Below are 57671 nucleotides of genomic sequence, written 5' to 3' on the forward strand. Positions count from 1 at the left end.
AAACAAACTGGCTGTTCAAAAAAACGCGACCCCCACGACAGGGATGTGAAAGGGTCGCAACCAAACAAAAAATTTGGCACTATCACAAACAAAACACACTGTTGAGTTCTCAAACAACACCCACACATCGAACCCCGATAAGTCTCTGACCACCGGTTCTCGAGGAACAACCACACTCCGCCGCCTCTTTCGGGGCAACTTCTCCAGCCTAGCGACTCTCCCCGTCCCGGTCAAACCGGCGGTTCCTGCCACACCCTGGAGCACATCACCCCCAGCAACTCGAACCTCCCGGTCCGAACTCGCTCTCGGCGACTTCCAATAAGTTACGCAGCCGTGAACTGAAACGCAAATCGCCTGGTCACTGCGTGAAACGTCAGAAGGCGCCGGGGATGCCAGCGCCTTCTGCGGATGGACCCGGAGGACTCAGCGGATCCGAACCCCGGCAAAGCTCCTCTTGCCCCGTCGCAGCACCAGCCAGGACCCGTGCAACAGATCGGCCGGCGCCGGCGTCCACTCCGGGTCGTCGACGCGGTCGTTGTTGACGTAGGCGCCACCTTCCCCGACGGCACGACGGGCAGCGCCCTTGCTCTCGCAGAGACCGGAGGCCACCAGCAGGTCCACGATCGTCGTCGGGCCGTCGGATTCCACGTCGACGGACCCGGCGTCCTCGAGCGCGGCCCCGAGGGTCCGCTCGTCCAGGGTCGTCAGTTCACCGCGACCGAACAACGCCTGCGACGCCGCCTGCACCGATTCCGTGGCCGCGACCCCGTGCACCATGGTGGTCATCTCCTCGGCCAGACGCTTCTGCGCCGCCCTCAGGTGCGGCTTCTCCCGGGTGAGTTCGTCGAGCTCGTCGATCTCCTGCCGTCCGAGGAAGGTGAACCACCGCAGGTAGCGCACGACGTCATCATCCGAGGTGTTGAGGAAGTACTGGTACCAGGTGTAGGGACTGGTCAGCGCGGGGTCCAGCCAGAGGCTCCCCCCACCGGTCGATTTGCCGAACTTCTTCCCGTCGGACGAGGTCACCAGTGGGACGGTCATGGCGTGCACGGACTCGCCGTCCACGCGCCTGTTCAGGTCGACACCACCGATGATGTTGCCCCACTGGTCCGAGCCACCCAGTTGCAGAGTGCAGTCCATGGTCCGACGCAGCTGCAGGAAGTCGTTGGCCTGGAGCAGCATGTAGGAGAACTCGGTGAACGAGATCCCGTCACCGTCGAGACGGCGCTTGACGGTGTCACGCCCGAGCATCGTGTTGAGCGAGAAGTGCTTACCGACGTCTCGGAGGAACTGGATGGCGGTCAGATGTCCGGTCCACTGCATGTTGTTGACCACGCGGGCGCCCGCCGGCCCCTCGTTGAGGTCCACGAACAACTCGAGCTGACCCTCGATGCGTTCCGTCCACTCGGCCACGGTGTCCGTGGTGTTCATGGTGCGCTCCCCCACCTCGCGGGGGTCACCGATCAGCCCGGTCGCGCCGCCCGCCAGAACGACCGGCCGGTGTCCGGCCAACTGGAACCGCCGCAGGGTGAGCAACGGGATCAGGTGGCCGGCGTGCAGGCTCGGCCCCGTTGGATCGAATCCGCAGTAGAGCGACACCGAGCCCTCGTCGATATGGGAACGAAGCGCGTCCAGGTCGGTCGACTGCGCGATGAGCCCCCGCCACTGCAGGTCATCGAGGATGTTGGTAGTCACGCCCGCCATTGTTCCCCATCGGTGCCCCGCACCGGCACCGGGCGGGGTGCGGGAGTCGCAGCGCGCGGTGCGCGTGGGCTACGCCGATACGCCGAGACCTCACGCGCCCCGGCCAGCCAGAACCGCCACGGGCGGTCCGCCGCGCGCGAGACCCCGACCCGGGGACCCACCCCGATCTGCTCATCGGGGAGGGGATCGGGCCGGAAACCGACCGACGACGACTCGAGCACGTCCATCCCCCGGAAGGAGAGGTCGATTCCCAGGGTCCTGCCGAGGTTGCCGGGGCCGCGGGCGACCCGGTCATGGGGTATCCCCGGCCGGCGGTGCTCGACCAGCTCGTGGCCTGCCTCCAGCCGCGCGGCACGGAGCAGGACCCCGCCTCCCTCACCCGCGGGACGGCAGGTGATGTTGACGCACTGGTGGATCCCGTGACTGAGGTAGACGTAGAGGTGGCCCGCATCGCCGAACATCACCTCGTTCCGCGGGGTCGGTCCGGGCCAGGTGTGCGCGGCGGGATCCGGGTGGGGTGAGTCCGCCGGGCCGCCGTAGGCCTCCACCTCCACCACCCGTACCGAGACCGCGCCGTGGGTCAGCACTCCCCCGAGCAGTGCTCGGGCGGCCTCGTCCGGCGCGGCCTCGCGGAGCACTGCCCGGAACGCGTCCGGCGCGGTGCGCTGGCGGGTCACTCCTGCGGAGCGCCGCCCGCGCGGGCGAGCAGGTCCGCGTGCTCGGTGTCCCCGACCTGGCGTGCCTCGTCCACCAGCAGGACCGGGATCCCGTCGTCGATCCGGTACGCGCGACGGAGGCGCGGGTTGTAGAGCGTGTCGTCTCCGGCCAGCAGTAGCGGCCCCTTGTCCTCGGGGCAGGCCAGGATCTCGAGCAGACGGTCATCGATGGCGGACATGGCGCTCACCCTACCCAGTCGGCGAGTTCGTCACGGATCTCTCCCAGCCGCCGCCGCTGCTCGGCCACAGCCGTACCGGCGGTACCGCCGCGGGCGCTTCGTGACGCGATGGATCCCGTCACCGTGAGCACGTCCCGCACGGCGGGCGTCAGTGCCGGGTCGACCGCCGCCAACTCGTCGTCGGTCAACTCGTCCAGACCGACACCGCGCCCCTCGGCCACCCGAACGCACTCCCCCGCCGCCTCGTGGGCGACGCGGAACGCCACACCCTGGCGCACCATCCACTCCGCGATGTCGGTGGCCAACGTGTACCCGGCCGGGGCGAGCTCCGCGAGGCGGTCCGGGTGGAACTCCAGGGTCGCGATCATCCCCGCCATGGCCGGGAGCAGGAGATCCAGCTGGGCGACCGAGTCGAATACCGGCTCCTTGTCCTCCTGCAGATCCCGGTTGTAGGCCAGCGGCTGGGCCTTGAGGGTCGCGAGCAGGCCGGTCAGGTTGCCGATGAGCCTGCCGGTCTTGCCCCGCATGAGTTCCGCGACGTCCGGGTTCTTCTTCTGCGGCATGATCGAGCTGCCGGTCGACCACTCGTCGGCGAGCGTCACATACGCGAACTCCGGGGTCGACCAGGCGATGACCTCTTCGGCCAGGCGGGAGAGGTCCACCGCGATCTGGGCGAGGACGTAGGCCGCCTCGGAGGCGAAGTCCCGCGAGCTCGTCGCGTCGATCGAGTTGTCCGCGGCTCGATCGAAGCCGAGTTCCGCCGCGATCGCGTCCGGGTCCAACCCGAGAGAGGAGCCGGCCAGGGCTCCCGATCCGTACGGGGAGACAGCGAGTCGGCGGTCCAGGTCCCGGATCCGATCGACGTCCCGCAGGAGCGGCTGGGCGTGAGCCAGGAGCTGATGGGAGAGCAGGACCGGCTGCGCCGCCTGGAAGTGCGTCTTGCCCGGCATCACCGTCTCGGCGTGTGCGTCCGCCTGACCGACGAGCGCGTCGACCACGTCGAGGGCCCCCTCGGCGACGGCCCTGACGGCGTCGCGCAACCACATCCGGAACAGGGTGGCGACCTGGTCGTTGCGGGAGCGCCCCGCGCGGAGGCGCCCACCGATCTCGACCCCGACCCGGTCGATCAGACCTCGCTCGAGGGCACCATGCACGTCCTCGTCCGACTCGGCCGGGACGAACGCCCCGGAGTCGACGTCGGCGGCCAGCCGGTCCAACCCGTCGAGCATGGCGTCGAGGTCTGCCCCGGAGAGCAGTTCGGCGCGGTGCAGGACCCTGGCGTGCGCCTTGGACGCCCTGATGTCGTACGGCGCGAGCTCCCAGTCGAAGTGGGTGGACTTGCTGAGGGCGGCCATCGCCTCGGCCGGACCTCCGGAGAAGCGGCCTCCCCACAGCGCTCCGGTGTTGGTGCCGTGCCGGTCGTCCTCCCGCCGCTCCTCGTTCACAGTCCGAGGTCCCGCTTGGCGGCGATCTTGGAGCTGAGGCCGTGGAGGTTGACGAAACCCTTGGCGTAGCTCTGGTCGAACGAGTCACCCTCGTCGTAGGTGGCCAGATTGAAGTCGTACAACGAGGAGTCGGAACGACGACCGTTGACCACGATGGATCCACCGTGCAGGGCCATCCGGATGTCACCGTTGACGTGCTGCTGAGTGTTGTCGATGAACGCGTCGAGGGCGTACTTGAGCGGGGAGAACCACAGGCCGTCGTAGACGGCGTTGGACCACTGGTCGGACACACCCGACTTGAAACGGGCCAGCTCCCGCTCGAGGGTGACGTCCTCGAGCGCCTTGTGCGCGGTGATGAGGATCATCGCCCCCGGCGCCTCGTAGACCTCGCGGCTCTTGATGCCCACGAGCCGGTCCTCGACCATGTCGAGCCGACCCACACCCTGGGCTCCGCCACGACGGTTGAGCTCCTCGATGGCCTGGAGCACGGAGACCTTGCGTCCGTCGATCGCCACCGGGATGCCCTCCGAGAAGGTCACGGTGACCTCGTCGGGAGCGGCGAAGTTGAGGGTGGGGTCCTCGGTGTAGTCGTAGACGTCCTTGGTGGGGGCGTTCCACAGGTCCTCGAGGAAGCCGGTCTCCACGGCGCGACCCCAGACGTTCTGGTCGATCGAGAACGGTGACTTCTTGGTCACGTTGATGGGGATCTCGTTCTGCTCGGCGAACTCGATGGCCTTCTCACGCGTCCAGGCGTAGTCGCGGACGGGGGCGATCACGTCGAGGTCGGGGGCCAGTGCGCCGAAGCCGACCTCGAAGCGGACCTGGTCGTTGCCCTTGCCGGTGCAACCGTGGGCCACAGCCGTCCCGCCGTGCATCTTGGCCGCGGTGACCAGGTGCTTGACGATCAGCGGACGGGAGATCGCCGAGACCAGCGGGTACTCCCGCATGTACATCCCGTTGGCCTTGATCGTCGGCGCGCAGTACTCGTCGGCGAACTCGTCGCGGGCGTCCACGACGACCGACTCGACGGCACCGCAGTCCAGCGCGCGCTGCCGTATGACCTCCATGTCCTCACCGCCCTGGCCCAGGTCGATGGCGACGGCGACGACCTCGGCGCCGGTCTCCTTGCCGATCCAGCTGATGGCGACGGAGGTGTCGAGGCCTCCGGAGTAGGCGAGGACTACGCGATCGGACATGGTGTGCTCCTTGGTGGTTCTCGGTCTGAAAGTCTGATGGTGTTCGGTCTCGGGTGTCAGAGCTGGCGTCGGGCCAGCGAGGACAGTCGGTCCGCGAGCGCGGCTCCTCCGACGTGCTCGCGGGCCATCACGAATATGGTGTCATCCCCGGCGATCGTGCCCACCACGTCGTCGAGGTTCGCGCGGTCCAGTGCACTCGCCAGGAAGTTGGCGGCCCCCGGCGGGGTGCGCAGTACCGCGATGTTGCCGCTGTGGTCCGCCGAGACCAGGAGGTCCCCGAGGAGCCTGCCGAGCCTGTCGGTGCCCCCGGGGATCCCCGGGGTGTGGCTGCCGTCCTCGGGGATCACGTAGCGTCCCGCGCCGCCGTCCGCGGCGCGCAGTTTGACCGCCCCGAGTTCGTCGAGGTCGCGGCTCAACGTGGCCACCGCGACCCCGATCCCCTCCTGCGCCAGTGCCTCGGCCAGCTCGGTCTGACTACGGACGGGTCGCCGCTGGAGGATCTCGGCGATGCGGGCGTGCCTGACGGTCCTGCTGACCGTCCCCGCCGAGGTCACGACCGCCCCAGGAGCCACACCAGGAGTGCCTTCTGTGCGTGCAGGCGGTTCTCGGCCTCGTCGAGGACACGGCTGCGGGGACCGTCGAGGACCTCCGCCGTGATCTCCTTGCCACGGTAGGCGGGAAGGCAGTGCAGGACGATCACGTCGTCCGAGGCCCTGTCGACCGATTCCTGTCCCAACCGGTAGGCGGCCAGGTCCCGCAGCCGGTCGGTCGCCGAGTCCTCCATCCCCATCGAGACCCAGGTATCCGTGATGAGGACGTCGGCTCCGGAGACCGCGGAGTCGACGTCGGTGGTGATCGCCACCGATCCCCCGGTCTCGGCCGCGATGCGCTCGGCGTCGGCCACCACCTGACCGGTCGGCTGGTACCCCTGCGGCGCGGCGATGGTGACGTGCATGCCGGCGGTGGCGAACCCGAGCAGGTACGAGTGCCCCATGTTGTTCGCGCCGTCGCCGAGGTAGACCGCGCGCAGGCCCGCGGTACGACCGAAGTTCTCCCGGATCGTGAGCAGGTCCGCGAGGATCTGGCACGGATGGAACTCATCGGTCAGTGCGTTGACCACCGGCACGTCCGAATGCTCGGCGAGCTCGGCGAGCCCGTCCTGCGAATAGGTGCGCCAGACGATCGCCTCGACGTAGCGCGACATCACCCTGGCGGTGTCCGAGAGGGTCTCGCCCTTGCCCATCTGGGTGGAACCGGACTCCACCACGATCGCGTTGCCGCCGAGTTGGGCGATCCCGGCGTCGAAGGAGAACCGTGTCCGGGTGGAGGTCTTGTCGAAGATCACGGCGACCGAGCGCGGGCCCTCGAGCGGGCGTGCCGAGAACGGGTCGGCCTTGAGCCGCATCCCCAGATCGAGGACCTCGGCCTGCTCCGAGGGGCTGAGGTCGTCGTCGCGCAGGAAGTGCCGCACTGACGGTGGTGACGCGGTCATGACGAGGTCTCCTTCGGGGTCGCGGCGTCGAGGATGCGGGGCAGCCCCGCGACGAACCGTGCGGCCTGCTCCTCGGTGAGGATGAGTGGCGGCGCCAGTCGGACCACGTCCGCCGCGGTCGCCCCGACGAGGTAGCCGGCATCCCTGGCCGCTCCCTCCACCGCCTTGGCGAGCGGGGCGGTGAGCACCACGCCGAGCAGGAGCCCACTCCCGCGGACGTGGTCGACGAGCGGGTGGTCCAGGCACTCGATCTCTGCGGCGATGATCTTGCCGAGTCGGTCGACATGGGCTATCAGGTCGTCGGACTCGATCGTGTCGAGCACGGCCAGCGCGGCCGCGCACGCGACGGGGTTCCCACCGAACGTGGTGCCGTGCTGGCCGGCGGTCAGCAGCTCCCCGGCTGCGCCGATCCCCAGGCAGGCACCGATCGGCAGGCCGCCCCCGAGCCCCTTGGCCAGGGTGATCACGTCGGGGACCACTCCCGCTCTCCGCGAGGCGAACATCGACCCGGTACGACCGATCCCGGTCTGGACCTCGTCGACGATCATGAGGATCCCGTGCTCGCTGCACAACGAACGCACGTCCGCGAGGAAACCCTCGGGGGGCTCGACGACCCCGCCCTCGCCCTGGATCGGTTCGACGATCACGGCGGCCGTGTCGCCGGGGTCCCGCCCCACCAGCTCGCCGAGCGCCGCGATGTCGCCGTAGGGGAAGAACTCGACCCCGGCGGGCATCGGTTCGAACGGTTCCCGTTTGGCGGGCTGACCCGTCATCGCGAGCGCGCCCATGGTCCGGCCGTGGAAGCCGTTCTCCGCCGCGAGGATCCGCGCGCGCCCCGTCCGGCGGGCGATCTTGAACGCCGCCTCGTTGGCTTCCGCACCCGAGTTGCAGAAGAAGGCGCGGACGGGCACGTCGACGGCCAGCAGGGACTCGAGCCGTTCGGCCAGGGTGACGACGGTCGGGTGGATGTACAGGTTGGACACGTGGCCCAGCTCGGCGACCTGGCGGCTGACCGCGTCGACCAGCGCGGGATGAGCGTGCCCCAGGGCGTTGACCGCGATCCCGCCGAGCAGGTCCATGTACTCGCGGCCATCGGCGGCGGTCACGGTCGCGCCCCGACCCGAGACCAGCTCGAGCGGAGGGGTGCCGTAGTTGTGCATGAGTGCGCTTCCCCACCGGGAGGTGAGGGTCACGGGGTGCTGATCGCTCACTTCCCACCTCCAGCGGGTGTGCGGGTCTCGTGGTCTCCCGCGGTGACCATGGTGCCGATGCCCCCCTCGGTGAGGACCTCGAGCAGCACGGAGTGCTCGACGCGGCCGTCGATGACGTGGGCCGCCCGCACCCCGCCCTGCACGGTCCGCAGGCACGCCTCCATCTTGGGGACCATCCCGCTCTCGAGCGACGGCAGCAGCCGCTCCAGCGGCCCGGTCCCGAGGTGGGTCACCAACGACGACCGGTCCGGCCAGTTGGTGTACAACCCCTCCACGTCGGTGAGGACGACGAGCTTCTCGGCACCGAGTGCGGTCGCAAGTGCACCGGCCGCGGAGTCGGCGTTGATGTTGTGGACGGTGCCGTCGGTGTCGGGCGCGATCGTGGACACGACGGGGATACGCCCGGCCTCGATGAGGTCCAGCACGGCCCGGGGATCGACCGACTCGACGTCTCCGACCAGCCCGATGTCGGTGGGCTCACCGTCGACCATCGCCGTCCGCCGGACCGCGGTGAACAGACCCGCGTCCTCCCCGGAGATGCCGACCGCGTAGGGGCCATGCGCGTTGATCAGCCCGACCAGCTCTCGGCCCACCTGACCGAACAGCACCATACGGACGATGTCCATGACCTCGGGGGTGGTGACGCGGAAGCCCCCGCGGAACTCGCCCTCCATGCCCAGGCGACCGAGCATCGACGTGATCTGCGGGCCGCCTCCGTGGACCACCACCGGCTTGAGGCCACAGGTACGGAGGAACACCATGTCGGCGGCGAACGCCGCCTTGAGCTGATCGTCGATCATCGCGTTGCCGCCGTACTTGACCACGATGATCTTGTCGTGGAACTTCTGTAGCCACGGCAGCGCCTCGGCGAGCACGTGCGCGCGGACGAACGGCGTCAGCTCGGTGGACCCGTCGTTCATCTCGGTGGTCATGTCAGGCCTTCCCGGGCGTGGTGGTCGGGGACGGTGCGGGCGTGGTGGTCGGGGACGGTGCGGGCGGGGTCGAATCGGGTGAGCTCGGTGCGGGCGGGGTCGGTGCGGGCAGGGTCAGTGCGACGTGGACGTCGGCCCCGCCCCGGTGTCGGAAACGGAACGAGGCCCCACCGGTCGCCGGGGTGGGGTCGGGCCACGGCGCGTGATCGGTGTCCGGCCGGAAGACCAGGACCTCGATGGGGCCGGCCTCCACCCCGGCCCGGTCGGTGACGAACTCGGCGACCGCCTCGGCGACCGAATGCGCGGTCCCGAAGTCCACCGAGGGGTCCTCGTGTCCCGGACCGTCGACGAGCACGACGGCTCGGGTCGACGGGATCTCGGCGCACCGGGTACTCCACTGCAGCTCCGCGGCGTCGGAACCCTGTCCGGTCACCTCCAGAACGGCGGTCGTGCCCGGCGGCGCCACCCAGAACACGGTGTCGAACGACACCGGATCGAACCACCGCTCGAGGCCGTGAGCGTGACCGTCGGGTGTCGCTCCAGGAAGTGGCTCCTGGTTCACGGGGCCAGACCGACGGTGCTGAGGCCGGCCGTCTCGGGGAGACCGAGGGCCAGGTTCATGGACTGGATCGCGCCACCGGCGGTGCCCTTGGCGAGGTTGTCGATCGCCGCGGTGAACACCGCGCGGCCAGCACGCTGATCCACCTCGATACCCAGTTGCACGGCGTTCGATCCGAGTACCGAGGCGGTCATCGGCTGCACGCCCGGCGGGAGCACGTGGACGAAGGGCTCGTCGTCGAACGCCTCGGCGTACACCCGACGCAGTTCCTCCGCGGTCGCGGTGGTCGGCGCGATCGCGGTGGTGAGGATCCCACGCGCCATCGGGGCCAACACCGGTGTGAAGCTCACCGAGACCGCCGCCTCCGTGACGGCCCGTAGGTTCTGGGTGATCTCCGGCGCATGACGGTGGGTGGTGACGCCGTACGCCTTGGCCGAGCCCATGACCTCCGAGGCCAGCATCGGCACCTTCGCGGACTTGCCCGCGCCCGAGGCTCCCGTGACCGAGACGATAGTGATCGCGGACGCGTCGATCAGGCCGGCGGCCACCGCGGGGAACAGGGCGATGCTCGCTCCGGTGGGAAAACACCCGGGCACCGCGATCCGACGGGTCGACCGCAGGGACTCGCGCGCCCCGGGGAGCTCCGGCAGTCCGTACGGCCAGGTACCTGCGTGTGCCGACCCGTAGTAGGCCTCCCAGTCCGAGGAATCGGACAGCCGGAAGTCCGCGCCGAGGTCGACGACGAGGACGTCCGGGCCCAGCTCCTCGGCGATCGCGGCGGAGTGCCCGTGGGGCAGGCCCAGGACCACGACATCGTGCCCGGACAGTGTCTCCGCGCTGGTCTCGGTGAGTACGCGGTCCGCGAGGGGCAGCAGATGAGGGTGGTGCTCGGCCAGCGACTGCCCGGCGCTGGACGCCGCCGCGAGTGTGCCGATCTCCATGTCGCCCGATGCCAGCGACGGGTGACCGAGCAGGAGGCGGAGGAACTCCCCGCCCGCGTATCCCGAAGCACCTGCGACCGCTACCTTGATTGCCATACGCACGAGTATGCATGATCTTGCAATATTTTGCACACCGGGCCGGCGATCCCCCGTCGCCGACCCTCGTCATGCCCCGATCTGGCGCCGCCCCCCGTCGAAGCGACTCTGCCCGAGGTCCACGGATCCGCCGACCCGGCGCCCTTCCTCGATCCCCGAGGTGCCCACCCGACGGCGGGCGCCCCGGACCGCGGACGGGAAGCGGCGCCGCAGCTCGGTCTCCGCACGCTGGGCATCCGAACGCAGGACGAGACCCGCCCCGGCGGCGTCATCGCTCTCCGCGACCGCTCCGCGCTCGGCAGCGGCCAGTCGACGACCCACCTCGAAGGCGAACCCTGTCATGAACGACTTCCGATGGGTGACCGGCGAGACGCCGGGCGCGGGCCGCTGGCGGGCCGCGGCGGCGAGCATGACGCCGGTCAACGCCCCGGCGAGCACCCCGACCCGCTCCACGTGCCGGCGCACCCCCACGACGTGGACGATCTTGACCCCGTCCGTGCGGGTGGAGGTGACGGCCCGACAGTGCATCGCGGCGGCGAGGGCGGCCACCAGGCCCACCTGGTCGGGCTGGTACCTCCCGGCCACCACGTGGTCGAGCACCGCCACCTCCGCGGGCTCCGCGTCGGGCCCCGACCTGGCCAGGGCCTCGTCGACCCCGTACTTGGCCAGCAGTGCGTACCCCCGCTCGAGCAGGATCTCGGCCTCCGGTGTCCCGGCGACGCTCTCGGCCTTGGCGAACAGCTTGCGGACGCGATCGAGTGCCCTGGCCGCGGTGTCGGCGGGCGAAGTGGACGGGTGCGGTGTGGTGGTCATGGTCTACTCCCGGAGGTCTCGGCTGTGTGGTGAGCCGGATATTCGCACAGGTGTACGACACGGTGGCGGGCTACCGAAGCTACCGACACAGACCAGCGGGGAGCCCGGTAGCGGAACAGCTCAGTGGTGGAACAGCTCAGTGGTGGAGGAACCAGGTGTGGTCGAGCGGCCCGGCCCCCCGGCCCACCCCGAGGGACATCCCACCCCTGAGCGCGCCGTCCATCCACGGCCGTACCCGCCGATAGGCCGCCTCGAAGTCGGCGGTTCCGACGCGGGCCGTGGCCAGGGCGGAGGACAGGGAACACCCGGTCCCGTGGGTGTGCGGGGTGTCCACGCGGACGAACGGCAGTCGCAGCGTCGTGCGCCGCTCGCGCACGGACCGCACGAGGACGTCCTCGGCGCTACCGTCCTCGAGGTCACCGGTCGTGGCCAGAACGGCGCACCCGGTCTGGTCGTGGACGAGTTCGGCCTGCCCCACGATCGTCTCGATGTCTCCGGCGGTCGCCTCCCCGCACAGGACTGCGAGCTCGGGGACGTTCGGCGTGACCAGATCCACGAGCGGAACCAGGTCCCGCAGCATCCGCGACGCGTCCCCGCTCGCGAGCCTGCCGCCTGTGGTGGCGACCATCACCGGATCGAGGACCACGTTCGGGGGTCGGCGGCGACGCAGCCAGTCGCCCACGGCCTCGACGAGGGAGGCCTCGCCGAGCATGCCGATCTTGACCGCATCGATCCGGACGTCGTCCGCGACGGCGTCGAGCTGGGCCACGACCGTGTCGACGGGTACGGCGTGCACACCGGTGACCCCGAGGGTGTTCTGGACGGTGACCGCGGTGACCGCCCCCATCGCGTACCCACCCATCGCGGCGACGGCCTTGACGTCGGCGAGCAGGCCCGCACCTCCCGACGGATCGGTGCCCGCGATGCACAGGACCAGCGGGACCCTCGCCGCCTCAGCCACGGAGGCTCGCTCCCACGGCCGCCTCCGCGGCCTCCACCGCGGCCGTGCGCCAGTGCGTGCCCTCGTCCTCGGTGAGCGTGCGGTCATCGGCGCGGAATGTCAGCGCGTACGCCAGGGACTTGCGTCCCTCACCCAGCTGGGAGCCGGTGTAGACGTCGAACAGTCGGACACTCTCGAGCAGGTCCCCGCCACCGGAGCGCAGTGCCGCCTCGACGGCGGACGCGGGCACGGAGACGTCCACCACGAGGGCGACGTCCTGGTTGACGGCGGGGTACGGCGAGATCGACGGAGCGGGCAGGACCTCGCGGGCCCCGACAGCGGTGAGGTCGAGCTCGAGCGCGCAGGACCGTCCCGGGAGGCCGAGCCGTTCACACGCCGCCGGGTGCAACTCGCCGGCGTGGCCGACCACCTCTCCATCGACGATGACCTCGACACACCGACCCGGGTGCCACGGCGCGTGGTCCGCCGCCCGGACATCGATGTCGGCGCCCAGGGCCCGGCCGACGACCCGGGCCGCGTCGACGGCGTCGAGGGCATCGGCGTCACGGCCCGGCCCGAAGTGGCTCGCCGGCACCCGCCTACCGGTGTAGAGGGCGGCCACGTGCACGGGTTGATGGGGTAGCGAGGCGCTGAGCGCCTGCCGCTCCCGCGCCGTCGGCTCGCGGTCGACGGGCAGCATCTCCACCGCCCCGGTGGTCGGGGTACGGAAGGACACCTGCGCGATCGAGTACAGCGACAGATCGCGGCTGCCGCGGGTGAGATTGCGCCGGGCGATCTCCACCATCGACGGCAGGAGCGTCGTGGCGAGATGCCCCTTGTCGCTCTCCAGGGGGTTGACCACGGCCATGGTGCTGCGGCGCTCGTCGTCGTCGTCCAGTCCCATGGCGTCGAACACCGACGGGTCACAGAACGGGGACGTGAGTACCTCCACGTGCCCGGCCGCCGCCAGGGCGTGTGCCACCCCGCGGCGGCCGCGCTGGGTGGCGGTGAGCCCGCGGCCGGCCGGGGCGGTCGGCAACACGGACGGGATGTTCTCCAGTCCCTCCAGGCGCAGCACCTCCTCGACCAGATCCGCGGGCAGGGTCAGGTCGGGGCGCCAGGCCGGGGCGGTCACCTCGAGCAACACCGAGTCGTCACCGGCGACGGTGCACCCGATCTGCTCCAGACGGTGGCGGGTGGTCCCCACCGGATACTCGACCCCCGCCACCCGCGAGGGGCGCTCAGGATCGAACGCGATCGTCGGCATCGCGGGCGCCGACCCGACGTCCGTGAGAGAGGCCTCCACGGTGCCGCCGGTGATCTCGGCGAGCAGCGTGGCCGCGCGGTCCAGCGCCGCGATCGACGCTGCGGCGTCGACCCCGCGCTCGTAGCGCTTGCCCGCCTCGCTGGGGAGTTTGTGGCGGCGGATCGTCCGGAACACCGCGAGGGTGTCCCACACGGCGGCCTCGAGCAGGACGTCGGTCGTGTCGTCGGAGACCTCGGTGCTGGCGCCACCCATGACGCCGGCCATCGAGATCGGGCCGCGGTCGTCGCAGATGACGACGTCCTCGGGGTCGAGCGTGCGCTCCACGTCGTCGAGGGTGGTGAGCGTCTCCCCCGCGCGGGCCCGGCGGACGGTCAGCCCGCCCTGCAGGTGAGCGGCGTCGAACGCGTGCATCGGGTGCCCCAGCTCGAGCATCACGTAGTTGGTGACGTCGACGGCCGGGGAGATCGGGCGCACGCCCGACAGCAGCAGCCGCCGCGCCATCCACCACGGGGTGCGGGCAGTCGGGTCGATGCCCGTGACGCGGCGCAGGGCGAACCGCTGCGCACCGGACTCCTCGGCCACCTCAAGCGGCCAGGCCTCGCCCTCGGACGGCAGCTCGAGCTCGACCGCCGGATCCGCGAAGTCCAGGCCGAACCCGCACGCCAGCTCGCGGGCCAGGCCGCGGGCAGACAGGCAGTAGCCGCGGTCCGGAGTCACGTTGAGTTCGATCACGGTGTCCCGCTCGCCGGCGCCGGCCGCGAGCACCGGTGCGGCGGGATCCCCGGGCTCGGCGGTGTCCTCGGCGAGGACGATGATCCCGCTGTGGTCGGAGCCGATCCCCAGCTCGGAGGCCGAGCAGATCATGCCCTCACTCGGCTTGCCGTACGTCTTACGCTTGCCGATCTCGAACCCGCCCGGCAGGACGGTGCCCGGCAGGGCGACGACGACCAGGTCGCCTTCCGCGAAGTTGCGGGCACCGCACACGATCTGCTGCGGCTCGTCACCGCACACGTCGACCAGACAGAAGCGGATGGGCTTCTTGAAGCCCTCCAGCTCCTCGATGCTGCTGACCCGGCCGATGGTGAGCGGGCCGTCGATCTCGGGCAACTGCTCCGGCTCGCCCTCCACCTCGAGGCCGACGCGCACGAAACCGGCGTCCAGCTCGGCCGGGCTCACGGACCAGCCGTCGTTGGCCCGCTGCAGGATCTCGGTCAGCCAGGACTGCGCAATTCGCACTGTGGGGTCCTTCGTCTTCTGGGGTGGGGTGGATGCGGCGGGTCAGGAGCGGATGCCGAACGGCAGGGAGAAGCGGACGTCGCCCTCCACCATGTCGCGCATGTCGGACAGGCCGTTGCGGAACTGCAGGGTGCGCTCCAGCCCCATGCCGAACGCGAAGCCCGAGTACTCTTCGGGGTCGATGCCGCAGGCGGTGAGCACGTTGGGGTGCACCATCCCGCAGCCGCCCCACTCGACCCAGCCGGCGCCGCCCTTCTTGCGCGGGAACCACACGTCGACCTCGGCGGAGGGCTCGGTGAACGGGAAGTAGTTGGGCCGCATCCGCGTGCGGGTCTCCGGACCGAACAGGGCGCGGGCGAACGCGTCGAGCGCGCCCCGCAGGTGCGCCATGGTCAGCCCCTTGTCGATCGCCAGGCCCTCGACCTGGTGGAACACCGGGGTGTGGGTGGCGTCGAGTTCGTCCGTACGGAACGTCCGTCCGGGGCAGGCCACGTAGATGGGCGGCTCCCGGTCCAGCATCGTCCGGATCTGCACCGGCGAGGTGTGCGTGCGCAGCACCTGGCGACTGCCGTCGGGCGCGATGTGGAAGGTGTCCTGGAGGGTGCGCGCGGGGTGGTCCGGCAGGAAGTTGAGCGCGTCGAAGTTGTAGTGCTCGGCCTCGACCTCCGGCCCCTCGGTGATCTCCCAGCCCATGGCCACGAACACGTCAGCGACCTGCTCGGTGATGATCGTGATGGGGTGCTGGGCGCCGACCGGTGCCCGACCGGACGGCACGGTCAGATCGAGGGTCTCCGCCACCAGGACGGCGGCGTCGCGCTCGGCCTGGAGCTCGGCGAGACGGGCGTCGTACGCCTGTTGCACCCGCCCCCGGGCCGCGTTGACGGCCTTGCCCGCCGAGGCCTTCTGCTCCTTGGGCAGCGACCCGAGGGTCCGGCGACCCAACGCGATGGGACTGCGGTCCCCCAGGTGCCCGGTCTTGGCCGCGGCGAGTGCCTCGAGGTCACCCGCGGCGGCGAAAGCGTTCTCGGCCTCCGCCGCGTATCGCGCCAGCGACTCCTCGTCGATCTGCACCTCGACCGCGCTCGTGTCTTCGCTCACCTGTGCTCTCGTCCTCCCCTGTCGCCGCGACCTCCGGCGAGGCGTGTCGGTATCCGGAAACAGACTAGTCGATCGTCTCGTGAGCTCCCCCGGTGCGCACTCCCTCGCACCGCATGCCTCCACGTCCCCGCGCGCGCAGCCCCGCGCGGTCAGACCACGCCGTTCTCGTAGGCGTACACCACCACCTGCGCCCGGTCCCGGAGTGTGAGTTTCTGCAGCACCCGGCGTACGTGGGTCTTGACGGTCTCCTCAGAGATGAACAGTTCGGAGGCGATCTCCGCGTTGGACCGCCCGGTGGCGATCTGCTCGACGGTCTCGAGTTCACGCGGGGTCAGACTCTCCAGCTCTCGTGCAGTGCGCCGCGGCCGTCTGTTTCTCGCGACCGTCTCCCGGATCAGCCGCCGCGTGACCGTGGGCGCCAACAACGCCTCCCCGGCCACGACGACCCGAACGGCGCGGAACAACTCCTCGGCCGGTGCGTCCTTGAGTAGAAAACCCGAGCAACCGATGCGCAGAGCTTCGTATACATAGTCGTCCAGGTCGAACGTGGTGAGCATGATGATCCGGGGCGCCGGATCGAGGCCGGATCCCAGGATGCGGCGCGCGGCCTCGAGTCCGTCCATCTCGGGCATGCGCACGTCCATGAACACCACGTCGGGCCTGAGGGCGTCGACCTTGGCCACCGCTATCGCTCCGTTCTCGGCATCCCCGATCACGGAGATATCCGTCTGCGCGTCGAGCAGCGCGGCGAATCCCTGCCGGACCATGGCCTGGTCGTCGACTATCAACACCGAGACGGTCATTCCGGTCAGCCTAGACGCGATCGCGTCCGCTTCCCGGTACGGATCGGGACGGTCGCCGACACCGTGAACCCCCCATCTGCCGCAGGCAGGGCGGCGAACGTGCCACCCACGGCCTGCACCCGGGCGGACATCCCCTTGATCCCGGATCCCCCACCACTGCCCGGCGAGATGAGGGCGCCCGGTGCGGCCGGGCCACTGTCCACCTCGAGCATCGCTGTCGCGCGCGCGTCGCCGGAATCGACGCTGGCCACCGTGAGGGTGACGACGACGAGGCCGCCCGGTGCGTGTCGTGAGGCATTGGAGAGGGATTCCTGGAGGACCCGGTGCAGAACGACCCCGGCGGTCTCGTCGATCTGGTCGGTCGCCCCCGTGATCTGCCACGTGATGTCCACTCCCGACCGGCGGGCGGACTGGAGCGTCGGTTCGATCTGGTCGACCCCCACCGGCTCCACCGCCCCGGACTCCGCGTCCGTTCGCAACACCCCGAGCAGGCCTCGGACCTCGTCGAGTGCCTCGCGGGCCGTCCCGGCGATCGAGTCGAACTCCGCGTGGATACCCGGCGTGACCCCCTGGAGCCGGTATGGCGCGGACTGCGACTGGACCACGATCATCGACATCTGGTGCGCCACCACGTCGTGCAGGTCGCGGGCGAGGTGATTGCGTTCCTCCGCCATCACCCGCAGATCGGACTGCTCCGAGGAACGCTCCGATTCCCTGGCCAGCTGGGCGTGCGAACTCCTGAGTTGCCGGCGAGAGGACACCAACCAGCGGACGATGAGGACCACGGCGGAGAAGACCGCCACGCCGACCATCCATCCCACGCTGACCCTGACCTGCGGGCCGAACGCCATCAGCACCATCGTCGCCGCGATCGCCGTCGCCACCCGCGGCGGGGTCTCGACGAGGATGACGGCGGCCAGACACACGGCCAGGGTCAGGTGGAACACCACCGGCCACCCGAGGGGGTAGCCGGGCTCGACCCGGAACGGGACCGCGACGAGGCATGCGACCACCACGACGCCCCACGACACGAACGGGGTGTGCCGGACTACGGCGACCGGCAGCGAGCACAGTACCGCCAGAACCGGCACGAGAACCGGCCAGAGGTCGTGGGTGACGAAGAACGTCGGCCACGCCACGGAGAGGAACGCGAGTGCGACGACGATCGCGACATAGTCCCATCCACGGCGCCGGAAGCCGTCCCAGATGACGGTGCGGAGGTCGGAGGTTCCGACCCCGGTGGGCCTCGCGTCGTCTCGGTTCATGCCGATGACGGTATTCGCCGCCATCCTCCCTGGACATACCTCTCAAGGCGGAGATCGGTGGTCACCCTCACGAGGTAGCCCCGGAGGGTGAACACGGGATCACCACCCCGGGGGATCCGTTCGGCGGACCCGCGGACCTAGCTTCGCCGTCATGCCGATTGCCTCCACCGCCCGCCCGCGACATCCGTCGACCGTCCACGCCCGGGCCACCGCGGCCCTCCCCCTCGTGATCACGGCTGTCCTCAGCGTGTCCGTCACCGCGGCCGCGTCCTCGGCACCGACCCCGGAGGTCGCCGGCCGGACGGTCGACGAACCCATGGCCGCCGCCGCACTCACGGCGGCCCGGGCACTGGCCGACGGCGTCCTGGGGGCCGCCGTGGTAAGCGACGAAATGGTCGGTGAGCTCGGTTACACACCCGTCCTCGAGCACGGTCTGGTGGCCAAGGCGAGCGGCGACTGCTCCTCCCCCGTGCCCCTGCCGGCGGAGTTCGAACCGGCTTGCCGGGTGCACGACCTGGGATACGACCTCCTGCGCGTGGCCCACCGACGGGGGGCCACGATCCCGCCGGCGCTGCGACCCGACCTCGACTCACTGCTGGGAAGGCAGATGCGGGGCGCGTGTGGTGACCGCCTCCCGTGCCGTGCGATGGCCGACGTCGCGACCGTGGCCGTCCACGGCAACACGGTGCGCCAGGGGTACGGCGCCCCTGTCGAGGGGCGGCTCCCGTGATGCCCCGGATCGCGGCGCGGCTGCTACTCGTCGTGCTCGCGCTCCACGCCATCAGCACCGCAGCAGGGGCGACACTGTGGTGGGCGCTCGACTCAGGACCGCTGACGAGCGAACCGGAGCTCGTCCTCGCCGCACGATCGGGACACGGAGCGGTACGGACCTTCGGCGACTACCCGGGTCTGGACCCGCGGACAGCCGCCCGACGTACCGTGGACAAGCTCGCGGACGCAGGCGGTTTCGATCGCTCGGTTCTCGTAGTGGTCATCCCCACGGGATCCGGTTGGGTCGATCCCGTGCAGGTGACCGCCACCGAGAGGTGGGCCGGCGGGGACATCGCGACGGTGGCGATGCGCTACTCCTCGGCGCCGTCAGCTGCCGCCTATCTCCTCCGGCCGGATCTGGCGACGCGATCCGCCAGTGCATTGCTCACCGAGGTCACCGGACGGCTCCGCGCCCTGGACCGGGACGTGAGGCCACAGCTGGTCGTGCACGGCCTGAGCCTGGGCGCGCGGGCGGGCTCCGCGGCCCTCGCCGATCCGGCGATCGAGAGCCTCGTCGACTCCGCACTGTGGCAGGGCCTGCCAGGCGGGAGCACCGAGGCCGGCCGTCCCCACCGATCAGACCGCTGCACCGTGTCGTCGATGAACGCCGATGACCCGGTCACCCAGCTCTCGTGGGGCCTCCTGCGCGATCCCCGACGGGCGGTCCGGGTGCTCACGGCTCTGCCCGGCTCGGATTCGGCGGCGCCCGGGGCCGGCCACCGCTATCGTCCGATCCTGCCCCCGCCGGGATGCGTCACGCCGAGCCCCGCTCGGTGACCCGGCCCGCATCCACCTCGAGTTCCCGGGTGGCCCGGAACCCCTGTCGCATCCGCCGGTCGTGGGTCACCAGGAGGACCGTGCCGCCGAACGCCTCCACCGCCTGCTCGAGCTGCTCGATGGCGGCGAGGTCGAGATGGTTGGTGGGCTCGTCCAGGACGAGGAGGTTGACCCCACGCTGCTGCAGCAGGGCCAACGCGGCCCGGGTCCGCTCCCCTGGGGACAGGGACACGCAGGACCGGGCGACGTGTTCGCCGGTCAGACCGAACTTGGCCAGTAGCGTCCGGCCCTCCGTGGGGTCGAGACCCGCGGGATCGGCGGCCACGCAGAACGTGTCAAGCAGCGGTTCCGGGCCACCGAACTCCGCGCGGGCCTGGTCGACGCGACCCGCCGCGACGCCGGCCCCCGTGGTGGCCCGACCGGTGTCCGGGAGACGATCTCCGGCGACCAGCCCCAGCAGCGTGGACTTCCCGGAACCGTTGGAACCGGAGATCAGCACCCGGTCCCCGGCGTCGATCTGCACGGTCACCGGCCCCAGGACGAAGTCGCCGCGCCGGACCACCGCCTCGGACAGCACGGCCACGACCGAACCCGACCGGGGTGCGGCCGCGATCTCCATCTGCAGCTCCCACTCCTTGCGCGGCTCCTCGATCACGTCGAGCCGATCCATGGCGCGCTCGGTCTGGGAGATCTTGGCGGCCTGCTTCTCCGACCGCTGGCCGGCCCGGTTGCGGATGTGCTTGTCCCGTTCGGCGTCCCTGCCTCCGGATTTGCGCATGGTGTTGCGGACGCCCTTGTCGAGCCACGTCTTCTGTGTCTGCATCCGGTCCTTGAGCTGACCGACCCGACCCGCGTACTCCTCGTAGGCCTCGCGCGCCCGCTGCCGCGCCAGGGCGCGTTCGGCGAGGTACGACTCGTATCCGCCGTCGAACACGGTGATCTGCCGCTGCGCCGAGTCGAGCTCGACGATGCCGGTCACGCACCTGGCGAGGAACTCGCGGTCGTGGCTGACCACCACCATCGGGCGCCGCTCGGTCCGCATGAACTCCTCCAGGACGGCGAGCCCTGCCAGGTCGAGGTCATTGGTCGGTTCGTCCAGCAAGAGGATCTCGTACTGGCTCAGCAACACGGCGCTGAGGTTGACGCGGGCGGCCTGCCCGCCCGAGAGCGCCGCCATCGGGAGAGTCAGAACGGTTCCGTCCAGCCCCAGGCGGGCTGCGGTCACCGGGATCCGCTCGTCCAGGTCGCCACCGCCGAGCGCCAACCATCTCTCGAGGGCGTCGCCGTAGGCGTCGGCAGCCGAGTCCGAGTCCGCCATCTGCTGCGCGAGGGTGTCCATGTGTGCCTGCGCGTCGGCGACCCCGGTGACGCGGTGCAGGAAGTCGCGGACCACCTCGTCGTCGCGCCGCTCGACCTCCTGACGGAGGAGGCCCACCGTCGCGTGGGGTGGGCTCACGGTGATCGTGCCCGACGTCTCGGCGTCGGGCTCGCCGGCGAGGGCGTGCAGCAGCGTCGATTTGCCGGCCCCGTTGGGCCCGGTGAGACCCCAGACGTCGCCCTCGGCGACGACGAGGTCCAACCCGTCGAACAGGGTCCTCGCACCCCGCGAGGCACCCAGGCCGCGGGCGGTGAGAGTGGCGGTCACGAGGCCCCCGCCTGGAGGCGCGCGCTGGTGTGGAGGCAGATCGAGGCCGCGGTGACGATGTTCAGGCTCTCCGCCCGGCCCCGGATGGGGATACGTACCCGGAGATCGGCGGCGTCGGCGAGTGCGGCCGGGACACCGTGGGCCTCGTTTCCGAACACCCACGCGGTCGGCCCGGCGAGCACGTCGGCGGCGGACTCCACGTCCACCTCACCGTCCGCGGTCGCCACCGCCACCTGCAGACCCTGCTGGTGAGCACGCTCGACCAGGTCGCTCTCGGCGATCCCGCGCACGACGGGCAGATGGAAGATGCTGCCGGCGGACGCGCGGACCGCCTTGGTGTTCTCGGGGTCCGCCGCACCCTCGGTGAGCCACACCGCGTCCGCTCCCAGCGCGTCCGCGACGCGGACGAGGGTGCCGACGTTGCCGGGTTCGGCCAACGCCTGGCCCACCGCGACCAGTCGTGGCGCCGGCTCCGCGGGCTCTCCCGGGTCGCGCACGACCGACCGGCACAGCGCGACGATCCCGGTGGGCGAGACGGTGTCCGAGAGATCCCTGATCGCCCGTGCGGTGACGACGGAGACGGTCACGCCCGCCGCGGACGCGGTGGCGAGCAGCACCGGGAACCTGTCGATCGCGTCCTCGCTACAGAACACCTCGATCGCCGCGCGGCCGGTGAGGGCCGCCTCGACGGAGTTGGCCCCCTCCGCGAGGAAACGCCGTGACTTCCGGCGGGCGGCCGCGCGATGGAGCTTGGAAGCGGAAACGACCCGCGGGGTCCGTTCGGTGAACGGTTCCGCGGGTCGTCCCGTGCCCTCCCCGGGCCGGGTGTTGTGCGTCAAGTCGCAGGCGTCAGGCAGCCGGGGCGTTGACGTCGGCCGGCAGGGCCTTACGCGCGACCTCGATGAGCGCCGTGAAGGCGGCCGGATCGGTGACGGCCAGGTCGGCGAGCACCTTGCGGTCCACCTCGACGCCCGCGAGCTTGAGGCCCTGGACGAAGCGGTTGTACGTCATGTCGTTGGCGCGGGCGGCCGCATTGATACGGGTGATCCACAGCTTGCGGAAGTCGCCCTTGCGAGCGCGACGATCCCGGTAGCTGTAGGTCATCGAGTGGAGCATCTGCTCCTTGGCCTTGCGGTACAGCCGCGAACGCTGTCCGCGGTAGCCCTTGGTGGACTCGAGTACGGTCCTACGCTTCTTCTGGGCGTTGACGGCCCTCTTCACGCGTGCCACTGGTCAATCCTCACTGATCTTGGGTGATCGCCTCACGGCGACCGAAGGTCCTACGTATGGGAGAGGGCTCAGAGCCCGAGAAGCCGCTTGATGCGGGGGACGTCGACCGGGGCGACGTCCGTGCGGCCGTCGAGACGACGGGTGCGCTTGGTGGGCTTCTTCTCCATGATGTGGCGGCGGTTGGCCTGCTGACGCACCAGCTTGCCGGATCCGGTCTTCCGGAAACGCTTGGCGGTGCCCTTGTGGGTCTTCATCTTCGGCATGATCGGTCTTCCTCACATGGTTCGTCCCGAGAGACCGGTGGGGTCCCGGGTGAGCGGACGACGTGCGTCCGGTGGTCTGTTCGGCTCTGGGCCTACTCGGAGGCGGGGTCCGTGACCTTGGACTCCTGCGCCTTGGCACGGGTCTTGGCGCCGCGGTGGGGAGCGACGACCATGGTCATGTTGCGGCCGTCCTGCTTGGCGCTGGTCTCGACGTATCCGTAGTCGGTGATGTCGTCCGCCAGACGCTGGAGCAGCCGGAACCCGAGCTCGGGACGGGACTGCTCCCGACCACGGAACATGATCGTGACCTTGACCTTGGAGCCCTTCTCCAGGAAACGGACGACGTTCCCCTTCTTGGTCTCGTAGTCATGGGTGTCGATCTTCGGGCGGAGCTTCTGCTCCTTGACCACGGTCTGTTGCTGGTTCTTCCGCGACTCGCGCTCTTTCTGCGCCGCCTCGTACTTGAACTTTCCGTAGTCCATGATCTTGCAGACCGGCGGGCGCGCGGTGGGCGCGACCTCGACGAGGTCCAGATCGGCCTCCAGGGCCAGACGAAGTGCATCCTCGACGCGAACGATCCCCACCTGCTCGCCCCCGGGGCCGACGAGTCGGACTTCGGGGACACGGATTCGTTCGTTGATACGTGCTTCGGCGCTGATGGGCCCTCCTCGGTAGATGGATCTGGTGTCCGCGACCACTGGCGCGGTCGCGCATCCGCCCTCGAGGGACCCCTGGCCACACCGGGCACGCCGGTGAAACCGAGAAGGCCCCACGGCATGCATGCCGGGGGCCTCTCACTCCTCACCCGTCGACGTCGGCTCGCCTGCAGAAAATCGCAGGCCCCTCGTCGGGGGTGGTGACCATCAAACTACCTGGGGCGTCGGATGGTGGGAGATCGGGCTCCTCTTGGACGTCGGAACCCACCACGTAGCGGATTCCCACAGTCGATAGATGACTGTACCAGGAGTGTCGGGGACCCCCAAACCGGTCCGACCGCCCGACATCGGCCGGTCCGTGGGACAGTGTTCGCCATGAACACCGAGCAGCCCGCGTCCACTGATCCGGCGACCGCCGCGGCCGCGGCGAATTCCATCGGGGACCACCTCGACGCCCGCGAGGTCGAGATCGTCGAACTCGCCGACGTGCCCGCGCAGGAGATCATCTTCCGTTCGATCGTCGTGCTCATGAGTGCCGCCGCGGAGAAACTGGGGCTCTCCGACGACGACCCCACCTCGAGCCCGCACCTGGACCTCGATGAGTCCCGCAAGCTGATCACCTCGCTCGCCGGTCTCGTGGCCGGGTCCACCGAGTACCTCGGCCCGCAGGCCGGCGTGGTCCGCGACGGCCTGCAGGGACTGCAGCGCGCGTTCCGTGAGGCCAGCGCGTTCCCGGACGAGCCCGGGGAGGGCCCCGGCGAGAAGTTCACCGGCCCCGTCTACTGACGCGCACTGCCGACGCGCACTCCCCGATCAGCGCAGCGCCCGCGCCTTGCGGGCCGCCTTCGCCGCCGTCTTTCCCGCGGCCGTCTTGGCGGCCGCGGGCTTCTTCGTCGGCGCCTTCCGCGCGGGTGTCTTCGTGGCCGTGGCGTTCCCGGGGGGCGCCCCGGCCGCGGGTGCGTTTCCGGCGGGTGCCACCGGCGCAGCAGGAAGCACCTGCGCGAGGAAGCGCCCCGTATGGCTCTCCGGAACGGCGGCCACCTGCTCCGGTGTCCCCTCGGCCACCACGACACCGCCCCCCGCTCCGCCCTCGGGGCCCATGTCGATCACCCAGTCGGCGCTCTTGATCACGTCGAGGTTGTGCTCGATCACGATGACGGTGTTGCCCTTGTCCACCAGCCCCTGGATCACCAGGAGAAGCTTGGTGATGTCCTCGAAGTGCAGGCCCGTGGTGGGCTCGTCGAGGATGTAGACGGTCCGTCCGCTCGACCGCTTCTGCAGCTCGGCCGCCAGTTTGACCCGCTGAGCCTCACCTCCGGACAGAGTCGGCGCCGACTGACCCAGACGCACATATCCCAGGCCGACCTGCGACAGGGTCTTGAGGTAGCGATGGATCGAGGTGATCGGCTCGAAGAACTCACACGCCTCCTCGATGGGCATGTCGAGCACCTCGGCGATGGTCTTGCCCTTGTAGTGCACCTCGAGCGTCTCGCGGTTGTACCGGGCACCGTGGCACACCTCGCAGGGCACGTAGACATCCGGGAGGAAGTTCATCTCGATCTTGAGCGTGCCGTCCCCCTGGCACGCCTCACACCGCCCGCCCTTGACGTTGAACGAGAACCGACCCTGCTTGTAACCCCGGACCTTGGCCTCGGTGGTCGCCGCGAACAACGTACGGATCTTGTCGAACACACCTGTGTAGGTGGCCGGATTGGACCTCGGGGTCCGGCCGATCGGCGACTGGTCGACCTGCACCAACTTGTCGAACGACTCCACGCCGTCGATGCGGGAGTGCCGGCCCGGCACCTGCCGGGCCCGGTTCAGCTGGTTGGCCAACGCGGTCGCGAGGATGTCGTTGACCAGGGTGGATTTGCCCGAGCCGGACACCCCGGTGACAGCGCACAGCACGCCGCCCGGGAACACCACGTCGACGTTCTTCAGGTTGTTCTCGCGCGCTCCGCGCACGTGGAGCCTCTTGTCGCCGCTCAGTTCACGCCGCACCTCCGGTACCGCGATCGAGCGCCGACCCGCCAGGTAGTCACCCGTGAGCGACTCCTCGTTGGCCAGCAGCCCGTCGTAGTCACCCGAGTGCACCACCCGGCCGCCGTGCTCTCCCGCCAGCGGGCCGATGTCGACGATCCAGTCCGCCGAACGGATGGTGTCCTCGTCGTGCTCCACCACGAGCAGGGTGTTCCCGAGGTCGCGGAGCCGGACGAGCGTGTCGATGAGGCGCCGGTTGTCCCGTTGGTGCAACCCGATGGACGGTTCGTCGAGTACGTACAGCACGCCGGCCAGTCCGGACCCGATCTGGGTGGCCAGTCGGATGCGTTGGGCCTCGCCGCCGGACAGGCTTCCCGCGACACGGTCCAGCGACAGATAGTCCAGTCCCACATCCAGCAGGAAACCCATCCGGGCCTGGATCTCCTTGAGGACCCGCCCGGCGATCATCGCCTGGCGGTCGTCCAGCTCGAGCCCGGCCAGGAACTCCTCGCAGTCCGCGACGGACATCCGGGAGATGTCCGCGATCGACCTGTCCCGTCCGCCGGGGCCGGTCATCGTGACGGCGAGGATCTCCGGCTTCAGCCGGGTGCCCTCACAGGCCGGACACGCCACCTCGCGCATGTAGCCCTGATATCGCTCCTTCTGGGACTCCGATTCCGTCTGCTCCAGGCGACGCTTGAGGAACGACATGACGCCCTCGAACTTGGCGTCGTACGTGCGGACCCGGCCGTAGCGGTTGCGGTAGCGGACCCGCACCTTGGTCGACGCGCCTCCGAGGACCGCCTTGCGCACCTTCGCGGGCAGGTCCTGCCAGGGGGTCCGGAGGTCGAAGCCGAGGTCGTCGGCCAGGCCCGAGAGCAGTTGCTGGAAGTAGTCGGCGCTCTGTCCGCCGGACCACGGGGCGATCGCGCCGTCCGCGAGCGACCGTTCGGGATCGGGTATCACCAGATCGGGGTCCACCTCGAGGTGCGAACCCAGCCCGTCGCAGACGGGGCAGGCGCCGTAGGGCGAGTTGAACGAGAACGCGCGTGGTTCCAGGTCGTCCAGCGCGATCGGGTGGCCGTTGGGACACGCCATGTGCTCGGAGAACCGACGTCGTCGGCCGGGGTCGGCCTCGTCGACGTCCACGTAGTCGATCACGATGACGCCGTCGGCCAGTCCCAGCGCGGTCTCGACGGAATCGGTGAGCCGTTGCCGCGAGGACGATTTGGCGGCGAGACGGTCCACGACCACCTCGATGTCGTGCTTCTCCTGCTTCTTCAGGATGGGCGGCTCCGCGAGGGTGTGGAGTTCACCGTCGACGCGGATCCGGTTGTACCCGTCGGCCGCGAGCTGGGCGAAGAGGTCGACGAACTCGCCCTTACGGGTGCGTACGACCGGAGCGAGGACCTGGAAGCGTGCCCCCTCCTGTCCGTCGAGGATCTGGTCGACGATCTGCTGCGGGGTCTGGCGCGAGATCACCTCTCCGCACGTCGGACAGTGCGGGACACCGGCCCGGGCGTAGAGCAGACGCAGGTAGTCGTAGACCTCGGTGATGGTGCCGACGGTCGAGCGGGGGTTGCGATTGGTGGACTTCTGGTCGATCGACACCGCCGGGGAGAGCCCTTCGATGAAGTCGACGTCCGGCTTGTCCATCTGACCGAGGAACATCCGCGCATAGGACGAGAGGGACTCGACGTACCGACGCTGGCCCTCCGCGAAGATGGTGTCGAACGCCAACGAGGACTTGCCGGAGCCCGACAGACCGGTGAAGACGATCAGGGAGTCGCGCGGAAGGTCCACGTCCACGCCCTTGAGATTGTGTTCACGTGCGCCGCGGACGACCAGACGGTCCACCATGGGTACTCCTTCCGAGGGGGGATGTCGCCACATCGTCGTACGCGCCGCATGGCCGCCGTTCCCGCAGACGAAGGTACCAACGTACGCCGACACGCTTCCGACCACGAACCCCCGCCGCCACCAGTAGCCTGCAGTTATGTCGAATTCAATCGATTCCGTCCCCGACCACATCACCCTCAGCGAGGGTTATTCCGGCCGACTGGGCGGCCGGCTGACCGGCGAGCGATGGACCGACGGCCCGGCACGGCTGTCCAAGATCTCCGTGGGCGAGATGGACAACAACGTGTACGTGATCGAGTCGACCGCGACCGACGGCGTGCTGCTCGTCGACGCCGCCAACGACGCCCCGCAACTCATCGAGCATCTGCGGGACCGGGCTCCCGGGGTCAAGACCGTGCTCACCACGCACCTGCACGCCGATCACTGGATCGGGCTCGCCGAGACGGTCCGCGCCCTCGGACTGACCACCATCGCCTCGCCCGGTGATGCCGGAGGTATCGACGTGCCCACCGACCGCCACGTCTCCCACGGCGACGAGGTCGTCGTGGGAGACCTGCGCCTGGAGGTGATCGGGCTGCGTGGCCACACCCCCGACGGCATCGCGTTACTGCTGCGCACCGACGCGGGGACCCACCTGTTCTCCGGCGACTCGCTGTTCCCGGGCGGACCGGGGAAGACGGGGTCGGAGGAGGACTTCGCCACCCTCATGGACGACCTCGAGTCACGGGTCTTCGCCGCCCTCGACGACGACGTCGTGGTTCATCCGGGTCACGGCGACGACACCACCATCGGGGCGGAACGCCCGAACCTCGGACAGTGGCGCGAACGCGGGTGGTGAGACGCCGGACACGCCACGAGCCACGAATCCCAATCGTTATCGGGCGTCCGTCACGGCCGATCGCCGCAGCACACTCCCCCGGTCCGGTCCATCCGGACGCGGGGCGCTATCGCCGACCGGAGGCGCATCGCCGGTGTTTTCACTAGGTTCGAGCACGCATCCCAATCCCAGGAGGAACGATGATCCGACGACTCGCACGACCCATGCTCGCCACGGTGTTCGTCATCGACGGCGTGGAGACGCTTCGTAACCCGCAGGCCCATGTCGCCAAGGCGGCGCCCCTCGTGGACAAGGCCGCGCCCCTCGTGGAGAAGGGCGAGCAGGCCGTCAATGAGCACGTCACCACCTCGGTCCCGCCGGTGACCAAGGACACCGAGACCCTCGTCAAGGCCCTCGCCGGGGTCAAGGTCGGTGCCGGTGTGCTCTTCGCACTCGGCAAGGCCCCTCGCCTGTCGGCCCTCGCTCTCACCGCGTCGCACCTGCCCACGACGGTCACCCGCAACGATTTCTGGGCCGAGTCCGACCCGGCGGCCAAGAGCCGCAAGACCACCGGGCTCGCCACTGATGTCGCCCTGCTCGGTGCGCTGCTGCTCGCGTCCGTCGACACCGCGGGTCAGCCGGGCCTGGCCTGGCGCGCCAACAAGGTCGGCGACAAGGTCTCGGCCCGACTGCCCGGTGCGAAGGCCGAGTCCGCCGCGGCCGGTGCCGCCCTCACGGGGGTCGCCCACACCGTGGCCGACCATGCCCGTGGCGTCGCCGACACCGTGAAGGACCGGGCACCCGAGGTCGCGGACACGGTCCGCGAGAAGGCTCCCGAGGTCGCCGACCAGGTCCGCGGCCAGGCGTCCGGTTTCGCCGACGTCGTCCGGGAGAAGGCCCCGGAGGTCGCCGGACTCCTCCGCGAGCGCACCGCGTCCGCGAGGCAGCACGCCGCTCCGATCGCCGCCCAGGTACGCGATCAGGCCGGCGTCGCCGCCCACGTCGCCGCAGAGCAGGCCGCGGGAACCCGCGAGGTCGCCCGGGATCGCGCCACCCACGCCCGTGACGTCGCCGCCGCCCGGGCCCGGAAGGTGGACAGCAAGGAGCTGCGCAAGGCCGCCGACTCGGCGCGCAAGCAGGCCAGGAAGAAGGCGGGTAAGAAGTCCTCCGCCGCCAAGAAGGCCAGCGATCGCGCCCGGGTGAAGGCCGCCCGCGCCATCCGCCCCTGACGGACCGCTCCACCCGGCGCCGTCGCCCCGCACCGACGACGCCCCTTGCCGACGACCCCGCCCTCACCGGCGGGGTCGTCGGCGTAGGGGGCCCCGCGCGACACCCGGTAGCCTGGTTGTCCTGCCCTCGCGGTCCCCCCACCCGATGCGCAGCCCACCCCGCCGAGAGGAGCGCCCATGACGGGACACGACGCCGTCGACGAGGAACAGCGCCACCTCGGTCGTCTCCTCGATCGCCTCGAGGAGCTCCGTGCCGACACCCGGGCCCGCCTCGACTCCGTCCTCCGCGGTTCCGGGGGGACTCCACAGGCACGCTCGGAGCGGGAGTCCTTCGCCCGGCTCTACTCCTCGGAGTTGGCGGCGTACAACGCCGCCAACCTGGGCCTGTATTTCGGCCGTCTGGACATGGAGGACGGTGAGGTCCGGCGGATCGGGCGCGTGGGACTGAGGGACGACGACGAGGACCTCACCCCCCTGCTGCTGGACTGGCGCGCGGACCACAGTCGACCGTTCTACCTGGCCACCACCGCCCGTCCCGAGGGCGCACACCGTCGCCGCCATCTGCGCACCATCGGCAGAAGGGTCATCGGGGTCCACGACGAGTTCCTCACCGCACCCGCGGACGGCGAGGTGCCGCGAGACCACGACGACGTGGTGGGGGAATCCGCCCTCCTCGAGGCACTGGACAGCGCGCGCTCGGGCCACATGACGGACATCGTCGCGACCATCCAACGCGAGCAGGACGAGATCATCCGGAACCCACACGCCGGGGTCCTGGTGGTCCAGGGCGGTCCGGGGACCGGCAAGACGGCCGTGGCCCTGCACCGTGCCGCCTATCTGCTCTACACGCATCGCCGTCGACTCGATCGCAGCGGCGTCCTCATCGTGGGACCCAATGCCCGGTTCCTCGACTACATCGCGCGGGTCCTGCCCTCACTCGGCGAGTCGGGGGTGGTCCTACGGACCCTCGCGGACCTCTACCCAGGGGTCCGGGCCACCGGTCCCGAGACACTGCGCGGTGACGAGGTCAAGGGCTCGGCCGACATGGTCGACATCCTCAGGACCGCCGTCCGCACCCGACAGTTGGCCCCGCAGACGGATGTGGTGGTGCGGTGCGAGGGACACGAACTGGTGCTCACACCTGCGGCCGTCCGGGCCGCCCGGGGCCGGGCGCGGATGACCCGACGCCCGCACAACCAGGCACGCTCCACGTTCGCGGCGAGGATCATCGACGCGCTCACCGAGCAGTACGTGGCCGCGCTGACCGACCCGGTGGGGGACGCGGAGGACGCGGCCTGGTCCCCCGCGGGCGACGGGGTGGGGGACATCGGAGACCCCGCGCGACCGCTCCTGGACGCCGAGGACCGTGCGGCGCTGCGCACGGAGGTCGAAGGCGCGCCGGAGGTGCTCGCCGCCGTGGACGAGTGGTGGCCCACCCTGCGACCGGAGGAGCTGCTCGCCGACCTGCTGTCGAGTCGAGAGCGGATCGCCGAGGCGGCCGGTGACTATGTGCCCGAGGACCAGGCAGCGCTGTTCCGCGCGGACGGCGCCGCGTTCTCGGTCGCTGACGTGCCGCTCCTTGACGAGCTGGCGGAGTTGCTCGGCGAGGACCCCACCGCGGACGGCAGTGACGCCGACCGCGCCTGGGAGCAACAGGTCCGCCAGGCCGAGGAGGCGCTCGAGATCCTCACCGGGTCCGCGGTCCAGGACATCGAGGACGATCTCGACCCCGAGGTACTCATGGCCTACGACGTCGTCGACGCCGAGTCACTCGCCCGGCGGCACAGTGCGGACTCCGACCTCACCGTCGCCGATCGCGCGGGGTCGGACCGGACGTGGGCGTTCGGTCATGTGATCGTCGACGAGGCGCAGGAACTGTCCGCCATGGCCTGGCGGGTGATCATGCGTCGCTCACCCAACCGCTGGATGACCCTCGTCGGGGACGTCGCACAGACCTCCAGCCCGGCGGGGATCGACTCGTGGGACGACGCACTGTCTCCCTACGTCGATGACCGGTGGGTCCTCTGCGAACTCACCGTCAACTACCGCACCCCGGAAACCGTCTCCGCGGTGGCGGACCTACTGCTCGCCCAGATCGACCCGGCCGCGACGGCCCCGCGACCGGTGCGAGCCGGACGACGGCCGGTGGCGTGGTTGGAACCGGAGGCAGGTTCGGTGAACCGGGTGGTGGCCGGGGAGATCGCACGCGTGCCGGACGAGCGCGCGGTGGCCGTGCTCCTCCCCGACGGCGAGGACGACGAGCCCGAGAGGTCGACCGAGATCACCGCCCTCGTCGAGACCGTCGCCGCGACTCGGCCGGGCACCGCCGTCCTCCCGCTGGCCCTGGCCAAGGGACTCGAGTTCGACGTGGTCGTGGTGGTGGATCCGGAACACGTGCTCGAACGCTCACCGCAGGGCCTCCAGGATCTCTACGTGGGGGCCACCCGCGCCACCCAGGAACTCGTCCTGGTCCAGCCGGGCGGTTTCGGCACCCTGCTCGGACGGATCCGTGACACCGTCACCGACGACGCACAGGAGCTCACCGCATGAGCGGCAACCCACGACACATCGTCGCGGCCACGACACTGTCCGCCCTCCTCGCGGTGAGCGCGGCATGTGGGGGCGCGGAGGTGGCCCCGGAACGGACCGTGAGAGCCGAGACAGCGGGACAGACCACGGATGTCTCGGGCCCGGCCCCGACGAGCAGCAGTGCGACGAGCCCCGTCAGGGACGGTTCGGAGCAGCACTTCCTCGACGACCTGGCCGCCTTCGGGCTACCCACGGGGATGACCGCTGCCACCACCGTCGAGGTGGGGATCGGGATCTGCCGCAGCATCGCCGACGGGGCCGACACCGAGACGATCCTCGACCGTATCCGCCCTCTCACGAGCGCGATCGCCGCACAGGACCCCGAGCGTGACACCGCGGAGGTGGGCCGGGCCATCGTCGACGCGAGCCGGGCCCACCTCTGCGACTGACCGCCCGGGGGGCTCAGGTCGTGTGGACGATGAGCACGTCGCACGTGGCGCGGCGGGCCGCGTCCGCGGGCACCGACCCGAGCAGACGGCCCGTCAACGAACTCAGTCCCTTGTTGCCCACGACCAGTAGGTCCGCCCCCACCTCATCGGCCAGCTTGATGAGCGTCTCGACGGGCGCGCCCTTGACGGTGCGGGCCTCGACGCTGGACGCGCCGGCGGCGGCGGCGCGGTCCCGGGCCGTCCGCACGATGTCCTCGGCCGGATTGTCACCCCGGATCTGGTAGGCGTCCTCGCCCAGTTGATCGGCGGCCTGGCTGACCGACCGCGGATCCGCGGGCACGTAGGCGCACGCGATCACGAGGGTCGCCGACTCGTCGGCGGCAAGCGTGGCGGCACGGTCGACGGCCCGGTAGGACGACTCGGAACCGTCCGTACCCACGACCACCTTCTTGTAGGCGCTCAATTCTCTTCCTCTCCTCGGCAACAGGTTCTCACCAGCGTAGTGCCCGTGGGACCCGCCGTACCCGGTAAGCGCCTCAGGTCACAGCGGGTGGTCAGTCGATCCCCGCCTCACGCATCCCCTTGAGCTCCCTGCGCAGCTCCGAGATCTCGTCGCGGAGGCGTCCGGCCAGCTCGAACCGCAGGTCCGTCGCCGCCGACATCATCTGCTCGGTCATCTCGCCGATGAGCTTCTCGAGCTCCTTGCGGGGCCGCGCCGACTCTCCCGCCACGCGGGCGGCCAGGAGCTCGGGCCGATCCCGGGCATCGGAGGTATCGTCCGGCTCCTCCCCGACCCTGTCGAGGATGTCGGCGATCTTCCTGCGCAGTGGCTGCGGGTCGACACCGTGAGCGGTGTTGTAGGCGACCTGCTTCTCGCGACGCCGCTCGGTCTCCTCCATCGCGTTGCGCATCGAGTCGGTGACCCTGTCGGCGTACATGTGGACCTCACCGGAGACGTTCCGGGCGGCGCGGCCGATCGTCTGGATGAGCGAGGTGCTCGAGCGCAGGAACCCTTCCTTGTCCGCGTCCAGGATCGCCACGAGCGAGACCTCGGGCAGGTCCAGCCCCTCGCGCAGCAGGTTGATGCCCACCAGGACGTCATACTCACCCCGGCGCAGATCCCGCAGCAGCTCCACCCGCTGCAGGGTGTCGATCTCCGAGTGCAGGTACCGCACCCGCACCCCGAGCTCGAGCAGATAGTCGGTGAGGTCCTCGGACATCTTCTTGGTCAACGTCGTCACGAGCACGCGCTCGTCGCGCTCCGCCCGCTGGCGGATCTCCCCGAGGAGGTCGTCGATCTGTCCCTTGGTGGGTTTGACCACGATCTTCGGGTCGATCAGCCCGGTCGGCCGGATCACCTGTTCGACGAACTCGCCGCCGGTGCGGCCCATCTCGTAGTTACCCGGGGTGGCCGAGAGGTACACGGTCTGCCCGACCCGGTCGGAGAACTCCTCCCAGGTGAGCGGCCGGTTGTCGAGGGCGGAAGGGAGCCGGAATCCGAAGTCGACGAGGTTGCGCTTGCGCGAGGCGTCGCCCTCGTACATCGCCCCGATCTGGGGAACGGTGACGTGGGACTCGTCGATCACCGTCAGGAAGTCCTCCGGGAAATAGTCGATCAGCGTCGCCGGCGAGCTGCCCGCCGCACGCCCGTCGATGTGTCGGGAGTAGTTCTCGATTCCGGAGCAGAAGCCCACCTGCTGCATCATCTCGATGTCGTACGAGGTGCGCATGCGCAGTCGCTGCGCCTCGAGGAGCTTGCCCTGGTTCTCCAGCTCCGCCAACCGGACCTCCAGCTCCTCCTCGATGGAGGCGATGGCCCTGGCCATGCGGTCGGGCCCGGCGACGTAGTGGGTCGCGGGGAAGATCCGGACCTCGTCGACCTTCCGGACGACATCGCCGGTCAGGGGATGGATGTAGTAGAGGGCGTCGACCTCGTCACCGAAGAACTCGATGCGCACGGCGAGTTCCTCGTAGGTGGGGATGATGTCGACCGTGTCGCCCTTGGCGCGGAACGTCCCGCGTGTCATCGAGACGTCGTTGCGTTCGTACTGCACGTCCACCAGTAGCCGCAGCAGCCGGTCGCGTTCGACCTCCTGGCCCACGGCCAGGGAGACGGACCGGTCCAGGTAGGACTGCGGGGTACCGAGTCCGTAGATGCACGAGACCGAACTGACGACGACGACATCGCGCCTGGACAACAGTGACGACGTCGCGGAGTGCCGGAGCCGCTCCACGTCGTCGTTGATGGACGAGTCCTTCTCGATGAAGGTGTCGGTCTGGGCGATGTACGCCTCGGGTTGGTAGTAGTCGTAGTACGAGACGAAGTACTCGACGGCGTTGTTGGGGAGCATCTCCCGCAGTTCGTTGGCCAGCTGCGCGGCGAGGGTCTTGTTGGGGGCCATCACCAGGGTCGGGCGCTGGACCTTCTCGATGAGCCATGCCGTCGTCGCGGACTTGCCGGTGCCGGTGGCCCCGAGCAGAACGATGTCCCGCTCCCCCCGCCCCAGACGCTCGGTGAGTTCGGCGATCGCGGTCGGTTGGTCCCCGGACGGGGTGAACTCGCTGACCACCTCGAACCGGTCCGTGGTCCGCTCCACGTCTCCGATAGGCCGGAACTCCGAGTAGGAGAGCACGGTCGGGTCGGCAGGGACCCCGTCTTGGGGGATCTCGGTCGCGAAAGCCATGCCGCCAGCTTACGAGGCGCGGTCCACCCCCGCCCATAGACGAAACGCTCGCCCGACTCTCAGGCGACAACTAGCCTTCGCTACAGCTCTTCTCACCCTGCTCTCACCCTGCTGCCCCGTCTGGAGAAATCCGTGGCCCGGACCCGCCCTCGTCGTCGTCATACCCGCACTTCCCGCCGAGTACCCGGGCCGATTGCGGCGGTCACCGCCGCGGCGCTCGCGGTCGGGATGCTCACCGTCCTGTCTCCGGTCGCGACGGCCGCACCGTGCGACCCGTGGCCCCCGGCAGGAGGTGGCGGCGTGGTCGGCGCGGGTTCGGGCTCCCTCTCGGGATCGGCGGGCGCGCCCGCCGATACGCCGGCCACCCCGTGGGCGACCGGGGAGGCCGGGTACATCCCGATCCTGGAGGGACGTACCACGACGGTGGAGTTGCTCACCGGTCCCACCAGTCCCAACAACACAGTCGACCGGTTCGGGATCTCCGGTACCGACCTGGGGATCCTCTGGGAGAACGGCGACGCCTCGGACCCGCAGGTGATGATGGCTCTCGGGGACACGATGGGCGACTGCGACGAGCCCGGTGACCAGTGGCGCAGCAACATCCTGTTCCGCTCGTCCGACCGCGCGCTGGCGAACGGGATGCGCATCGACGATGCTCCGATGGAGAGATCCGGCCTGGCCAAGTCCATCCTCCCCCGCTCGAACCTGCCAGGCGAGGTGACCGTCATCCCGACCGCCGGTGTCGAGGTGGACGGCACGCAGTACCTCCGGTACATGTCCGTCGCGAGCTGGGGCACCCCCGGTGAGTGGGTCACGAACTACTCCGCGCTCGCGGCCTCGCCGGACAACGGCGAGAACTGGACGCCCGTGGCGGGCACCGCCCGCACCGGCACCGGGAGTGGGGGCCTGATCCCGTCGGTCCTCGGCGCCCCGTTCACCACCCACACCGCCGGGCAGATGAGCGCATTCCTCAAGCACGACGGGTACGTCTACGAGTACCTGACCCCGTCCGGTCGTAGCGGAGCAGTGACTCTCGCCCGGGTGCCCGAGGGGTCGATCGAGGACATGTCGGCCTACCGGTTCTGGGACGGGCGCGAGTGGGTGGGAGACCATCGGTTCGCGGCCCAGGTGGTCAACCCCCGCGTGAGCGAGCTGTCCGTGTCGTTCAGTGCGCATCTGGGACGGTTCATCGCCCTCTACACCAATGGCAACAACGACATCGTGATGCGCCAGGCCGCCTCGCCCGAGGGGCCCTGGTCGGGCGAGGACATCCTGCTGTCGTACACGCACGTCCCCACGCTGTACGGCGCGTTCATCCACCCCTGGAGTCCGGCGGTCGAGACGGTGGGCGCTGACCTGTACTTCACCATGTCCACCTGGGACGCCTACAACGTCTTCCTCATGAAGACCGATCTGAACCAGATCCCGGCCCGTGCCCTACCGAACCCCGCCGCCCGGATGCGCGTCTCGGACGACAGTTGGACCCGCGACACCCCCGATCCGGCCGAGACCGGTGAGACCGTGCTCGTGGAGCGTCGTCCGATTCCGGAATCCTGAGGTGCGCCGTCCGTCCTCGCGGCTGGCCGCGGCCCACGTGGTCGCGGTGGTGGCGTCCGCCACCGCGATCTCGGTGACCGGCTCGGGCGCGGCCTCCGCTGGGCCGTGCAGCGAGATGTTCGGGAACTTCGGCTCGTTGCTCGAGAACCAGACGGGCGCCGGGATGGGCACCGGCTCCCTGGGGTCCCTCGGGTCGTCCGACACCGGATCCGCCGGGTCCGCCTCCCGAGCGCTCGGCTCGGCCGACCGCTCCGGATCGCTCGTGCAGCAGCTCGAGACGGGATCGCTGGGCAACGGTCTGTCCGGATCGCTGAACGCGGTCACCGGATCCGTCTACGGGATGCCACCGTGGATCACCGGCGAGGAGGGCACCGTCCCCGTGCTGCGGGGGCCCACCCGGTTCCTGCAACTCGTCACCGGCCCCACCAGCCCCTCCGAGTCGATCAACCGGTACGGGGTGGCCGGCACCGACCTGGGCATCATGTGGGACAACGGCGACCCCGCGGAGCCCCGGGTCCTCATGGCGTTCGGCGACACGATGGGAGACTGCACCGTCCCCGGCAACCAGTGGCGCTCCAACGTCCTGTTCCGCTCGGCCGACACCGATCTGGCCGACGGGATGGCCGTCGACTCCGCCGCGACCGGACCCGACGGGCTGGCCAAGTCGATCGTCCCCCGCTCCGGACTGCCCGGTGAGGTCACCATCATCCCGACCGCCGGAATATCGGTCGAGGGGGTCCAGTATCTGCGCTACATGTCCGTCGCGCACTGGGGCCAGCCGGGGTCGTGGACCACCAACTACTCGGGGATGGCCTACTCCACCGACGACGGCGAGAACTGGACCGTCGTCCCCTCCATGGCCCGACCGATCACCGCGGCCGTGCCGGCGGGTGAGGGCGCCCCGCCCGTCGACGCCTCGTGGCGCACCGCGCAGATGAGTTCGTTCCTCCCGACCGACGATCATCTCTACGAATACCTCACCCCGCCCGGGCGCCAGGGTGCCGTGATCCTCGCCCGGGCCCCGTTGGCCGGATCGCCGTCAGCCGGGGAGCTCGACGACGGGGACACCACGCCTGTCGGGGGCGTGCTCGACCCGTCGGCCTACGAGTACTGGGACGGATCCCACTGGGTCCCGGGCGTGCGGGAGGCCGTCGAGGTCCTGCCCCGGCCCGCCAGCGAGTTGTCCACCATGTGGAACGACTACCTGGGCAAGTACACGGCAATGTACTCCCAGGGTTACAACTCGGTGGTCCTACGCACCGCGGACCGACCCGAGGGGCCCTGGAGCGCGCCGACGACCCTGGTGGACTACTCGATGCTGCCCGGGGTGTACGGGGCGTTCATGCACCCGTGGGCTCAGGGCGAAGACCTGTACTACCTGGTGACCACCTGGAACGCCTACAACGTGTTCCTCGTCCGCACCAGACTCTCCGAGGTCCTCCCGCCCACCGGGATGCGTCGGGCCGCCGGACCGGTCGCACCCGCGTCGACCGAGGTGGTCCGGCAGGTGCCCGTGACGGAACTCGTCGACGGCGTGGTCCCGACCGGGTGAGCTCAGGTGGGCGAGGCGATCGTGCGCTCCCACTCCCGCGTCTCCTCCCGGTCCGCGCGGCGCAGGATCTCCGTGTACTCGGCCCGGGCACTCGGGTCCGCACCGATCACCTCGGCCATGAGCAGGGCGAACTCGTGCTCGGGGTCGTCCTGGGCCACGATCGTCACCTCGAGGGGCCGAGCGGGATCACACCAGTGCAACAGCGGTTGCTCCCGGCTGCGGTCCCGAACGTATCCGGCGTCGGTCAACAGTCGTAGTGCACGGTCGACCGCTGCGGTGTCCCTGACTGTCACCTGCAGGTCGAGGACGTCCGGTGCGTCCAGGCCGTCGACAGCCGTGGGGCCCACGTGGTCGATCCGCATCGCGACATCGCCCAGGACGTGGCGCAGCCGCGCACACGCCCTCCGAGCCTGGGCGGCCCAGTCCGGTCGGAACGGCACCACCGTGCGGTCGCCCACCACAGGGGTCGCGGTACGCAGATTGTGCTCGAAGGGTCGTAACCGCAGATCCACCAGCACACGGACCAACTCCCGCACCGGGCCCGGTTCCCCGGAGTTGTCGATCAGAACGTCCGCCTCCGCGCGGCGGGCCTCATCCGTGGCCTGACGGGACATCCGCGCCCGGACGTCGTCCTCCGCCATTCCGCGGTGCTCGACCAACCGCTGAAGCCTGATCTCGGCGGGAGTGTCCACCACGATCACAAGGTGGTACCCGGGGGTCATCCCGCCCTCGACCAACAGTGGCATGTCGTGCACGACGATCGCGTCCTCTGGCGCCGTACCGATCAGTTCGGCCGTGCGCTCCCCGATCAACGGGTGGGTGATGGCGTTCAGGGCGGCGGTCCGCTCCTGGTCCACGAAGGCGCGGGAGGCCAGAGCCGCCCGATCGAGGGTGCCGTCCGGGCCCACGATGTCGTCACCGAACTCGGCGACGAGCATCGCCAGCCCCGGGGTCCCCGGTTCGACGACCTCCCGCGCGATGCGGTCGGCGTCGACGATCACCGCACCCGCCTCCGCGAGAACCGCCGTCACCGTCGACTTCCCCGCGCCGATTCCACCGGTCAGACCCACCATCAGCATGCGCGCCATTCTAGGCGACACGAGCGGGCGCCCGGCAGTACCGGCTCGGACACCGGCGACCCGAGCGACCCGCGGGTACCGAGCCGGCGGTGCCCCCACGACAAATAGACCACGGCCCCGGACGACGCCCCACCGTGGGTGGGACGACCGTCCGGGGCCGTGGTCCGAACCGTCAGACGCTTACGACGCCCTCAGGCTGCGATATCACTCACCGCCGGCGAGCTTCGCGCGCAGGGCGGCCAGCTGCTCGTCAGAGGCCAGCGAGCCACCGGTCGTCTCGGCCGGGCTGGTCTCCGCTGCGACCGGACGGGCCGACGGGGTCGACTCGGACGAGTAGTTGGTCGGCGCGGCCTCCGCGGCCTCCGCGGCAGCGGCGCGACCCTTCTCGATCTGGCCGGTGTGCATCTTGTGGCGACGCTCGGCCTCCGCGTAGCGGTTCTCCCACTCCTCGCGCTGCTTCTCGAAGCCCTCGAGCCACTCGTTGGTCTCGGGATCGAAGCCCTCGGGGAAGATGTAGTTGCCGGCCTCGTCGTAGCTGTCGGCCATGCCGTACTTCGACGGGTCGAACTCCTCGGTGTAGTCCTCGTCCGCCTGCTTGAGCGAGAGCGAGATACGACGACGGTCGAGGTCGATGTCGATGACCTTGACCATGGCGTCGTCGTTGACCGTGACGACCTGGTCCGGGACCTCGACGTGGCGCTCGGCCAGTTCCGAGATGTGGACGAGGCCCTCGATGCCCTCGTCGACACGCACGAAGGCGCCGAACGGGACGAGCTTGGTGACCTTGCCCGGGACGATCTGACCGATCGCGTGGGTCCGGGCGAAGTGCCGCCACGGATCCTCCTGCGTGGCCTTGAGCGACAGCGAGACGCGCTCGCGGTCCAGGTCGACGTCGAGGACCTCGACGGTGACCTCCTGGCCCACCTCGACGACCTCGGACGGGTGATCGATGTGCTTCCAGGACAGCTCGGAGACGTGGACGAGGCCGTCGACCCCGCCGAGGTCCACGAACGCACCGAAGTTGACGATCGAGGACACGACGCCCTTGCGGACCTGGCCCTTCTGCAGCTGGTGCAGGAACTCCGAGCGGACCGCGGACTGGGTCTGCTCGAGCCACGCACGACGCGAGAGCACGACGTTGTTGCGGTTCTTGTCCAGCTCGATGATCTTGGCCTCGAGCTCCTGGCCCACGTACGGGAGGAGGTCTCGGACGCGGCGCATCTCGACCAGGGAGGCCGGGAGGAAGCCGCGGAGACCGATGTCCAGGATGAGGCCACCCTTGACGACCTCGATGACCGTGCCCTTCACGGCCTCGTCCTTCTCCTTGAGCTCCTCGATCGTGCCCCAGGCGCGCTCGTACTGGGCGCGCTTCTTGGACAGGATCAGACGGCCGTCCTTGTCCTCCTTGGTCAGGACCAGGGCCTCGACCTCGTCGCCCACCTCGACGACCTCACCCGGGTCGACATCGTGCTTGATGGACAGCTCGCGCGAGGGGATGACACCCTCGGTCTTGTAGCCGATGTCGAGCAGGACCTCGTCACGATCGACCTTGACGATCGTGCCCTCGACGATGTCACCATCGTTGAAGTACTTGATCGTGGCGTCGATGGCGGCGAGGAAGTCCTCAGCGGAGCCGATGTCGTTGACGGCTACCTGCGGGGACGTGGTGTTGGTGGTCATATGGTGGGGTGCTCCGGAGTGGATAGGAATCGTAGTGGACGGGAAGTTCGCGCATGCGTATGCACGCGACCGTCAACTGTACGCTTTCGCCGTGACGTCCACAAACCCCCCAGACCATGGTGAGTCCGTCCGCGCGTCCCGGACGTGGTGGGACGCCGAGGCGGTCGATTACCACCATGAACACGGCGAGTTCCTCGGCGCCCACTCGCCCGACGGCGAGTTCGTGTGGTGCCCCGAGGGCCTGCACGAGGGCGACTGGAACCTGCTCGGCGACGTCGAGGGCCGCGCCGTCCTCGAGGTCGGCTCCGGCTCCGCGCCGTGTTCCCGCTGGCTCGCCGGCAGGGGGGCGCGCGCCGTCGCCGTCGACCTGTCCATCGGGATGCTCCGTGTGGGCGCCGAGGCCGCGGGCCACTCGACCGGTCCCGCTGCGGAGGTACCACTGATCCAGGCCGACGCTGGTCGCCTGCCCTTCGCCGACGACGGCTTCGACATCGTGTTCTCCGCGTTCGGGGCGATCCCGTTCGTGGCGGACACGGCCGGGGTCATGGCGGAGGTCGCGCGCGTTCTCCGGCCCGGTGGCCGGTTCGTGTTCTCCGTCAACCACCCGATGCGGTGGATCTTCCGTGACGACCCGGGGCCCGAGGGGCTGGTCGCCGCGTTTCCCTACTTCGACCGGACTCCCTACACCGAGTACGACGAGCAGGGCCATCTCACCTACGTCGAACACCACCGCACGGTGGGCGACCGCATTCGGGAACTGGTCGGTGCCGGATTCGTGGTCCAGGACCTGATCGAGCCCGAGTGGCCGGAATGGCTGGACCGCGAATGGGGGCAGTGGAGCCCGCTTCGCGGCAGCGTCTTCCCCGGGACCGCGATCTTCGTGGCCACTCTCCCCTGACCGCCGTCTGCGGGACAGTGGCGTCGGCTACAGGATCTTGGACAAGAAGTCCCTGGTCCGCTGATGGGCGGGCGTCACCAGCACCTCGGACGGGCGCCCGGCCTCGACCACGACACCGTCGTCCATGAAGGCGATCGTGTCGGCGACCTCCCGGGCGAAGCCCATCTCGTGGGTGACCACGATCATGGTCATGCCGGCGTCCGCGAGATCCCGCATGACGCCCAGGACCTCACCGACCAGCTCGGGGTCCAGCGCCGAGGTGGGCTCATCGAACAGCATGAGTTTGGGCTCCATCGCCAGGGCGCGGGCGATCGCCACCCGCTGCTGCTGCCCACCAGACAGCTGCGCCGGGTAGGCGTCCGCCTTCGCCGAAAGCCCGACCTTCTCCAGCAGGGCCCTGCCCCGCTCGGTGGCCTCGGCCCTGGTCTCACCCTTGACCAACATCGGCGCCTCGATGACGTTCTCCAGGGCGGTGCGGTGCAGGAACAGGTTGAAGTGCTGGAACACCATCCCGATGTCCCGGCGTTGCCTGGCCGCGTGCCTGGGCGAGATCTCGTAGAGCTTGTCGCCCTTCTCCCGGTACCCCACCAGGTCGCCGTCGACGTACAGCCGACCGGCATCGACACGCTCGAGGTGGTTGATGCACCGGAGGAAGGTGGACTTGCCGGACCCGGACGGGCCGACCAGGCACAGCACCTCTCCGGCGGCCACCTCGATGTCGATGCCCTTGAGCACCCTCAGTGATCCGAAGCTCTTGCAGACCTGCTCGGCCCTGACCATCGGGGTCATGCCATCCCTCCCGACTGGTCGGTACCCCTCGCCGCGGCGAGCCCGGAGGGGGTGAGGCCGTCCGCCTCGGCGAGTGCCCGCAACTGCTTGCCCGTGAGTTGGCGGGTGGCGCCGCGCGAGAACTTCTTCTCGAGGAAGTGCTGGCCCACCATGAGCACACTGGTGATCACCAGGTACCAGGTGGCGGCGACCAGCAGCAGCGGGATCGGCTGGAAGTTGACCCCGGAGATGTCGCGGGCCTGACCGTAAAGCTCGCCGGAGAACGGGATGGCCACGACGAGCGAGGTGGTCTTGAGCATCGAGATCAACTCGTTGCCGGTCGGCGGGATGATCACCCGCATGGCCTGCGGCAGGATCGTCCGGCGCATGGTCTGACCCCACGACATGCCGAGCGCGGTGGAGGCCTCGGCCTGCCCCTCCGGAACTGATGAGATACCCGCCCGCACGATCTCGGCCATGTAGGCGGCCTCGTTCATGGCCAGACCCACCACTGCCAGCCAGAACGCCGAGTACAGCACCATCGTGTCGTCGAAGCGCACGATCTGGAGGTCGGTGAAGGGGATGCCGAACTGGACCTGCTGGTACAGCGTGAAGATCAGACCCCAGAACAGCAGCTGGACGTAGATGGGGGTTCCGCGGAAGATCCACAGGTACACCCAGGCCACGGCCTTGAGCACGGGATTGCTGCTCATCCGCATCACCGAGAGGACGACCCCCAGGATGACGGCGAGGATCATCGACAGGACCGTCAGCGCGATGGTGTAGAACACCGCCATGCCGAACCGGGTGTCGAACAGGTACTGGCCGTAGGTATCCCAACCGTAGGCCGGGTTGGTCGCGGCGCCCCAGATGAACAGGAAGACCAGTACCAGGACGACGGTCGCCGACACCCATCGCCATGGGTGCCGGAGCGGCACCGCCTCGATGGGGTCAGGAGCGTCTCGGGGGGCCGAGGCGCCGTGCTGCGCGGTGCTCACCGACCGGTCACTCAGCCCTTCCGGATCTCGGCGTCGTCGATCAACCCGTCCTCGAGGCCCCAGTTCTGGGCGATCTTCTCGAAGTCCCCGGTCTCGATGAGCTTGTCCGCTGCGGCCTCGAGCGCGGCGGCCAGTTCGGACCCCTTGCGCACCGGCCAACCGTAGGGAGCGGAGTCGAAGACGTCGCCGGCCAGCTGCATCTTGCCCTCGGACTGCTTGACGGCGTACGCCGAGATGGGCGAGTCGGCGGACATGGCGTCGACCTTGCCGAGCGCAACGGCGGTGGAGGCCTCGTCCTGGGAGTCGAACTGGACCTTCTCGATCGCGGGATTGCCGGCGGCGATACACGCCTCGCTGCGGGCGGGCACGTCCTCCTGGTCGGAGACCGTGGTCCGCTGGACCGCCACGCTCAGGCCGCACGCGTCGTCGGGGTCCACGTCGGTGCCCGCCGCCGATGCCCACTGGATGCCGGCCTCGAAGTAGGTGACGAAGTCGACGGTCTGCAGCCGCTCGTCGTTGACGGTGAACGAGGAGGCGCCCATGTCCATGGTGCCGCCCTCGATCGAGGGGATGATCTTCTCGAAGTCGGACTCCCGGAACTCCGCGCGCAACCCCATCAGCTCGGCGGCGGCGGTCATCACGTCGATGTCGAAGCCGACGATCTCGCCCTGCTCGTTCTTGAACTCGTTGGGCGCGTACGGCGGGTTGGTGCCGATCACCAGCACGCCCGCGTCGCGGATCTCGTCCGGCACGAGGGCAGCGATGTCCTCGTCCGTCTCAAGCGAGACCTCCTGCATGGGCTCCCCCGAGTCCTCGGGCCCCTCGGTGTTGGTCGTGCAACCGGTGAGCGCGAGGGCCGCGGTGGCGGTCAGTGCCAGTGCGGCACGGAGGCCGCGCCGTGAGGTGAGGGTCATGTGCGTGCCCTTTCAGGCGTCGGGTAGCCGAATCTGCAATGAACCTAGGGCATACGCCGAGCACCACAAAACGCACCGCCCGCAATTGGCGTCAGTGGTAACTCACTGGTTACCTCACTGGTTACTCAGTGGGCGGCGGAGTCCCAGTCGGGCCCGGTCCCTGTGGAGACGTCCAGCGGGACGTTGAGTTCGATGGCGGAGTACATCCGGTCGACGACGAGCTCGCGGACCTCCTCGAGTTCCCCCTTCGCCACCTCGAGGACCAGTTCGTCGTGGACCTGGAGCAGCAGACGGCTCTGCAGTCCCCGCTCGTCGAGGTCGGCGTCGACCTTGAGCATCGCCGCCTTGATGATGTCCGCGGCGGTGCCCTGGATGGGTGCGTTGAGGGCCGCCCGCTCGGCGTTCTCCCGCTTGAGCCGGTTGTCCGAGTTGAGCTCGGGCAGGTAGCGCCGGCGACCGAAGAGGGTCTCGGTGTAGCCGTCCCGACGGGCCTGGTCCACCACCGCGTGCAGATAGTCGCGGACTCCCCCGAAGCGGGAGAAGTATGCGTCCATCTGCTCGCGGGCCTCGGCCTGCCCGATCCCCAGCTGCGCGGCCAACCCGAAAGCGCTGAGTCCGTAGGCCAGGCCGTAGCTCATGGCCTTGACCCTGCGCCGCAGTTCGGGCGTGACCTCGTCGATCGGCACCCCGAAGGCCCGTGACCCGACGAACGAGTGCAGATCCTCTCCGGTCCGGAACGCCTCGATCAGACCCTCGTCTCCGGACAGATGTGCCATCACGCGCATCTCGATCTGGCTGTAGTCGGCCGTGAGCAGGCAGTCGTAACCCTCGCCCACGACGAACGATCTGCGGATCCGCCGACCGTCCTCGGTACGGACCGGGATGTTCTGCAGGTTGGGGTCGGTGGAGGAGAGTCGACCGGTGGCCGCGACCGTCTGGTTGAACGTGGTGTGGATGCGACCGTCGTCGCCGATGGTTTTGATCAGCCCCTCGACGGTCGTGCGCATCTTGGTGGCCTCGCGGTGGAGCAACAGCGCCTCGAGGAAGGCCCGACCAGGGGTGTCCCCGGTCTCCTTGGCGAGCAGTTCCTCCAACGCCTTGGCGTCGGTGGTGTACCCGGTCTTGGTCTTCTTGGTCTTGGGCATGCCGAGGGTGTCGAACAGCACCACCTGGAGCTGCTTGGGCGAACCGAGGTTGATCTGTTCTCCCCCGATGGCGGCGTAGGCCGCGTCCGCCGCGTCACGTCCCCGGTCGGCGAACCCGTCACGCAGGTCGTCCAGGGCCGATGCGTCGACAGCGATGCCGATCGACTCCATCCTCGCGAGCACCGGCACGAGCGGCAGTTCCATATCCGCGAGCAGGCCCGCACCGTGAACCTGTTCGAGCTCCACGTCGAGCCGCTCGGCGAGGTCCGACACCGCCCGCGCACGCGTCGCCGTCGAATTGGCCGCCTGCTGCTCGGCCTCGGCGTCGTCCACCTCGTCCAACAACGAGAGTTGCTTGTCCCCCGCCTCCAGCTCCGGCAACTCCCGCTGCAGGTGCCGCTGGTACAACTCCGCCAGCCCGTAGCTGCGCTGGCCGGGACGGACGAGATATGCGGCGAGCGCCACATCGATGGTGACCCCACCCAACCGGAGGTCGCGTCCCATGAGCGCATGGGTGGCGGCCTTGGCGTCGTGCACTGCCTTGGCCACCGCGTCGTCGGCCAACCACGCCTGTAGAGCCTGCTCGTCGGACGGGTCGATGCGACCGAGGTCAATGTGTCCCGAGGCGCCGTCCGCCGCGGCCACGGTGACCGTCTGCGCGTCCCCGGCGCCGGGACGGGAGGGGCCGACGACGACGAGGCCGTGCCTCTTCCCGGCCGGCGCGTGCGCGGCGAGCCAGTCGGAGACCTCGCCCGCGTGCAGGACCGCGGATTGCTCGAGCTCAATAGCCGCCACCGGCTCGGGTGCGCCCTCGGGCAGGAACGCCGAGAGGAACCGGTCCCGGGCCTGCGGGCCGAACTCCAGTCGGTCGAACAGCGCGTTGACATCGGCCCGCTCGGGCAGGCGCCGGGCGAGTTCGTCGATCTCCACGCCGAGGTCGAGGTCGCGGGTCAGCTCGGTGATGCGACGGTTCAGCTGCACCTGCGGGAGGTGCTCGCGGAAACTCTCCCCGACCTTTCCCTTGACCTCGTCAGCGTGCGCGATGAGCTCGGAGAGACTGCCGTACTGGACGATCCACTTGGCGGCGGTCTTGTCGCCGACTTTGGGAACCCCGGGCAGATTGTCGGAGGTGTCGCCCCGGAGCGCGGCCACGTCCGGATACTGCGCGGGGGTCACCCCGTACTTCGCCTCGACCGACTCGGGCGTGAAGCGGGCGAGCTCGGAGACACCCTTGACCGGGTAGAGAACCGTCACCGAGTCGGAGACCAACTGCAGCGCGTCGCGGTCTCCGGTGCAGATGAGGGTGTCGGCTCCCGACGCCTGCGTGGCGAGGGTCGCGATCACGTCGTCCGCCTCGTGGCCCTCCAGCGACAGCGTGCGCACACCGAGAGCCACGAGGGCTTCCTGGATCAGCTCGACCTGCCCCTTGAACTCCTCGGGGGCCGCCGACCGGGTGGACTTGTATTCCGGGTACTCGGCGGTCCGGTGCAGGGTCGCGCGGGAGACGTCGAAGGCCACCGCCAGGTGGGTGGGTTCCTCGGTGGTGACGAGGTTGGCGACCATCGACAGGAAGCCGTAGACCGCGTTGGTGTGCTGCCCGGAGGCGGTCGAGAAGTTCTCCGCAGGCAGGGCGTAGAAGGCACGGAACGCCAGCGAGTGCCCGTCGAGGAGCAACAGGCGGGTGGGCCCGACCTTCTCCACGGCGGCCGTGGACGAGGTGCTGACTTCTGCGGTCTCGCTCGCGATGCTCACAGGGCCACTCTAGGGGCGTCGTCTGACAGGCGCGAAGAGGTCTCCGATAGACTGCTCCACCAGCGGCTCGCCGCGATCGCCCCCGTAGCCCAATTGGCAGAGGCAACGGATTCAAAACCCGTCCAGTGTCGGTTCGAGTCCGACCGGGGGCACCCCAGCTCACACCGTCCTACCTGCGAGGACGCTCCGACCCCGCGAGCTGCGCCAGGGCGAGGCTGACGAAAACCCCGTGAAAACCCCGTGTCTGGGGAGTGCCGACGAGACGAGGCACTGCGAAGAGTCCACTCCGGCCAACCCCGCGGCCCCGAGGCGATACGTCAAGTGACACCAGCCAACCTGTCCGGCCCGCGTGGGAAGATATCGGCATGACCGAAACCCGCTATCAAGTCTTCATTAGCTCCACCTACTTGGACCTTGTCGAGCCACGGCGAGAGGTTCAGCAAGCCGTACTCGAACTCGATTGCATTCCCGCCGGAATGGAACTCTTCGTCGCCTCGGACGAAAGCCAGTGGGAACTCATCCGCGAAGTCATCGACCTGAGCGACTACTACGTCTTAATCGTAGCGGGAAGATATGGCAGCATCAACGAAGAAACCGGTGTTAGTTACACCGAAATGGAATTCGACTACGCCGTAGAGACAAACAAGCACATTCTCGCCTTTGTACACTCTGACCCGGATAGGATTTACGCAGGCGATTCCGAACTTAGCGAGACAGCCAGGGCGAAACTCGAAGAGTTCCGGCAAAAAGTGACCACCGGTCGCCACGTCTCCCTTTACGAGTCGGACGGGGAACTTAAAGCCAAGGTTGTGACAGCATTAAATAGAGCGACCAGAAAGTCTCCAGGAATCGGCTGGGTTCGTGGAGACCGCGCTATCACCCTAGAGCAGCAAGAGGAGCTCGTGGCACTCAAGGAAGAGCTAGCTTCAATAAAAAGAGAGCAAGCGACCGCCGAATCTGAAGACGACCGTTCCAACCTTAGCCAGGGGGATGAGACGGTTAGAATTGGAGCAAGTATCGAGCACGGGTACTACTCCAAGAGAACCACGAATTCCGTCCGGGTAGACCTTACTTGGGATCAGGTATTTGCAGCGCTAGGCCCGATGATGATAAACGAAGAATCAGAGCACAAGCTTCGCGAACGCCTCGCGGTCGAAGTGATACTTAAAGATTCCCGCAACGACAAGAAGCTTCCAAACTACAACGATTTAATAAACCGCAAGATCAGCTGCAATTCGCGCGACTGGGATGGTGTCCTAGTCCAGTTCCTGGCCCTAAAACTAATCGAAAAAGGCAAGAAAAATCGTGGGGTGAAGGACACAGATAAGTACTTTGGCCTCACCCCGCGAGGTGAGGACCACTTGATCTATCTTCGTGCAACACGCAGCACCCCTACCCCGAGTTCCGACCGCTCGACGGCACAAGCCGGGTTAGGCGGCGACTACCGCGACGACAAGGACGGCACCAAGGCCCCTGCTGCGGCAGGAAGCAGCGAGTGAGCTGGGACCACCACAACGAGTGGATCGAGATTGCCCGTATTACGGCACCACTTGCCGCCGCCTTGATCGCAGGCGGAATAGCGATCTGCGTGCTTCGCGCCAACATGAAGCTAGGTCGTGCCAATCTCCGCCAAGCGCTCCGCACCACCGAGAAGAGCATCCAAGCAGCAGAGAAGCGCGAAATCGAAAAGTGGCGCCGAGAGCAGATCATCGAGAAAGCGACCATGGTCCGTGAATTACTTCGCGAAGCGGGGCACCTGGCTTACCTCCACCTTGGATTTGAGGGAACGACGATCCTCACCGGCTCCCAATACAAGATGGTGGAATTCGATGGCTTCTACGCTCCGAGCCCCATCGATACATCCATTGAATTACATGCTCGACGCGTCAGGCTATCCGAGTACATTGCAGAGCTGGAGCTTGTCAGCGACGCACACCTAATGAAAACGCTCCACAAGCTTGAACACGACTTGTCTTCCATTGTTGATGCAATTTCCGACTATGAAGAAGCCTTGCAATCACCGAACCAGACCCTGTCTAGGGTCTCAACCGAAGGCGTACAGTTTGAAGTCGACCTCGGACAGATCGAAAAGAAGATAGTAGACCTTCGGGCAGACCTAGGGAATCCGGTAGACACATTTTCGGACGCGGTACGAAAAGACCTCGGACTTCCATCAAGACAAGCCCTCTAACCAGAGCGCCGACCGAACAGAGGTACCACCTGGGCCAAAGGCTCCTCCGGCGGGACCGTCGCCTAAACCGGAGGCGTAGCGACCGCTGTGGGGTCCGGGAGCGCGTTCCCGACGCCGCCCTCAGCCTCCGGAATCCAGTCGCCGTAGGTGTCGAGCGTGAGGGTAAACGTGGCGTGCCCGAGCCAGCGGGAGACCTGGAGGTAGTGGACCCCGGCCATAAGCTGCATCGTCGCGAACGTGTGGCGGAGGTCGTGGAGCCGGACCCCGCGTGTGGCTGGGCGGGCGGGCTGAGCCGGGGTGCCCGTCGCGAGGTTCGCCGGGGTCGCGGGGCAAGCCGGGCGACTCACAGGCAGCCCTACTTCCGCCAACGCGGGCTGGAGCACGGTCTCGTAGAACGTCCCGCCAGACACCGGCACCTCGTACGTCAGCGGAACCCCGGCTCAGCGCGCTCCCGCCGGGACGCTCGTCCCCGGCGCAGGCGAGTTCTCCTGGGGGCCAGGGTGGCTCCTCCGGGCGATGCGCCATACCGGGGCCGCGAGGCCTCCGACACGCTCACCGCAGCGCCTACGCGCAAGCGCACGAGCTAACTCCACCACAGACTCCCGGCGGCGCGACCCCCCAAGCCAGCGCCGCCGGGCGCTCCGGGCAATACCCCTCTCGGAGCACGTTCCCCGCGCGAGGGCTTCCAACCATGCGGGAGGGGGCGACGAAGGGCTCTGGACTGTTCGACTTGTCACAGCAGCGCCCGAGCCGGAACGCCGGTCCGTCTGGTCCAGTCGACTTGTCCTGGCCAGCGGCGGCGAGTCCGGTCCGCGACCCCGCCTGGGTCCCCATTCCCTGGGCGGGGTTGCCTTACGCCACGACAGATCACTGCCTCATTCCTAAAGTTCGTCACAGCGATAGCTCCACCCCCCGACTGATATCAATCCTTCGAGGCAGATTCTCCCATCCAGAGGATTCACCAACAGATATTGAACCCGCCGCACTCACGGTAAATATCCTAAAACCCCGGCTTCCATACGAGTAGCGTGCCTGCGTGTTCTCGGCACGAAATCGCCTAGCACTCCAGCCAACTGGAGGACCGTCTGCCCCGGCCCTGAACCATTCGGGCGAACCGACAAACTCTTCGGCCCATAGGAAAAGCTCTTGCGCCTTCTCTTGGTGCTCCTCTATAGACGAACTAAATTCGTCCTCAAGCCTTCGCCAGAACCACAAGTGATAGTCCGTGACAGATTTAAAATACCGTTCAATTACCTCAAAGATCTCAAACTCTTCGGCCTGCTTCTCCAGAAAGTTCCTCCCGCCTCTCCATCCTGTCCACTTCAGCAGCTGGTCTCGGTGAAGTCTAATACTATTTTCCTGCTCCACCGGCCCCGCGCCGACCGAACGCATTTCAGTCACAATCTCCAGAAGTGGGCTTCCAAGGTGGAGCGCAAAGTCCCGAAGTTTATATAGAAATTCAACTTCATCCGCTATAAAGATGGACCTAAGGACTTCGGATCGCTCCTTCGCCATGAAGTCCGACTCTTTTCCCCACCAGCGGTTACCAACGGACCTCTGCACTTCCATTAAGCTTTTCGCCGAGGCAAGTAGATTATGTAGCAGTCGTGAGAATTCGTCCGGAAACGAGCCTGGAAGCTGTCGAACATGCACACTTGTTTTGGAGAACTTCGAAGCTAATCCAAGAAGATCCCGACCGTTTCCACTCAAAATGAATATCGAGGTGTTTAGCGAATTGAAATCCAACTTCAGCCTCGCCCCCTCAAGAGAGTCGAGGTGTTCGCGGCGCTCCTCTATTTCAATCGAAAACGGACTTCGCCAAACTGTGCCTTCTTCCATGCTCTCATCGTAATCTCTGTGACTTATATAAGCCCCACAACTGGCAAACATGCGACCGCCTAGCCGGGGCGGCGGTCACTCACCCACCGCCCCGGCGAGCAACGAGGGCCTGACCCCCGCCAGTGAGATCGAGGCAACGCCATCCAACCCAGAAACCCCGTAGAAACCCGGTGACTGGGGGCGATTCGAGGGCGTATTGGATGGGTCCGGAGCCGGATCGAAGCCGCGGCTCAGATCCATCGGCTGACCTGCGCGAATTCACCGCGCTCACGCAGGTCAGCGCGGTCCACACGAACCCACGCCGGTCGTTTTCAAAACCCGTCCAGTGTCGGTTCGAGTCCGACCGGGGGCACCCTGTCGCCGCAGCTCGGCGAGCCCCTCGGCGTCGTCCTAACTGCTTCCGAACAGAGTCAGGTCCACCGATCCGAACCCGGGCTTCGGAACCACCGGGGGCGGCACGGAGAGATCCGGGTCGGGTTCCGGGATCGTCACCCGCGTAGGACGTACGAGACCCAGATAGCCCGTCGTCGACAACAAGCGGTTGTCGGTGGTGCCGTCCCCGCCCGCACACTGCCACTCGAGTCCAAGCGGTCCGACCCCGGCGTTCTGCACCAAGTCGACCGCACTGTTCGGCGAAACGGTGACCGTTGGACCCGGATACGGTGCGAGGTTGTTGTAGTTGCCCTCCGCATCGGTCGGGCGAGCCTCAAAGGTGCAATCGAACGATGAGGTGCTGGAGGTGTTCGTCCAGGTGGTCTTCAGCACCCACGCGGCGTATCCCTTCTGAGGCGTTGCGGCCAGAGAGATCGGTCCACTGTCCGGCGCCGGTGGCGGAGGCGGCGGCGTGTAACCGGGAGGACCTGCGAGCGGTGTGCCGGTTGACCCGGTCAGGTCCACTCCGATGGCGTCAGTGAAGATCGCACCTGTGACATCGGCGTAGATCCTCGCGCCAGTCAGATCCGCGCCCGTGAAATCCGCACCGGTCAGGTCGGCCATGTTGAACTGCGCATTGGTCAGATTCGCGTCGACGAATGTCGCGTCCCGTGCGGAGGTCTGCCACAGCCGAGCTCCGGTGAGTGTTGCCCCTGTGGCGTCCACCAGTTGCATCCCGGCGTTGTTGAAGTACGCCCCGACGGCGGAGACCGATCGAAAACTCGCCCCGGCCAGGTCCGCACCGGAGAAATCGGTGCCATCAGGAAAAGTCCGCCCGTCCAGGTTCGCGCGTTCGAGTACTGCGCTCTCCCAGCGCACGTCGACGAATGGCGGAGTGGACAAGTCGTAGCCGGTCAAGTCTGCGCCATAACAACTGGCACTCACGCCACTGACATAAGGCAGCGTGCAATCGGGGACCGTGACCCCGTTACTGTCCACAATCGGTTCCGCGGGAGCGGCATACGCCGCGGGCAACGCCGACGAGAGTCCCGTAGCGATGAGGAGCGCCACGACGCTCCCCCGGATCGCGGTGCGCCGCGGGGTGTCCCGGGAGCGCCGCGACCTCCATGCGCGCCCGGGCGTCACGATCGGGCCATCGCGATGGCAGTCGGTGGCACCTTGTTGGGGCCGGGGACGGCGGAGCGAATGACGGATATGCACATCGGTGGGATTCCTGACGCTCTGGCCCTCGGCTGGGGAGAATCCCCGCGGCTACTCCGAGCGTACAACGGACCTCGCAGACCTGAGACCGCTATCTCATCAGGCAACGGGCCACGAGCCTGGGTCGCGCGGCCTGAGTGGCTACCGCTGGCCGGCGCCGGCCGCTCCACGCAACAGTGCACTCAGCGCAGTGAGGTCCAGCGACGGCCCGTCCAGCACCGCCTCTACGAGCTCCGCCGACGCGGCCGCCGTCCAACCCGCCTCGCGCAGGTTCTTCTCGGCCTTCGCGCGAATGGCGTCCTCCGAGACCGGTCGTCCGGCGCCGCCGAGGATGTCCCGAACCGTCGCGGTGAGCACGCGCCCGTCGGTGGTCCGCGCGTCCACCCGAGCCGGATAACGGGCGGGGAATCCGGAGTCGTCCCAGATCTCGTAGGTGATCCGGCTGGCGACCTCCGCCCGTTCGCCCCCGATCGGCTCGGTGAACAGAGAGTTACCGATCTCGCCGTCGACCAGCCGCGCCGCGAGGACGTACGGCAGGCTCCACCGCGCGTCATGCCCGCTCGGCGGCGCCTGCCTGTGGGCCCACGGTTCGGCGATCACCGGTGCGGCCCCGGCGGGGACATAGCAGTGCACCGCGTCGATGTCCGAGGGGCGCAGGCCATCCGCCAGCAGCTGCTCGACGGCCTCCACGAACGGATGGATGAAGTGACAACACGGGATCAGCTTGTACGCGGCGTCCGGGAGGTGCCACTTCTGACCGAGGTCGTCCAGCAACGCGTCGAGTCTGTCAGCCGCCCCGGGGTCGTCCGCGAACAGAGAGTAGAAGCCGTAGTCGCCGTCGAGCACTCTCGACGGTCCCGTGATCCCCGCTCTGGCGAGGTCGGCCGCCCACAGCCCCGAGTGGGCGGCCCATGCCGGCTGAGCGGCTTTGACCGTCGCGCCTTCCGCGAGGAAGGCGAACGTCCCGCCCGGTTGGCTGCCGGCGATGCCGAGTGCGTCGACGCCGTGAGCGGTGTCCCCCCGAATCAGGATCGAGACCAGTGCCGCGACGAACGGTCCCGCGGCGCTCGTGGTCTGGAAACCCCGCGCCTGGAGGGTCCCCGGGCTGGCCAGTCCCATCCGGATGAGGACCTCCCACCCGATGGCGTACGCCGCCGTCATCCGGTCGCCATCGGAACCGCTCATCTCCGCCGAGGCCAGCGCGGCCGACGTCAGGGTCGAGCTGCCGTGCATCACAGAGGCGACGTGGGTGTCGTCGAACTCCAACGAGTGGATGAGGGCGCCGTTGGCCAGCGCCGCGACCGGGGCCGGGGACCCGTCCGGTCGGCCGAGCACGGTGCAGGGGCCGTGGCCCGCCGCGTCCGCGATCCCGGTGACGGTCCGGACGGGACCACTGACCGACCCGAGGATCCCGACTCCCAGACTGTCGAGGAGATGAAGTCTGGCGGAGGTGAGGACGGCGTCCGGGACGGAGTCCATCGCACTGACGGCCGCAGCCACCAGCTTCTCCGAGAGCGTCACAGCCGCAGCCGGGGAAGTGCCCGGGAGGGAGCTCATCGACCCGCCTCCGGCACCAGCGCGGACAGGATGGCAGCCCAGGGCTCGCTCCCTGCCACCTCGCCGTCGACGATCTGCGCTGCGACACGTGAGAAATCCGGGAGGTGCCGGGCCGTGAGGTCCCCGGCCTTCTCCAACACCTCCGCCTCGCCGAGTGGCCTGTCCGGCCCACCGACGGCGCTGAGGCACTCGGCGCGGCGTTGCGTACCGTCCACGTACCGGACCGTGACACTGGCGGGGCGGTCGTGGGGTGGCTCCGGTAGGGGTTCGTACGCCGTCAGGTCCACCCGTTCCCTCAGCGCGGCGACAGTGGGGTCGGTCAGGTTCCCGGAAGCGAAGACCGCGGCGTCCGCGGATCCGGTCGCCAACACCGCCGCCACCACATGCGGGACGGAGAACTTGCCGCCGAGGGCCGTAGTGGGGGCCCGGTCGTCGAGGGCCATCGCCAGCGGATGAGTGTCGACGTCGATCGCGACGACGTCCCCCGGGGACTCCAGTGGCGAGCCCTCGCAGATCTCGAGCGCGCACTCGAGGGCGGCATGTGTGTACTGACATGCGGCGTAGCGCTTGTGGTAGCCGTCGATGATCGCCCAGGAACCACGGTCCGATGACAGTTCGCCGGGATCGACGTCCTGCCCGTATGTCGTGCCGAAGATGTCGAACAGCGTGACGGCGTCCCCGCGGAGGCCGGCTGCGGCGGCGTCGGAGGCGAGGAATCCCAGTACCGCTCCTCCCCCGGCCCAGACGTTGCGGACCTGCGCCCCCGAAGTCGCGTGTCGGAACGGGCCGGCCATGCTCATGGTGGCCGCCGCATCCACTGCGTCGAGGACCGCGCCACCGCTCCTCGTCCGGAGCCAGGTCACTGCTGCGGCGGCGCCGATCGGCGAGAGCGTCGCGTGCGGATGCAGGACCAGCGGCCGCGGGGCCGGGAAGGCGCGGGCCACCGCGGTGGCGACCTCGTACCCCACGACGACAGCGCTCAGGAGTTCGTCGAGCGAGGCACCTGTGGCCTCGGACTCCGCCATCGCCGCCGGGAGCGCGTACAGACCCCCGTGACACGTGGCGGGCCGGTATCCCTCGTCCAGCTCGTCCCACCCGGCTGCGACCGCGTTCGCGGCGGCCGCGCGCTCGCGTGGGGCTCGACCGCCGGCGACGACGGTCGCCTCCCCGTGCACGTCGCCTCGGGTCATCGCCTCGGAGAAGTCCCGGATCTCGCTGTGCTGCCGGCCGAAGACCATCGCCGCGAGGTCGTCGACGACAACCAGGGCAGCTTTCCTGCTCAGCTGCGGGTCGTCACCGATCGGATCCCCGGACACCCGTGCCGCCAGCTGTTCGCGCCACTCGTGCCACTGCGCCGGCGCACTCATCCGACGGCCGTCGCAGCGGCACCGGCCAGCTGACCCAGGCCGATCGCCGTCAGGAGCCCGTTCCCCGACGAGTACCCACGGCCTCCGGCCTGGCCGCTCACCCCGGCGGCGACCCCGCCGACGGCGAGCAGACCCCGAACCGTGGTTCCGTCGCTGCGCAGGACCCTGCCCTCCTCGTCGATCCGCAATCCGCCCTGGGTGTGGAACAGCCCCGGTGTCACCCTCGCCGCCACGTAGGGCGGCGTGAGTGGCGCCATGGCGAACTCGGTCCGCCCGTGCTCGTCGTCGCGGTCTCCACGCGCCGCGGCCCCGTAGTTCTCCAGGGTGCGGATCAGCGCGTCCTCGGGGGCACCGGTCACCGCCGCGAGGTCCGCGACTGACGCGCACTCCTTGGCGCCGCCCATCTCGACGAGATCGCGGAACTCGTCCTCGAGCGCGGTCACATCTCTGATGCGGGTGTCGAACACCGCCCAGATGGGACCCTGCCCGGCCAAGACCTCGGTGGTGAACCCGGAATACCCGACGATCTCGTCGCCGAGGCGCTGCCCGGTGGAGTCGACGAGCACTCCGCCCTTCTCCACGGTGGTCCAGGACAGGATGTTGCCGTACGGGTAGGCCACCGCGGCATATCCCTGGTAGGCCTGCCGGTTCTCGAGTTCGCCCCCGAGCTCCAACCCCCACTCGATCGCCTCCCCCGTCGACCCGGGAGCACCGAAGTACTCCAGCTCGGCGAGTTCCGGTGCCCACCTGCCCACGAGCGCCCGATTGGCGGCGAAGCCGTTGGCCGCGAGGATGACCGCGTGTGAGCGCAGCGTGTACTCCTGCACCCGTTCACCGGCCACCCGGACGCCGCAGACGACGCCGTCCTCGACCAGCAGACCGGCGACGGGGTTCCCGGTGACCACCTCTACGCCTGCTCGGCCGCACGCGGCCAGAAGGTCGTCGACCAGGTCCTGACCCCGTCGTGACGGCGGGGCGTGTAACCGGTTGACCGAGTGACCGACGTGCTTGTACTCCCTGATCAGCTTGAGATCGATCCCGTGGGTGTCCACGAGCCAGTCCACCAGCGCGCCCGAGGTCTCCGACAACCGTCTGGTCAGATGCTCCGCCTCGTGGGGACCGCTCTGCCGGAGCAGGTCGGCGGTCATCCGCTCGGCATCGTCGTCCACCCCCGCGTCACGCTGCTGACGGGTTCCGGCGCCCGGGATGGATCCGGTGGACAGCGCGGTGTTGCCACCGGGGGTGTCGAGCTTCTCGAGAACAACGACGGACGCGCCCGAATCCGCGGCGGCCAGGGCCGCTGTCAGACCACCGCCGCCTGCGCCGACGACGACGACGTCGATATCGACGTCGGGTTGGGCTGAGACCTCATTGACCATCTGCACGACACCTTTTCCTTCTACCTATATCGACTGATGTGCGGCCGGGAAGACCACTACACACGCGTGACGAGCAGACCGCTCATCCGGGCACCCTCGCCATGAGGCCGCCGTCGACCAATATCGGGGTCCCCGTCACGAACGCCGCATCGGGCGAGAAGAGGAACGAGATGGCTCCGGCGACATCCTCCGGGCTACCCATTCGTCCCAGTGGTGCGGCTGCGGCCGCACCCGCCGCCGCCCCGTCCGGGTCGTCCTGCTCGTCGAAGAACCCCTGGAGGTTGGGGGTGAGGATGAACCCGGGGCAGACCGCGTTCACGCGGATGCCGTGGGCGGCGCCGTCGAGCGCCATCGCCTTGGTGAGGGCCAGAACCGCTCCCTTGGAAGCCACGTAGGCGGCGTCCTGCGGGAACGCGGCGAAGGACGCCGTCGACGCCACCAGCACGATGCTGCCGCCGCCCGGGACCATCGCCGGCCACAGGTGGCGGTTCAGCGCGTAGATGCTGGTGAGGTTGACGTCCATCTGACGCTGCCACTGCTCGGGCGTGAGCTGGTCCAGTGCACCGACGATCGTCTGCCCCGCGTTGTGCAACACGCCCGTGGGCGGGCCGTGCTCGTC

50 protein-coding genes and 1 tRNA gene (1 of these 51 running past the window's edge) are annotated in these 57671 nt (G+C 68.9%); 13 read left to right on the plus strand and 38 right to left on the minus strand.

Annotated features, from left to right (window positions below; genetic code table 11):
• Nucleotides 1-423: 423 nt before the first annotated feature.
• The 17 genes from tyrS to NJE57_RS10060 all read right to left on the minus strand — a co-directional run bounded on the left by tyrS (nucleotide 424) and on the right by NJE57_RS10060 (nucleotide 17893).
• Nucleotides 424-1695 carry a tyrosine--tRNA ligase gene (gene tyrS / locus NJE57_RS09980; RefSeq protein ID WP_319028257.1) on the minus strand — a complete coding sequence of 424 codons (1272 nt, stop codon included), beginning with the start codon at nucleotides 1693-1695 and terminating at the stop codon, nucleotides 424-426.
• A complete protein-coding gene (locus tag NJE57_RS09985; RefSeq protein ID WP_413464395.1) occupies nucleotides 1692-2381 on the minus strand; it encodes a DNA-3-methyladenine glycosylase in 690 nt (229 codons plus the stop codon). The genes tyrS and NJE57_RS09985 overlap by 4 nt, the downstream gene beginning before the upstream one ends.
• Nucleotides 2378-2599, minus strand: a complete 222-nt coding sequence (locus tag NJE57_RS09990; RefSeq protein WP_319028258.1) for a Trm112 family protein — start codon at nucleotides 2597-2599, stop codon at nucleotides 2378-2380. The genes NJE57_RS09985 and NJE57_RS09990 overlap by 4 nt, the downstream gene beginning before the upstream one ends.
• A 5-nt stretch (nucleotides 2600-2604) precedes the next feature.
• Nucleotides 2605-4044, minus strand: coding sequence for an argininosuccinate lyase (gene argH / locus NJE57_RS09995; protein ID WP_319028259.1), 1440 nt, complete (start codon nucleotides 4042-4044; stop codon nucleotides 2605-2607).
• Entirely contained in the window at nucleotides 4041-5240 is a 1200-nt protein-coding gene (locus NJE57_RS10000; protein ID WP_319028260.1) for an argininosuccinate synthase, read from the minus strand. The genes argH and NJE57_RS10000 overlap by 4 nt, the downstream gene beginning before the upstream one ends.
• A 56-nt stretch (nucleotides 5241-5296) precedes the next feature.
• Nucleotides 5297-5794, minus strand: coding sequence for an arginine repressor (locus NJE57_RS10005; RefSeq protein ID WP_319028261.1), 498 nt, complete (start codon nucleotides 5792-5794; stop codon nucleotides 5297-5299).
• On the minus strand, nucleotides 5791-6732 hold the full coding sequence (gene argF, locus NJE57_RS10010; protein WP_319028262.1) for an ornithine carbamoyltransferase: 942 nt from the start codon (nucleotides 6730-6732) through the stop codon (nucleotides 5791-5793). Before argF ends, NJE57_RS10005 begins: the two co-directional genes overlap by 4 nt.
• Complete coding sequence (locus NJE57_RS10015; RefSeq protein ID WP_319028263.1) at nucleotides 6729-7943, minus strand: acetylornithine transaminase; 1215 nt, start codon at nucleotides 7941-7943, stop codon at nucleotides 6729-6731. The genes argF and NJE57_RS10015 overlap by 4 nt, the downstream gene beginning before the upstream one ends.
• Nucleotides 7940-8875, minus strand: a complete 936-nt coding sequence (argB, locus tag NJE57_RS10020) for an acetylglutamate kinase (RefSeq protein WP_319028264.1) — start codon at nucleotides 8873-8875, stop codon at nucleotides 7940-7942. The genes NJE57_RS10015 and argB overlap by 4 nt, the downstream gene beginning before the upstream one ends.
• A 1-nt stretch (nucleotide 8876) precedes the next feature.
• Complete coding sequence (locus tag NJE57_RS10025) at nucleotides 8877-9365, minus strand: hypothetical protein (RefSeq protein WP_319028265.1); 489 nt, start codon at nucleotides 9363-9365, stop codon at nucleotides 8877-8879.
• A 68-nt stretch (nucleotides 9366-9433) separates the two neighbouring features.
• The gene (gene argC, locus NJE57_RS10030; protein ID WP_319028266.1) at nucleotides 9434-10471 is read right to left on the minus strand and encodes an N-acetyl-gamma-glutamyl-phosphate reductase; all 1038 of its coding nucleotides are present in this window, start codon (nucleotides 10469-10471) and stop codon (nucleotides 9434-9436) included.
• Between the two features lie 69 nt (nucleotides 10472-10540).
• Nucleotides 10541-11284, minus strand: coding sequence for a DUF2786 domain-containing protein (locus NJE57_RS10035; RefSeq protein WP_319028267.1), 744 nt, complete (start codon nucleotides 11282-11284; stop codon nucleotides 10541-10543).
• A 136-nt stretch (nucleotides 11285-11420) separates the two neighbouring features.
• A complete protein-coding gene (thiD, locus tag NJE57_RS10040) occupies nucleotides 11421-12245 on the minus strand; it encodes a bifunctional hydroxymethylpyrimidine kinase/phosphomethylpyrimidine kinase (RefSeq protein WP_319028268.1) in 825 nt (274 codons plus the stop codon).
• The gene (pheT, locus tag NJE57_RS10045; RefSeq protein ID WP_319028269.1) at nucleotides 12238-14727 is read right to left on the minus strand and encodes a phenylalanine--tRNA ligase subunit beta; all 2490 of its coding nucleotides are present in this window, start codon (nucleotides 14725-14727) and stop codon (nucleotides 12238-12240) included. Before pheT ends, thiD begins: the two co-directional genes overlap by 8 nt.
• A gap of 42 nt (nucleotides 14728-14769) precedes the next feature.
• Entirely contained in the window at nucleotides 14770-15825 is a 1056-nt protein-coding gene (pheS, locus tag NJE57_RS10050; RefSeq protein ID WP_319028270.1) for a phenylalanine--tRNA ligase subunit alpha, read from the minus strand.
• 149 nt (nucleotides 15826-15974) lie between these two features.
• Nucleotides 15975-16628, minus strand: coding sequence for a response regulator transcription factor (locus NJE57_RS10055; protein WP_319028271.1), 654 nt, complete (start codon nucleotides 16626-16628; stop codon nucleotides 15975-15977).
• Between the two features lie 5 nt (nucleotides 16629-16633).
• Entirely contained in the window at nucleotides 16634-17893 is a 1260-nt protein-coding gene (locus NJE57_RS10060; RefSeq protein ID WP_319028272.1) for a sensor histidine kinase, read from the minus strand.
• A 151-nt stretch (nucleotides 17894-18044) separates the two neighbouring features.
• Here NJE57_RS10060 and NJE57_RS10065 point away from each other — a divergent pair, with 151 nt between their 5' ends.
• Both NJE57_RS10065 and NJE57_RS10070 read left to right on the plus strand, forming a co-directional pair.
• A complete protein-coding gene (locus NJE57_RS10065; RefSeq protein ID WP_319028273.1) occupies nucleotides 18045-18623 on the plus strand; it encodes a hypothetical protein in 579 nt (192 codons plus the stop codon).
• On the plus strand, nucleotides 18623-19441 hold the full coding sequence (locus NJE57_RS10070; RefSeq protein WP_319028517.1) for an alpha/beta-hydrolase family protein: 819 nt from the start codon (nucleotides 18623-18625) through the stop codon (nucleotides 19439-19441). The genes NJE57_RS10065 and NJE57_RS10070 overlap by 1 nt, the downstream gene beginning before the upstream one ends.
• Here NJE57_RS10070 and NJE57_RS10075 read toward each other — a convergent pair.
• The 5 genes from NJE57_RS10075 to infC form a co-directional block, all read right to left on the minus strand.
• Nucleotides 19419-21086, minus strand: a complete 1668-nt coding sequence (locus NJE57_RS10075; protein ID WP_319028274.1) for an ABC-F family ATP-binding cassette domain-containing protein — start codon at nucleotides 21084-21086, stop codon at nucleotides 19419-19421. The two genes, NJE57_RS10070 and NJE57_RS10075, sit on opposite strands and share 23 nt — an antisense overlap.
• A complete protein-coding gene (locus tag NJE57_RS10080) occupies nucleotides 21083-21925 on the minus strand; it encodes an RNA methyltransferase (RefSeq protein WP_319028275.1) in 843 nt (280 codons plus the stop codon). Before NJE57_RS10080 ends, NJE57_RS10075 begins: the two co-directional genes overlap by 4 nt.
• A 10-nt stretch (nucleotides 21926-21935) precedes the next feature.
• The gene (gene rplT, locus NJE57_RS10085; protein ID WP_095717216.1) at nucleotides 21936-22316 is read right to left on the minus strand and encodes a 50S ribosomal protein L20; all 381 of its coding nucleotides are present in this window, start codon (nucleotides 22314-22316) and stop codon (nucleotides 21936-21938) included.
• Between the two features lie 68 nt (nucleotides 22317-22384).
• Nucleotides 22385-22579 carry a 50S ribosomal protein L35 gene (rpmI, locus tag NJE57_RS10090; RefSeq protein WP_319028276.1) on the minus strand — a complete coding sequence of 65 codons (195 nt, stop codon included), beginning with the start codon at nucleotides 22577-22579 and terminating at the stop codon, nucleotides 22385-22387.
• 92 nt (nucleotides 22580-22671) lie between these two features.
• A complete protein-coding gene (gene infC, locus NJE57_RS10095; protein ID WP_319028277.1) occupies nucleotides 22672-23277 on the minus strand; it encodes a translation initiation factor IF-3 in 606 nt (201 codons plus the stop codon).
• A gap of 333 nt (nucleotides 23278-23610) precedes the next feature.
• Between infC and NJE57_RS10100 the strand changes: the two genes are divergently transcribed.
• Entirely contained in the window at nucleotides 23611-24021 is a 411-nt protein-coding gene (locus NJE57_RS10100; protein ID WP_319028278.1) for a hypothetical protein, read from the plus strand.
• Between the two features lie 27 nt (nucleotides 24022-24048).
• Here NJE57_RS10100 and uvrA read toward each other — a convergent pair whose 3' ends face one another.
• Nucleotides 24049-27075, minus strand: a complete 3027-nt coding sequence (uvrA, locus tag NJE57_RS10105; protein WP_319028279.1) for an excinuclease ABC subunit UvrA — start codon at nucleotides 27073-27075, stop codon at nucleotides 24049-24051.
• A gap of 136 nt (nucleotides 27076-27211) precedes the next feature.
• Here uvrA and NJE57_RS10110 point away from each other — a divergent pair, with 136 nt between their 5' ends.
• The 4 genes from NJE57_RS10110 to NJE57_RS10125 all read left to right on the plus strand — a co-directional run bounded on the left by NJE57_RS10110 (nucleotide 27212) and on the right by NJE57_RS10125 (nucleotide 32099).
• Nucleotides 27212-27913 carry an MBL fold metallo-hydrolase gene (locus tag NJE57_RS10110; protein WP_319028280.1) on the plus strand — a complete coding sequence of 234 codons (702 nt, stop codon included), beginning with the start codon at nucleotides 27212-27214 and terminating at the stop codon, nucleotides 27911-27913.
• Nucleotides 27914-28092: 179 nt separating this feature from the next.
• Entirely contained in the window at nucleotides 28093-29121 is a 1029-nt protein-coding gene (locus NJE57_RS10115) for a DoxX family membrane protein (protein ID WP_319028281.1), read from the plus strand.
• 177 nt (nucleotides 29122-29298) lie between these two features.
• Nucleotides 29299-31671 (plus strand): HelD family protein, encoded by a 2373-nt coding sequence (locus NJE57_RS10120; protein ID WP_319028282.1) that lies wholly within the window; start codon nucleotides 29299-29301, stop codon nucleotides 31669-31671.
• A complete protein-coding gene (locus NJE57_RS10125; protein WP_319028283.1) occupies nucleotides 31668-32099 on the plus strand; it encodes a DUF732 domain-containing protein in 432 nt (143 codons plus the stop codon). The genes NJE57_RS10120 and NJE57_RS10125 overlap by 4 nt, the downstream gene beginning before the upstream one ends.
• Before the next feature lie 13 nt (nucleotides 32100-32112).
• Here NJE57_RS10125 and NJE57_RS10130 read toward each other — a convergent pair whose 3' ends face one another.
• Both NJE57_RS10130 and uvrB read right to left on the minus strand, forming a co-directional pair.
• On the minus strand, nucleotides 32113-32562 hold the full coding sequence (locus NJE57_RS10130) for a universal stress protein (protein ID WP_319028284.1): 450 nt from the start codon (nucleotides 32560-32562) through the stop codon (nucleotides 32113-32115).
• Between the two features lie 91 nt (nucleotides 32563-32653).
• Complete coding sequence (uvrB, locus tag NJE57_RS10135; protein ID WP_319028285.1) at nucleotides 32654-34783, minus strand: excinuclease ABC subunit UvrB; 2130 nt, start codon at nucleotides 34781-34783, stop codon at nucleotides 32654-32656.
• 228 nt (nucleotides 34784-35011) lie between these two features.
• Between uvrB and NJE57_RS10140 the strand changes: the two genes are divergently transcribed.
• Complete coding sequence (locus tag NJE57_RS10140) at nucleotides 35012-36340, plus strand: DUF4185 domain-containing protein (RefSeq protein ID WP_413464399.1); 1329 nt, start codon at nucleotides 35012-35014, stop codon at nucleotides 36338-36340.
• A gap of 1 nt (nucleotide 36341) precedes the next feature.
• On the plus strand, nucleotides 36342-37892 hold the full coding sequence (locus NJE57_RS10145) for a DUF4185 domain-containing protein (RefSeq protein WP_319028287.1): 1551 nt from the start codon (nucleotides 36342-36344) through the stop codon (nucleotides 37890-37892).
• Between the two features lie 2 nt (nucleotides 37893-37894).
• Here NJE57_RS10145 and coaE read toward each other — a convergent pair whose 3' ends face one another.
• The gene (gene coaE / locus NJE57_RS10150) at nucleotides 37895-38971 is read right to left on the minus strand and encodes a dephospho-CoA kinase (protein WP_319028288.1); all 1077 of its coding nucleotides are present in this window, start codon (nucleotides 38969-38971) and stop codon (nucleotides 37895-37897) included.
• A gap of 204 nt (nucleotides 38972-39175) precedes the next feature.
• Nucleotides 39176-40651: a 30S ribosomal protein S1 gene (rpsA, locus tag NJE57_RS10155; protein ID WP_319028289.1), complete on the minus strand. Its 1476-nt coding sequence runs from the start codon at nucleotides 40649-40651 to the stop codon at nucleotides 39176-39178.
• A 91-nt stretch (nucleotides 40652-40742) separates the two neighbouring features.
• Between rpsA and NJE57_RS10160 the strand changes: the two genes are divergently transcribed.
• Nucleotides 40743-41549, plus strand: coding sequence for a class I SAM-dependent methyltransferase (locus tag NJE57_RS10160; RefSeq protein WP_319028290.1), 807 nt, complete (start codon nucleotides 40743-40745; stop codon nucleotides 41547-41549).
• Nucleotides 41550-41576: 27 nt separating this feature from the next.
• Here NJE57_RS10160 and NJE57_RS10165 read toward each other — a convergent pair whose 3' ends face one another.
• The 4 genes from NJE57_RS10165 to polA form a co-directional block, all read right to left on the minus strand.
• On the minus strand, nucleotides 41577-42338 hold the full coding sequence (locus tag NJE57_RS10165; protein ID WP_319028291.1) for an amino acid ABC transporter ATP-binding protein: 762 nt from the start codon (nucleotides 42336-42338) through the stop codon (nucleotides 41577-41579).
• Nucleotides 42335-43315, minus strand: coding sequence for an amino acid ABC transporter permease (locus NJE57_RS10170; protein WP_319028292.1), 981 nt, complete (start codon nucleotides 43313-43315; stop codon nucleotides 42335-42337). The genes NJE57_RS10165 and NJE57_RS10170 overlap by 4 nt, the downstream gene beginning before the upstream one ends.
• Before the next feature lie 11 nt (nucleotides 43316-43326).
• A complete protein-coding gene (locus NJE57_RS10175) occupies nucleotides 43327-44229 on the minus strand; it encodes an ABC transporter substrate-binding protein (RefSeq protein ID WP_319028293.1) in 903 nt (300 codons plus the stop codon).
• 125 nt (nucleotides 44230-44354) lie between these two features.
• Complete coding sequence (polA, locus tag NJE57_RS10180) at nucleotides 44355-47126, minus strand: DNA polymerase I (RefSeq protein ID WP_413464396.1); 2772 nt, start codon at nucleotides 47124-47126, stop codon at nucleotides 44355-44357.
• A gap of 78 nt (nucleotides 47127-47204) precedes the next feature.
• Here polA and NJE57_RS10185 point away from each other — a divergent pair.
• The 3 genes from NJE57_RS10185 (at nucleotide 47205) to NJE57_RS10195 (ending at nucleotide 49317) form a co-directional block, all read left to right on the plus strand.
• Nucleotides 47205-47278: transfer RNA gene (locus NJE57_RS10185), tRNA-Leu, on the plus strand.
• A 213-nt stretch (nucleotides 47279-47491) separates the two neighbouring features.
• Nucleotides 47492-48625 (plus strand): DUF4062 domain-containing protein, encoded by a 1134-nt coding sequence (locus NJE57_RS10190; RefSeq protein WP_319028294.1) that lies wholly within the window; start codon nucleotides 47492-47494, stop codon nucleotides 48623-48625.
• Nucleotides 48622-49317 (plus strand): hypothetical protein, encoded by a 696-nt coding sequence (locus NJE57_RS10195; RefSeq protein ID WP_319028295.1) that lies wholly within the window; start codon nucleotides 48622-48624, stop codon nucleotides 49315-49317. The genes NJE57_RS10190 and NJE57_RS10195 overlap by 4 nt, the downstream gene beginning before the upstream one ends.
• 62 nt (nucleotides 49318-49379) lie before the next feature.
• Here the strand turns inward: NJE57_RS10195 and NJE57_RS10200 are convergent, their stop codons facing one another.
• The 7 genes from NJE57_RS10200 to NJE57_RS10230 all read right to left on the minus strand — a co-directional run.
• The gene (locus NJE57_RS10200) at nucleotides 49380-49544 is read right to left on the minus strand and encodes a hypothetical protein (RefSeq protein WP_413464397.1); all 165 of its coding nucleotides are present in this window, start codon (nucleotides 49542-49544) and stop codon (nucleotides 49380-49382) included.
• Nucleotides 49545-50208: 664 nt separating this feature from the next.
• The gene (locus NJE57_RS10205) at nucleotides 50209-51156 is read right to left on the minus strand and encodes a hypothetical protein (protein ID WP_319028296.1); all 948 of its coding nucleotides are present in this window, start codon (nucleotides 51154-51156) and stop codon (nucleotides 50209-50211) included.
• 390 nt (nucleotides 51157-51546) lie between these two features.
• Nucleotides 51547-52599 carry a pentapeptide repeat-containing protein gene (locus tag NJE57_RS10210; RefSeq protein ID WP_319028297.1) on the minus strand — a complete coding sequence of 351 codons (1053 nt, stop codon included), beginning with the start codon at nucleotides 52597-52599 and terminating at the stop codon, nucleotides 51547-51549.
• Nucleotides 52600-52890: 291 nt separating this feature from the next.
• Nucleotides 52891-54306, minus strand: coding sequence for an MmgE/PrpD family protein (locus tag NJE57_RS10215; protein WP_319028298.1), 1416 nt, complete (start codon nucleotides 54304-54306; stop codon nucleotides 52891-52893).
• Nucleotides 54303-55673: an MmgE/PrpD family protein gene (locus tag NJE57_RS10220; RefSeq protein ID WP_319028299.1), complete on the minus strand. Its 1371-nt coding sequence runs from the start codon at nucleotides 55671-55673 to the stop codon at nucleotides 54303-54305. Before NJE57_RS10220 ends, NJE57_RS10215 begins: the two co-directional genes overlap by 4 nt.
• The gene (locus tag NJE57_RS10225) at nucleotides 55670-57052 is read right to left on the minus strand and encodes an FAD-dependent oxidoreductase (protein WP_319028519.1); all 1383 of its coding nucleotides are present in this window, start codon (nucleotides 57050-57052) and stop codon (nucleotides 55670-55672) included. Before NJE57_RS10225 ends, NJE57_RS10220 begins: the two co-directional genes overlap by 4 nt.
• An 82-nt stretch (nucleotides 57053-57134) precedes the next feature.
• On the minus strand, nucleotides 57135-57671 hold the 3' portion of the coding sequence (locus NJE57_RS10230) for an SDR family NAD(P)-dependent oxidoreductase (protein WP_319028300.1). 219 nt of this gene lie beyond the right edge of the window; only the last 537 of its 756 coding nucleotides appear in the window; its start codon lies beyond the right edge, outside the window; it ends in the stop codon at nucleotides 57135-57137.

It is taken from the genome of Dietzia sp. PP-33, assembly GCF_033790845.1.
GTDB lineage: Bacteria > Actinomycetota > Actinomycetes > Mycobacteriales > Mycobacteriaceae > Dietzia.

Bases quoted from the DNA above. Each gene is read 5' to 3' on its own strand.
- NJE57_RS09990 (WP_319028258.1), bottom strand. From the start codon at position 2,599: ATGTCCGCCATCGATGACCGTCTGCTCGAGATCCTGGCCTGCCCCGAG.
- NJE57_RS10000 (WP_319028260.1), bottom strand. From the start codon at position 5,240: ATGTCCGATCGCGTAGTCCTCGCCTACTCCGGAGGCCTCGACACCTCC.
- argF (WP_319028262.1), bottom strand. From the start codon at position 6,732: ATGACCGCGTCACCACCGTCAGTGCGGCACTTCCTGCGCGACGACGAC.
- argB (WP_319028264.1), bottom strand. From the start codon at position 8,875: ATGACCACCGAGATGAACGACGGGTCCACCGAGCTGACGCCGTTCGTC.
- argC (WP_319028266.1), bottom strand. From the start codon at position 10,471: ATGGCAATCAAGGTAGCGGTCGCAGGTGCTTCGGGATACGCGGGCGGG.
- NJE57_RS10035 (WP_319028267.1), bottom strand. From the start codon at position 11,284: ATGACCACCACACCGCACCCGTCCACTTCGCCCGCCGACACCGCGGCC.
- NJE57_RS10055 (WP_319028271.1), bottom strand. From the start codon at position 16,628: ATGACCGTCTCGGTGTTGATAGTCGACGACCAGGCCATGGTCCGGCAG.
- NJE57_RS10060 (WP_319028272.1), bottom strand. From the start codon at position 17,893: ATGAACCGAGACGACGCGAGGCCCACCGGGGTCGGAACCTCCGACCTC.
- NJE57_RS10065 (WP_319028273.1), top strand. From the start codon at position 18,045: ATGCCGATTGCCTCCACCGCCCGCCCGCGACATCCGTCGACCGTCCAC.
- NJE57_RS10070 (WP_319028517.1), top strand. From the start codon at position 18,623: ATGCCCCGGATCGCGGCGCGGCTGCTACTCGTCGTGCTCGCGCTCCAC.
- rpmI (WP_319028276.1), bottom strand. From the start codon at position 22,579: ATGCCGAAGATGAAGACCCACAAGGGCACCGCCAAGCGTTTCCGGAAG.
- NJE57_RS10100 (WP_319028278.1), top strand. From the start codon at position 23,611: ATGAACACCGAGCAGCCCGCGTCCACTGATCCGGCGACCGCCGCGGCC.
- uvrA (WP_319028279.1), bottom strand. From the start codon at position 27,075: ATGGTGGACCGTCTGGTCGTCCGCGGCGCACGTGAACACAATCTCAAG.
- NJE57_RS10110 (WP_319028280.1), top strand. From the start codon at position 27,212: ATGTCGAATTCAATCGATTCCGTCCCCGACCACATCACCCTCAGCGAG.
- NJE57_RS10115 (WP_319028281.1), top strand. From the start codon at position 28,093: ATGATCCGACGACTCGCACGACCCATGCTCGCCACGGTGTTCGTCATC.
- NJE57_RS10120 (WP_319028282.1), top strand. From the start codon at position 29,299: ATGACGGGACACGACGCCGTCGACGAGGAACAGCGCCACCTCGGTCGT.
- NJE57_RS10125 (WP_319028283.1), top strand. From the start codon at position 31,668: ATGAGCGGCAACCCACGACACATCGTCGCGGCCACGACACTGTCCGCC.
- uvrB (WP_319028285.1), bottom strand. From the start codon at position 34,783: ATGGCTTTCGCGACCGAGATCCCCCAAGACGGGGTCCCTGCCGACCCG.
- NJE57_RS10140 (WP_413464399.1), top strand. From the start codon at position 35,012: ATGCTCACCGTCCTGTCTCCGGTCGCGACGGCCGCACCGTGCGACCCG.
- coaE (WP_319028288.1), bottom strand. From the start codon at position 38,971: ATGCTGATGGTGGGTCTGACCGGTGGAATCGGCGCGGGGAAGTCGACG.
- rpsA (WP_319028289.1), bottom strand. From the start codon at position 40,651: ATGACCACCAACACCACGTCCCCGCAGGTAGCCGTCAACGACATCGGC.
- NJE57_RS10165 (WP_319028291.1), bottom strand. From the start codon at position 42,338: ATGACCCCGATGGTCAGGGCCGAGCAGGTCTGCAAGAGCTTCGGATCA.
- NJE57_RS10175 (WP_319028293.1), bottom strand. From the start codon at position 44,229: ATGACCCTCACCTCACGGCGCGGCCTCCGTGCCGCACTGGCACTGACC.
- NJE57_RS10190 (WP_319028294.1), top strand. From the start codon at position 47,492: ATGACCGAAACCCGCTATCAAGTCTTCATTAGCTCCACCTACTTGGAC.
- NJE57_RS10200 (WP_413464397.1), bottom strand. From the start codon at position 49,544: ATGCAGCTTATGGCCGGGGTCCACTACCTCCAGGTCTCCCGCTGGCTC.
- NJE57_RS10205 (WP_319028296.1), bottom strand. From the start codon at position 51,156: ATGGAAGAAGGCACAGTTTGGCGAAGTCCGTTTTCGATTGAAATAGAG.
- NJE57_RS10215 (WP_319028298.1), bottom strand. From the start codon at position 54,306: ATGAGCTCCCTCCCGGGCACTTCCCCGGCTGCGGCTGTGACGCTCTCG.
- NJE57_RS10220 (WP_319028299.1), bottom strand. From the start codon at position 55,673: ATGAGTGCGCCGGCGCAGTGGCACGAGTGGCGCGAACAGCTGGCGGCA.
- NJE57_RS10225 (WP_319028519.1), bottom strand. From the start codon at position 57,052: ATGGTCAATGAGGTCTCAGCCCAACCCGACGTCGATATCGACGTCGTC.